Annotated in this window: 53 protein-coding genes (2 of these 53 cut by a window edge); 31 read left to right on the top strand and 22 right to left on the bottom strand. The window is 67.5% G+C overall.

What is annotated here, in order from left to right; all coding sequences use genetic code 11:
• The 10 genes from ybgC to ftsH form a co-directional block, all read left to right on the top strand.
• On the top strand, positions 1-544 hold the 3' portion of the coding sequence (gene ybgC, locus FGL25_RS13040) for a tol-pal system-associated acyl-CoA thioesterase (protein WP_436835254.1). Its footprint begins 20 nt before the window's first position; 544 of the gene's 564 nt are visible here — the last part of the coding sequence; the start codon falls outside the window, past its left edge; its stop codon occupies positions 542-544.
• A gap of 25 nt (positions 545-569) precedes the next feature.
• Positions 570-1,325, top strand: a complete 756-nt coding sequence (gene tolQ / locus FGL25_RS13035; RefSeq protein WP_088411099.1) for a protein TolQ — start codon at positions 570-572, stop codon at positions 1,323-1,325.
• A gap of 3 nt (positions 1,326-1,328) precedes the next feature.
• Positions 1,329-1,793, top strand: coding sequence for an ExbD/TolR family protein (locus tag FGL25_RS13030; protein WP_040344561.1), 465 nt, complete (start codon positions 1,329-1,331; stop codon positions 1,791-1,793).
• Between the two features lie 6 nt (positions 1,794-1,799).
• Positions 1,800-2,663: a TonB C-terminal domain-containing protein gene (locus FGL25_RS13025; protein ID WP_138141927.1), complete on the top strand. Its 864-nt coding sequence runs from the start codon at positions 1,800-1,802 to the stop codon at positions 2,661-2,663.
• 118 nt (positions 2,664-2,781) lie between these two features.
• Complete coding sequence (tolB, locus tag FGL25_RS13020; RefSeq protein ID WP_138141926.1) at positions 2,782-4,164, top strand: Tol-Pal system beta propeller repeat protein TolB; 1,383 nt, start codon at positions 2,782-2,784, stop codon at positions 4,162-4,164.
• A gap of 152 nt (positions 4,165-4,316) precedes the next feature.
• A complete protein-coding gene (pal, locus tag FGL25_RS13015) occupies positions 4,317-4,871 on the top strand; it encodes a peptidoglycan-associated lipoprotein Pal (RefSeq protein WP_003163860.1) in 555 nt (184 codons plus the stop codon).
• Between the two features lie 109 nt (positions 4,872-4,980).
• Entirely contained in the window at positions 4,981-6,129 is a 1,149-nt protein-coding gene (locus tag FGL25_RS13010; RefSeq protein ID WP_003163859.1) for a DUF3667 domain-containing protein, read from the top strand.
• A gap of 43 nt (positions 6,130-6,172) precedes the next feature.
• Positions 6,173-7,021, top strand: a complete 849-nt coding sequence (locus FGL25_RS13005) for a tol-pal system protein (RefSeq protein WP_087140874.1) — start codon at positions 6,173-6,175, stop codon at positions 7,019-7,021.
• Complete coding sequence (gene tilS / locus FGL25_RS13000) at positions 7,021-8,313, top strand: tRNA lysidine(34) synthetase TilS (protein ID WP_138141925.1); 1,293 nt, start codon at positions 7,021-7,023, stop codon at positions 8,311-8,313. The genes FGL25_RS13005 and tilS overlap by 1 nt, the downstream gene beginning before the upstream one ends.
• 42 nt (positions 8,314-8,355) lie before the next feature.
• Complete coding sequence (gene ftsH / locus FGL25_RS12995) at positions 8,356-10,308, top strand: ATP-dependent zinc metalloprotease FtsH (RefSeq protein WP_138141924.1); 1,953 nt, start codon at positions 8,356-8,358, stop codon at positions 10,306-10,308.
• 78 nt (positions 10,309-10,386) lie between these two features.
• Here ftsH and rnk read toward each other — a convergent pair whose 3' ends face one another.
• Positions 10,387-10,797, bottom strand: a complete 411-nt coding sequence (gene rnk, locus FGL25_RS12990; protein ID WP_128719519.1) for a nucleoside diphosphate kinase regulator — start codon at positions 10,795-10,797, stop codon at positions 10,387-10,389.
• Positions 10,798-11,248: 451 nt separating this feature from the next.
• On the opposite strand from rnk, the gene folP reads away from it, so the two are divergent.
• Entirely contained in the window at positions 11,249-12,073 is an 825-nt protein-coding gene (gene folP, locus FGL25_RS12985; RefSeq protein ID WP_138141923.1) for a dihydropteroate synthase, read from the top strand.
• A gap of 3 nt (positions 12,074-12,076) precedes the next feature.
• Here the strand turns inward: folP and FGL25_RS12980 are convergent, their stop codons facing one another.
• Positions 12,077-12,532: an SRPBCC domain-containing protein gene (locus tag FGL25_RS12980; RefSeq protein ID WP_290125523.1), complete on the bottom strand. Its 456-nt coding sequence runs from the start codon at positions 12,530-12,532 to the stop codon at positions 12,077-12,079.
• 299 nt (positions 12,533-12,831) lie between these two features.
• Here FGL25_RS12980 and FGL25_RS12975 point away from each other — a divergent pair, with 299 nt between their 5' ends.
• Genes FGL25_RS12975 through FGL25_RS12965 form a run of 3 tightly spaced genes read left to right on the top strand, consistent with a single transcriptional unit; the run spans position 12,832 to position 14,590 of the window.
• Positions 12,832-13,176, top strand: coding sequence for a DMT family transporter (locus tag FGL25_RS12975; protein ID WP_087140888.1), 345 nt, complete (start codon positions 12,832-12,834; stop codon positions 13,174-13,176).
• Positions 13,173-13,964, top strand: a complete 792-nt coding sequence (gene thiD / locus FGL25_RS12970; protein WP_138141921.1) for a bifunctional hydroxymethylpyrimidine kinase/phosphomethylpyrimidine kinase — start codon at positions 13,173-13,175, stop codon at positions 13,962-13,964. The genes FGL25_RS12975 and thiD overlap by 4 nt, the downstream gene beginning before the upstream one ends.
• 41 nt (positions 13,965-14,005) lie before the next feature.
• Positions 14,006-14,590, top strand: coding sequence for a nucleotidyltransferase family protein (locus FGL25_RS12965; protein ID WP_138141920.1), 585 nt, complete (start codon positions 14,006-14,008; stop codon positions 14,588-14,590).
• Here FGL25_RS12965 and FGL25_RS12960 read toward each other — a convergent pair.
• The 3 genes from FGL25_RS12960 to FGL25_RS17010 form a co-directional block, all read right to left on the bottom strand.
• Positions 14,575-15,120 (bottom strand): hypothetical protein, encoded by a 546-nt coding sequence (locus tag FGL25_RS12960; RefSeq protein ID WP_046651802.1) that lies wholly within the window; start codon positions 15,118-15,120, stop codon positions 14,575-14,577. The genes FGL25_RS12965 and FGL25_RS12960 overlap by 16 nt on opposite strands.
• A 108-nt stretch (positions 15,121-15,228) precedes the next feature.
• Positions 15,229-15,852 carry a hypothetical protein gene (locus FGL25_RS17015; RefSeq protein ID WP_197733847.1) on the bottom strand — a complete coding sequence of 208 codons (624 nt, stop codon included), beginning with the start codon at positions 15,850-15,852 and terminating at the stop codon, positions 15,229-15,231.
• Between the two features lie 5 nt (positions 15,853-15,857).
• A complete protein-coding gene (locus FGL25_RS17010) occupies positions 15,858-16,550 on the bottom strand; it encodes an NAD(P)-binding domain-containing protein (RefSeq protein WP_252970263.1) in 693 nt (230 codons plus the stop codon).
• A gap of 579 nt (positions 16,551-17,129) precedes the next feature.
• On the opposite strand from FGL25_RS17010, the gene FGL25_RS12950 reads away from it, so the two are divergent.
• The 3 genes from FGL25_RS12950 to FGL25_RS12940 all read left to right on the top strand — a co-directional run bounded on the left by FGL25_RS12950 (position 17,130) and on the right by FGL25_RS12940 (position 20,222).
• Positions 17,130-18,086, top strand: coding sequence for a glycosyltransferase family 9 protein (locus tag FGL25_RS12950; RefSeq protein ID WP_138141919.1), 957 nt, complete (start codon positions 17,130-17,132; stop codon positions 18,084-18,086).
• A gap of 67 nt (positions 18,087-18,153) precedes the next feature.
• Positions 18,154-19,491 carry a dihydroorotase gene (locus tag FGL25_RS12945; RefSeq protein ID WP_138141918.1) on the top strand — a complete coding sequence of 446 codons (1,338 nt, stop codon included), beginning with the start codon at positions 18,154-18,156 and terminating at the stop codon, positions 19,489-19,491.
• Positions 19,488-20,222: a prephenate dehydrogenase/arogenate dehydrogenase family protein gene (locus FGL25_RS12940; protein WP_138141917.1), complete on the top strand. Its 735-nt coding sequence runs from the start codon at positions 19,488-19,490 to the stop codon at positions 20,220-20,222. Before FGL25_RS12945 ends, FGL25_RS12940 begins: the two co-directional genes overlap by 4 nt.
• Before the next feature lie 3 nt (positions 20,223-20,225).
• On the opposite strand, the gene FGL25_RS12935 is transcribed toward FGL25_RS12940, so the two are convergent.
• Positions 20,226-21,149 (bottom strand): alpha/beta hydrolase, encoded by a 924-nt coding sequence (locus FGL25_RS12935; RefSeq protein ID WP_138141916.1) that lies wholly within the window; start codon positions 21,147-21,149, stop codon positions 20,226-20,228.
• 137 nt (positions 21,150-21,286) lie between these two features.
• On the opposite strand from FGL25_RS12935, the gene FGL25_RS12930 reads away from it, so the two are divergent.
• The 3 genes from FGL25_RS12930 to FGL25_RS12920 all read left to right on the top strand — a co-directional run bounded on the left by FGL25_RS12930 (position 21,287) and on the right by FGL25_RS12920 (position 24,194).
• The gene (locus FGL25_RS12930; protein WP_138141915.1) at positions 21,287-22,045 is read left to right on the top strand and encodes a 3-oxoacyl-ACP reductase; all 759 of its coding nucleotides are present in this window, start codon (positions 21,287-21,289) and stop codon (positions 22,043-22,045) included.
• 38 nt (positions 22,046-22,083) lie between these two features.
• On the top strand, positions 22,084-22,833 hold the full coding sequence (locus FGL25_RS12925; protein WP_046651794.1) for an SDR family NAD(P)-dependent oxidoreductase: 750 nt from the start codon (positions 22,084-22,086) through the stop codon (positions 22,831-22,833).
• 161 nt (positions 22,834-22,994) lie between these two features.
• Positions 22,995-24,194 (top strand): aspartate aminotransferase family protein, encoded by a 1,200-nt coding sequence (locus tag FGL25_RS12920; RefSeq protein WP_046651793.1) that lies wholly within the window; start codon positions 22,995-22,997, stop codon positions 24,192-24,194.
• Between the two features lie 16 nt (positions 24,195-24,210).
• Here FGL25_RS12920 and FGL25_RS12915 read toward each other — a convergent pair whose 3' ends face one another.
• The gene (locus FGL25_RS12915) at positions 24,211-24,396 is read right to left on the bottom strand and encodes a hypothetical protein (protein ID WP_046651792.1); all 186 of its coding nucleotides are present in this window, start codon (positions 24,394-24,396) and stop codon (positions 24,211-24,213) included.
• Between the two features lie 93 nt (positions 24,397-24,489).
• The gene (locus FGL25_RS12910) at positions 24,490-25,368 is read right to left on the bottom strand and encodes a hypothetical protein (RefSeq protein WP_138141914.1); all 879 of its coding nucleotides are present in this window, start codon (positions 25,366-25,368) and stop codon (positions 24,490-24,492) included.
• Positions 25,369-25,520: 152 nt separating this feature from the next.
• Between FGL25_RS12910 and FGL25_RS12905 the strand changes: the two genes are divergently transcribed.
• The gene (locus tag FGL25_RS12905) at positions 25,521-26,372 is read left to right on the top strand and encodes a helix-turn-helix domain-containing protein (protein ID WP_138141913.1); all 852 of its coding nucleotides are present in this window, start codon (positions 25,521-25,523) and stop codon (positions 26,370-26,372) included.
• 16 nt (positions 26,373-26,388) lie between these two features.
• Here the strand turns inward: FGL25_RS12905 and FGL25_RS12900 are convergent, their stop codons facing one another.
• From FGL25_RS12900 to FGL25_RS12885, 4 genes are all read right to left on the bottom strand, one after another.
• Positions 26,389-26,916 carry a Clp protease N-terminal domain-containing protein gene (locus FGL25_RS12900; RefSeq protein ID WP_138141912.1) on the bottom strand — a complete coding sequence of 176 codons (528 nt, stop codon included), beginning with the start codon at positions 26,914-26,916 and terminating at the stop codon, positions 26,389-26,391.
• A 13-nt stretch (positions 26,917-26,929) separates the two neighbouring features.
• Positions 26,930-27,148, bottom strand: a complete 219-nt coding sequence (locus FGL25_RS12895) for a helix-turn-helix domain-containing protein (RefSeq protein ID WP_138141911.1) — start codon at positions 27,146-27,148, stop codon at positions 26,930-26,932.
• Positions 27,149-27,218: 70 nt separating this feature from the next.
• Complete coding sequence (locus FGL25_RS12890; RefSeq protein WP_138141910.1) at positions 27,219-28,139, bottom strand: DUF5829 family protein; 921 nt, start codon at positions 28,137-28,139, stop codon at positions 27,219-27,221.
• A 1-nt stretch (position 28,140) separates the two neighbouring features.
• Positions 28,141-30,216, bottom strand: a complete 2,076-nt coding sequence (locus tag FGL25_RS12885) for a TonB-dependent siderophore receptor (protein WP_167493352.1) — start codon at positions 30,214-30,216, stop codon at positions 28,141-28,143.
• Positions 30,217-30,355: 139 nt separating this feature from the next.
• On the opposite strand from FGL25_RS12885, the gene FGL25_RS12880 reads away from it, so the two are divergent.
• From FGL25_RS12880 to FGL25_RS12850, 6 genes are all read left to right on the top strand, one after another.
• Entirely contained in the window at positions 30,356-31,525 is a 1,170-nt protein-coding gene (locus FGL25_RS12880) for an ABC transporter substrate-binding protein (RefSeq protein WP_167493351.1), read from the top strand.
• Entirely contained in the window at positions 31,522-32,562 is a 1,041-nt protein-coding gene (locus FGL25_RS12875; RefSeq protein WP_088411131.1) for a FecCD family ABC transporter permease, read from the top strand. Before FGL25_RS12880 ends, FGL25_RS12875 begins: the two co-directional genes overlap by 4 nt.
• Complete coding sequence (locus tag FGL25_RS12870; protein WP_088411132.1) at positions 32,563-33,525, top strand: ABC transporter ATP-binding protein; 963 nt, start codon at positions 32,563-32,565, stop codon at positions 33,523-33,525.
• Between the two features lie 281 nt (positions 33,526-33,806).
• Positions 33,807-35,441, top strand: a complete 1,635-nt coding sequence (locus FGL25_RS12865) for an MBL fold metallo-hydrolase (protein WP_076223414.1) — start codon at positions 33,807-33,809, stop codon at positions 35,439-35,441.
• Positions 35,442-35,454: 13 nt separating this feature from the next.
• The gene (locus FGL25_RS12860) at positions 35,455-36,270 is read left to right on the top strand and encodes an NAD(P)H-dependent oxidoreductase (RefSeq protein ID WP_167493350.1); all 816 of its coding nucleotides are present in this window, start codon (positions 35,455-35,457) and stop codon (positions 36,268-36,270) included.
• 534 nt (positions 36,271-36,804) lie between these two features.
• Positions 36,805-38,919, top strand: coding sequence for a prolyl oligopeptidase family serine peptidase (locus FGL25_RS12850; protein ID WP_252970180.1), 2,115 nt, complete (start codon positions 36,805-36,807; stop codon positions 38,917-38,919).
• Between the two features lie 62 nt (positions 38,920-38,981).
• On the opposite strand, the gene FGL25_RS12845 is transcribed toward FGL25_RS12850, so the two are convergent.
• The 10 genes from FGL25_RS12845 to FGL25_RS17660 all read right to left on the bottom strand — a co-directional run bounded on the left by FGL25_RS12845 (position 38,982) and on the right by FGL25_RS17660 (position 51,758).
• Positions 38,982-39,281, bottom strand: a complete 300-nt coding sequence (locus FGL25_RS12845) for a FecR/PupR family sigma factor regulator (protein WP_088411136.1) — start codon at positions 39,279-39,281, stop codon at positions 38,982-38,984.
• Between the two features lie 345 nt (positions 39,282-39,626).
• Positions 39,627-40,661: a DUF2891 domain-containing protein gene (locus FGL25_RS12840; protein ID WP_232463913.1), complete on the bottom strand. Its 1,035-nt coding sequence runs from the start codon at positions 40,659-40,661 to the stop codon at positions 39,627-39,629.
• Between the two features lies 1 nt (position 40,662).
• Positions 40,663-41,628 carry a DUF979 domain-containing protein gene (locus tag FGL25_RS12835; protein ID WP_138141906.1) on the bottom strand — a complete coding sequence of 322 codons (966 nt, stop codon included), beginning with the start codon at positions 41,626-41,628 and terminating at the stop codon, positions 40,663-40,665.
• Positions 41,625-42,359 (bottom strand): DUF969 domain-containing protein, encoded by a 735-nt coding sequence (locus FGL25_RS12830; protein ID WP_088411138.1) that lies wholly within the window; start codon positions 42,357-42,359, stop codon positions 41,625-41,627. The genes FGL25_RS12835 and FGL25_RS12830 overlap by 4 nt, the downstream gene beginning before the upstream one ends.
• Positions 42,360-42,415: 56 nt before the next feature.
• Positions 42,416-46,045 (bottom strand): hydantoinase B/oxoprolinase family protein, encoded by a 3,630-nt coding sequence (locus FGL25_RS12825; protein ID WP_167493349.1) that lies wholly within the window; start codon positions 46,043-46,045, stop codon positions 42,416-42,418.
• Positions 46,046-46,259: 214 nt separating this feature from the next.
• Positions 46,260-47,243 carry an L-threonine 3-dehydrogenase gene (tdh, locus tag FGL25_RS12820; protein ID WP_138141904.1) on the bottom strand — a complete coding sequence of 328 codons (984 nt, stop codon included), beginning with the start codon at positions 47,241-47,243 and terminating at the stop codon, positions 46,260-46,262.
• The gene (locus tag FGL25_RS12815) at positions 47,243-48,445 is read right to left on the bottom strand and encodes a glycine C-acetyltransferase (RefSeq protein ID WP_138141903.1); all 1,203 of its coding nucleotides are present in this window, start codon (positions 48,443-48,445) and stop codon (positions 47,243-47,245) included. The genes tdh and FGL25_RS12815 overlap by 1 nt, the downstream gene beginning before the upstream one ends.
• The gene (locus FGL25_RS12810) at positions 48,442-49,902 is read right to left on the bottom strand and encodes a leucyl aminopeptidase (RefSeq protein ID WP_252970179.1); all 1,461 of its coding nucleotides are present in this window, start codon (positions 49,900-49,902) and stop codon (positions 48,442-48,444) included. The genes FGL25_RS12815 and FGL25_RS12810 overlap by 4 nt, the downstream gene beginning before the upstream one ends.
• A gap of 560 nt (positions 49,903-50,462) precedes the next feature.
• The gene (locus tag FGL25_RS17665) at positions 50,463-51,362 is read right to left on the bottom strand and encodes an AraC family transcriptional regulator (protein ID WP_252970178.1); all 900 of its coding nucleotides are present in this window, start codon (positions 51,360-51,362) and stop codon (positions 50,463-50,465) included.
• Positions 51,363-51,431: 69 nt separating this feature from the next.
• Positions 51,432-51,758 (bottom strand): hypothetical protein, encoded by a 327-nt coding sequence (locus tag FGL25_RS17660; protein ID WP_252970177.1) that lies wholly within the window; start codon positions 51,756-51,758, stop codon positions 51,432-51,434.
• Positions 51,759-51,907: 149 nt separating this feature from the next.
• On the opposite strand from FGL25_RS17660, the gene FGL25_RS17655 reads away from it, so the two are divergent.
• From FGL25_RS17655 to FGL25_RS12785, 4 genes are all read left to right on the top strand, one after another.
• Positions 51,908-52,171 (top strand): hypothetical protein, encoded by a 264-nt coding sequence (locus FGL25_RS17655; protein ID WP_252970176.1) that lies wholly within the window; start codon positions 51,908-51,910, stop codon positions 52,169-52,171.
• Positions 52,172-52,440: 269 nt separating this feature from the next.
• A complete protein-coding gene (gene dusA, locus FGL25_RS12795; protein ID WP_128720711.1) occupies positions 52,441-53,451 on the top strand; it encodes a tRNA dihydrouridine(20/20a) synthase DusA in 1,011 nt (336 codons plus the stop codon).
• Between the two features lie 67 nt (positions 53,452-53,518).
• Entirely contained in the window at positions 53,519-54,340 is an 822-nt protein-coding gene (locus tag FGL25_RS12790) for a sulfite exporter TauE/SafE family protein (RefSeq protein ID WP_003163761.1), read from the top strand.
• 98 nt (positions 54,341-54,438) lie between these two features.
• A protein-coding gene (locus FGL25_RS12785; RefSeq protein WP_138141900.1) for a methyl-accepting chemotaxis protein crosses the window boundary here: on the top strand, positions 54,439-54,656 show its 5' portion. 1,606 nt of this gene lie beyond the right edge of the window; only the first 218 of its 1,824 coding nucleotides appear in the window; it begins with the start codon at positions 54,439-54,441; its stop codon lies off the right edge, out of view.

The following is a 54,656-nucleotide window of genomic DNA, read 5'->3' as shown; positions in this document are numbered from 1 at the left end:
CGGCCGCTTCGACGGCCGTGATCACCTGTTGCCCGTGCGGGTTTATTACGAGGACACGGACTTCACGGGCCTAGTCTATCACGCCAACTACGTCCGCTATTTCGAGCGGGGGCGGTCGGACTTCCTGCGTCTGGCGGGGGTAGGGCATGTCGACCTGCTGGAGCAGGAGGAGCCGCTGGCCTTCGTGGTGTCGGACCTGGCGATCAAATATCTGAAGCCCGCGCGGATCGACGACGCCCTGGTGGTGCGCACCCGCTATGAGGCGATCAAGGGACCGCGCCTGATCATCCGCCAGACGGTCGAGCGCGACGGCGACGTATTGTGCCGGGCCGACGTCGTCGCCGTCTGCATCCATCTGGACGGGCGTCCGCGCCGTCCGACGAAGCGGCTGATCGAACTGGTGACGCCCTGGCTGTCGGGGGGAAACAGGATCGGCTCGGCAATAACGAGGTTGTCAGCCGGTAGGCTGATGACGCCGGGCGCGACGCCCGCTAGACCCGCCGCCATGAAACCGCCACGTCCGCCCGGTGCAAAAGGCGGATGAACGGACTCTTCGCCAAGGACCACGCATGACTCCGCCCGCCGACGCCTCCCTGCTGAATCCCATCGAGCTGTTCATGACCGCCGACTGGGTGGTCAAGACGGTGATGATCGGCCTGGCCGCGGCCTCGGTCTGGTCCTGGACCATCATCATCGACAAGGCGGTGCGGTTCTCACGCATGAACGCCCGCGCGACCGAGTTCGAAAAGCAGGTCGAGAGCGGCCGCTCGCTGGAGGAGGTCGCCGCCCAGGCTGGGCCTCAGCCGGTCGATCCCCTGCCGCGCATGCTGGTGCTGACCCTGCAGGACTGGCGCGAGGCGCGCGCGCGCGGAGCCATGACGGACACGCAAGGGAACATGCTGATCGCCCGTATCGACCGGGCGCTGGATTCGGTCATCGCTCGGGAAAGCCAGAAGATCGAGAACGGTCTGGGCGTGCTGTCGGTGGTCGCCACGGCCTCGCCCTTCATCGGCCTGTTCGGCACGGTGTGGGGCATCATGAACGCCTTCGACAGCATTGCGGCGGCGGGCAACACCAATCTGACGACCGTGGCCCCGGCCATCGCCGAGGCCCTGTTCGCCACGGCCATCGGCCTGGCGGCGGCCATCCCGGCCTATATCGCCTTCAACGCCTTCTCGGTGTCGGCGGGCAAGTTCACGGGCCGTCTGGAGGCCTTTGCGGACGATCTGCAGTCGGCCATCGCCCGGCGTCTGGGCGCGCCTGCGACGCCGCCGCCTCCGCCCCCGCCGCCGTCGTCCGACCTGAACCTGCGCCGGGGCGCCTGATCCATGGCCCTGGGTGGAGGAGGCGGCGGTGAAGCGCGCGGGCGCGGCCGTCGTCGCGCACGCAAACGGCCGCTGAGCGAGATCAACGTCACGCCCCTGGTGGACGTCATGCTGGTGCTGTTGATCATCTTCATGATCTCGGCGCCGCTGCTGACGGTCGGGGTGCCGGTCGAACTGCCCAAGACCGAAGCCAGCGCGGTCGAGACGACCGACAAGCCGGTTACGGTCAGCATCGACCGGAACGGCGCCATCTTCATCGGCGAGGGCGAGGTCCGCTGGGAGCAACTGGCCCTGCGCGTGGCGGAAGAGGGCGGCGAGAACGCGCGCGACAAGGCCATCTTCATCCGCGCCGACGGCCGCGCCCCCTATCAGGCCGTGGCGCGCGTGATGGCGCGCCTGTCGGCCTCGGGCTTCACCAAGCTGAACCTGATCACCGACACCGCCGCCGACGAGCCGACGGAGGGCTGACGGACCTTGCGCCGCCCCAGCCCCGCCATCCTCGGCTCCATCGCCCTGCACGCGGGGGTGGTGGCGCTCGCCTTCGTGTCCTGGTCGTCGAAAGACGAGCCGAAGCCGTTGGTGAACTCCGTGCCGGTGTCGATCGTCTCGGACATCGAGATCGCCGCTGCGCCCGCCGACAATCCGCAGGAGGAGCCTTCGCTCGAGGATGGGGAGACGGCCCCGGTCGAGACCCCGCCCGAGCCGACTCCGCCCGAGCCGGACCCCACGCCGCCCGCGCCGCAACCGCGCCCGACGCCGCCCGCGCCGCGCCCGACCCCGACTCCGCCCGAGAAAAAGGCCCCGACGCCGCGTCCCGCGCCTACGCCGCGGCCGACCCCGACGCCGCCTGAGAAGAAGGCGCCGACGCCGTCGCCTCGGCCCACGCCTAGTCCGCCCGAGAAGAAGGCCCCCGCCACGCCGCCGCGTACGCGCCCGACGCCGGGACTGGACCTTGACGCCCTGGCCGGGCCGCCGCGCCCGACCCAGAACCGCGGCCGTCCGGCGCCGGGCCAGCAGGGCGCGGGCTCCGCGCCGCGCGCGACCGGGCCGCAGCTGGCCGCCCTGGGCGCCCAGGTGACGCCGAACTGGAACCTGAACTGCGACATGCCGGGCATGGACGACCTGGTGATCCGCGTGACGGTGCGATTGAGCGCCGACGGCCAGATCATCGGCACGCCGCGCCTTCAGGACACCCAGAACGACCCGACCTGGCGCGCGGCGTCCGAGGCCATGTTGCGCGCGCTGCGGGCGACCTCGCCCTTCACCGTGCCCGATGGCTTCCAGGCGCAGGAAGTGCCCTTCCGCTTTGAAACCAAGCGTCAATGCGGGAACCGTTAGGACGTAAATCGCCTATCACCCCAAAGTCGCCCAAATCCCCGTGAAGCTGGCGATCATCCGCCGCGCTGATGTTAAGAGGGGCGGCCAGCCTGACCGTAACGACCCGAAGGATCGATCCATGCGCCTGAACCGCCTTCTCGCCTCGGCCGCCGTGCTTGCGATGACCGCGCCCCTGGCGCTGGGCGGGTCTGTCCAGGCGCAATCCGCCCCGGCCGTCGGGGCGCCGATGCAGGATGTGGTGGTGGACGAGGGCGTGCTGCGCCCGCTTCAGATCGCCGTCGTGCCCTTCACCGGCCAGAACGGGTCGCAGATTTCGGGCGTCATCAGCGGCAACCTGAAGCGATCGGGCTTCTTCGATCCGCTGAACCCGGCCAGCTTCGTGGAGACGGGCCTGACCCTGGCCAACGCCCCGAACTTCCCCCAGTGGACCTCCATCGGCGCCCAGGCGGTGCTGTATGGCGGAGTGACGCCGCGCGCGGACGGGCGGATCGACGTGGGCTTTCGCCTGTACGACCCCTATCGCCAGTGCCAGCTGGTGTCCTACCAGTTCACCGCCACGTCCGAGCAGTGGCGCCGCATCGCGCACAAGATCTCTGATGTGGTCTATCAGCGCCTGACCGGCGAGGCGGGCTTCTTCGATTCCCGCGTCCTGTTCGTGTCCGAAAGCGGCACCCAGTTGAACAAGCTGTCGCGCCTGACCATCGTCGACCAGGACGGCTACAACCCCGTCTTCCTGACCCAGGGCGATGAGGTGATCATGTCGCCGCGCTTCTCGGCCTCGAACCCCGACGAAGTGACCTATGTGGCGCTGGGCAAGGACTACAGCCGCATCTACCTCTACAATCTGTCGACCGGCCGTCGCGAAAGCCTGGGCGAGTTCGACGGCCAGGTTCTGGCGCCGCGCTTCTCGAACGACGGGTCCAAGATGGCCTTCTCGATCATCCGGGGCGGCAACACCGACGTCTATGTGATGAACCTGCGCAGCCGCCAGCTGTCGCGTCTGACGACCGACCCCGGCATCGACACCTCGCCGTCGTTCAGCCCCGACGGCAATCAGATCGTCTTCACCTCGGACCGTTCGGGTTCGGCGCGTCTCTACACCATGCGGGCGGACGGCTCGGGCCAGCGCCCGATCAGCCGCGGCGGCGGCAGCTACACCGCCCCGGCCTGGAGCCCGCGCGGCGACCTGGTGGCCTTCACCAAGCAGCAAGGCGGCCGCTTCCACATCGGCGTAATGAAGTCCGACGGCACGGGCGAGCGCATCCTGTCGTCCTCCTATTTCGAGGAAGGCCCGTCCTGGGCGCCGAACGGCCGCTACATCGCCTTCGCACGTCAGAGCCCCGGCGGCGACACCCGTCTGTGGACCGTCGACCTGTCGGGCCGGGTCGTGTCTCAAGCGGGCTATGACGGACGCGGTTCGGACCCGGCCTGGTCGGGTCTGCTGGACGCGCCGCCGGTCAATCTGGGCATCGGTCAGGGCGCGGATTCCTGCCCGGCCTGACGGACTTACGGCTTCGTGAGATCACGAGCGGAGCCATTCCCATAAACTGTGCGTTATCGCGGCTGGCGCGGTGTTGCGCTGCGCGTTAGCAGCGCTCGCATACAGTCAAGCTAGAGGCGTCGGCCTCGAACCGAATGAGAAGGAGACGATCCATGAACACCTCCACCCTGATCCGGCTCGCCGCTGTCGGCGTCGCCATGGCCTCGCTGGCCGCCTGCACCAAGCCCAAGGTCGAGCCGGCCGTGCCGGTCGAAACGCCGCCGCCGGCCGTCGGTCCGCAGTATCCGACCGCCCCGACCGGCCCCGTCAGCGGCGGCAACGTCGGCGCCCCGGCGCCCGGCTCGGAGCAGGACTTCGTCGTCAACGTCGGCGACCGCGTCTACTTCGACCTGGACTCCTATTCGGTGCGCGCCGAGGCCCAGCCGCGTCTGGACGCCCAGGCCGCCTGGCTGGCCCGCTATCCGCAGGTCACGGTCCGCATCGAAGGTAACGCCGACGAACGCGGCACGCGCGAATACAACCTGGCCCTGGGCGCCCGCCGCGCCGAGGCCGTTCGCTCCTACCTGATCAGCCGCGGCGTTCCGGCCGCCCGCATCGACACCATCAGCTTCGGCAAGGAACGTCCGATCGCCGAGGGTTCGAACGAGTCGGCCTGGGCCCAGAACCGCAACGCCCGCACCGCCATCGTGTCGGGCGCGCCGCGCTAAACACGCGACGTAAAAAACAGACGGATCGAGGCGTCGGCGCAAGCCGGCGCCTCTTTTCTTTGCGCCTCCAGACGATCAAAGTCCGCCGCGAATCCTGGGGAGGGACGGCATGGATCTGGAAGCGGCGGGCGGAGCGGTGACGGCGGGCGTCATCGCCGGGGCGATCGAGAAGCCGACGGGCCATGCGGGCGAAGCTCACGGCGCCTGCGCCGACTGCGGGGCCGAGGTTACGGGCAACTTCTGCTCGAACTGCGGCCAGGCGGCCCATGTCCACCGCACCTTGCTGCATCTGGGCGAAGAGCTGCTGCACGGGGTCATGCATTTCGACGGCCGTCTGTGGCGCACCCTGCCGCTGTTGATCCTCAATCCGGGGCGGCTGACCCGCGAATGGGTGCAGGGCAAGCGGACCCGCTTCGTCTCGCCGCTGGCGATGTTCCTGTTCACCCTGTTCGTCATGTTCTTCGCCCTCAGCTTCATGCCGCATCAGGCGGTGACGCTGCCGTCCCTCTCGCAGCAGATCGAGGCCCAGAAGGAGGCGATAGTCGAAGCGGAGCAGGTCGCAGCCGCCGCCCGCAAGGAAGTCGATGCGGCGGAGGCGGCGATGGAGCCGTCGGACGGCTCGCCCCCGGCGTTCAACAGCGGCGCGCGGGCCGGCGCCGCCGCCGGCGCTCTGGCCGGAGCTGAAGCCGGCGTCATTGCCGAGAAGGCCAAGCTGGAGCGTCTGCAGAAGGACGCGATCGAGGGCCGCAAGGACGGTCTGGCCTCGGGCAGCTGGCAGGCCCAGGTGGCGGACATCGCCTCCAGCGTCGGCACGGACGGCCAGACCAACGGCCTGACCAAGACCGTCGCCAAGAAGCTGAAGAACCCGGACCTGGCGCTCTACAAGCTGCAGCAGACCATCTACAAATTCGCCTTCCTGCTGGTGCCGTTGTCGATCCCCTTCGTGGCCCTGATGTTCCTGTGGAAGCGGGGCTTCACCCTGTACGACCACGGGGTCTTCGTCCTCTATTCCCTGACCTTCATGTCGCTGCTGCTGATGGCGGTGGTGCTGGTCGCGACGACGCTGAAGGGGGCGGGCGCGGCGGCCGCGACGATCGCGGCCCTGATCGTGCCGGCGCACATGTTCGCCCAGTTGAAGGGCGCCTACAGCCTGAAGGTCTTTTCGACCTTGTGGCGGACGGTGGCGCTGCTGATCTTCTGCGAGATCGCGGCGACGCTGTTCATCGTCGCCATCATCTATCTGGGCCTCGGACATTGATCGGGGCCTTGCCGTCGCCGCAAATCGATGGGACGACAGGACCATGCTGAAGACGCCATTCCGCCTCACCAAACCCGCCGTCCTGACGGCGATCGGCCTGACCCTGATCGGGGGCGCCGTCGTCGCCCAGGTGCAGCCGATGGAGCCGATCCAGTGGGACAAGCGCCGCCTGGACCAGTTGGATCGTAACGTCCGCCGTCTGGAGCGCGCCCTGACCCAGCGCAACGCGGCCGGGGAGCCGGTGCTGGTCGAGACGGATCCCGAGGTCGTGGCCCTGCAAGGCCAGGTCTCGATCATGGAGCGCCGTCTGAGCGACGTGGAGCAGACGTTCCAGCGCATGAACGCCGACAGCGAGCGTCTGACCTTCCAACTGGACGAGGTCACGCGCGAGAACACGCAGATGAGCCGCCGCCTGCGCGATCTGGAAGGCCGCGTCGAGCGCGCCGAAAAGGCCGCCGAGGAAGCCGCTGAACTGAACGGCCCGATCGTCGCCCACTCGCCGACCGGCGACGCGGCGCAGGATCTGCAGGCCGCCATGCGTCTGGCGGGCGAGGACGCGGCGCGCGGCGGACGCGCGCTGGAGACCGTCATCGTCACCTGGCCGAACACGCCCCAGGCGCGCGAGGCCAACAGCCGTTTGGGCGATCTGCACGTCGCCGCGCGCGACAACGCTTCGGCGGTTCAGGCCTACGCCGCCGCCCTGAACGGCTGGCCGCGCACGCCGTGGGCGCCCGAGACGACGCTGAAGCTGGCCGAAGCCCTGCGCGCCACCGATCGCGCGACCCAGGCCTGCGGCGCCCTGACCGAGTTCGGCCGCCGCTACGCCGAGGCGGCCACGGCGGCGCAGAAGACCCGCGCGACCCAGCTTCGGACGCGCGCCAGCTGCAGCTGATGGGCGATCTGGCCGGCCGAGTCTTCACTCGGCTGGACGCGCGCCTGAACCACGCCGGGCCCGAGCCGGTCGCCCTGGCCCTGTCGGGCGGGGGCGACTCCCTGGCCCTGCTGGACCTTGCCGCCGCATGGGCGAAGGCGAGGGGGCGGCGGCTGCTGGCCCTGACGGTCGACCACAATCTCCACCCCGACAGCGCCGACTGGACCCGTTTCGCCGCCGAGGCCGCGCGCGCGGCGGGCGCCGACTGGCGGGGGATGGTCTGGCAGGGCGCGCGCGGCGGTCCCGGCGCACCGGCGCGAGCGCGGGCGGCGCGTCACGCCCTGCTGGCCGAAGCCGCGCGGGAAGCCGGCGCGCGCGTCATCCTGACCGGCCACACCGCCGATGACGTCGCCGAGGGCGACTGGATGCGGGCCCAAGGCGCGACGCTGGGCCGCCTGCGCGAGGCGTCGCCGTCGCCCGCCTGGCCGGAAGGGCGAGGGCTGTTGCTATTGCGGCCTGTGTTTGGCGAGGGGCGCGAGACGCTGAGGGATCATCTGCGCGCGCGTGGTCTGACATGGCTGGAAGACCCCGCTAACGCGGACCTGCGCTACGGGCGGGGCAGGGCGCGGGCGGCGCTGGCGCAGGCAGAGGGCCCTGCTGCGTCATCGGCGACTGTTGCTTGTGCGAGCGCGGCCCATGAGCCGGGCGACCAGGCTTGGGCCGGGGTTCTGCCTCTATCGCGCGACCTGCCTGCGTCGATGCTGGCGGCCGTGCTGCTGTGCGCAGGCGGCGGCGCGACGCCGCCGCGCGGGGATCGCCTGGCGGCCCTTCAGGCGCGACTGGCGGACGGCGAGGACTTCACCGCGGTCCTGTGCGGCGCTCGAGTCGAGGCGTCCGGCGCGCATGTTCAGGCGATGCGTGAACCGGGAGAGTGGAAACGCCGCCAGCCTGCCGCGCTGGCCCTGACGCCGGGGCGGCCCGCCGTCTGGGACGGGCGTTTCGAGATCGTGACGGATCAGTCGGGCCTGCGCGTCGAGGCGGCCGCCGGGCGGCTGGCGCAACTTTCCGACGTCGAGCGCGCCGTTCTGGCGCCCCTGCCGCCCGCCGCACGCGCCGCTGCGCCGGTGCTGATCGATCCCGAAGGACGGCCGGTTCTGGCCTGGCGCGGGGCGTGTGTAAGGGCGCTGGCGTCGCGACGTCTGGCGCTCGCCCTGGCGGCGTTCGGGGGCGAAACGACGCAGGAAGACGGACTCTTTCAATCCCTTCATGGCGAAACGCCGCCGTCTGACCTATTTTCAAAGAAAGACTGCTGATCGACGGACCGAGCGCGGCCGCGTCGAGGAACCGAGGACCGAATGAACCTGCGCAATTTCGCCATCTGGGGCGTGATCCTTCTGGGACTGGTGACGGTCTACGCTGCGATCAGCCAGAACGGCGGCGCCCCCGCCATGCCGGGCGCCAAGGGCGCCGCGGCCGCCGGTCGCCCCGAACCCATCACCTATTCCCAGCTGATGACCGCCGTTGAGCGTCAGGAGATCAAGTCGATCGTCGCGCGCGGCGAGACGATCACCGGCGTCTTCAAGAACGACAGCAAATTCACCGCCGTGACGCCGGTGCCGAACGCCGAGCTGGTCGAGCAGATCCGCAAGTCCGGCGTCGAGGTCGAAACCAAGAGCACGCGTCAGCCGTGGTGGTCGGGTCTGCTGGGCCTGTTGCTGCCGGTGGCGCTGATCATCGGCTTCTGGCTGTTCATCATGAACCGGATGCAGGGCGGGGCGAAGGGCGCCATGGGCTTCGGCAAGTCCAAAGCCAAGCTGCTGACCGAGCACAAGGGCCGCAAGACCTTCGACGACGTCGCCGGCGTCGATGAGGCCAAGGACGAACTGCAGGAGGTCGTCGACTTCCTGAAAGACCCGGCCAAGTTCCAGCGTCTGGGCGGCAAGATCCCTAAGGGCGCCCTGCTGGTCGGCCCTCCGGGTACGGGTAAAACCCTGCTGGCGCGCGCGGTGGCGGGCGAGGCGGGCGTGCCATTCTTCTCGATCTCCGGCTCGGACTTCGTCGAGATGTTCGTCGGCGTCGGCGCCAGCCGCGTGCGCGACATGTTCGAACAGGCCAAGAAGAACGCGCCGTGCATCATCTTCATCGATGAAATCGACGCCGTGGGCCGTCACCGCGGCGCCGGGCTGGGCGGCGGCAACGACGAGCGCGAGCAGACGCTGAACCAGCTGCTGGTCGAGATGGACGGCTTCGAGGCGTCGGAGAACATCATCCTGATCGCTGCGACCAACCGTCCCGACGTGCTGGACCCGGCTCTGTTGCGTCCGGGCCGCTTCGACCGTCAGGTCGTGGTGCCCAACCCCGACGTCTCGGGCCGCGAGCGCATCCTGCGCGTCCACATGAAGGACGTGCCCCTGGCCGCCGATGTGAATGTGAAGACCCTGGCGCGCGGCACGCCGGGCTTCTCGGGCGCGGACCTGGCGAACCTGGTCAACGAGGCGGCCCTGATGGCGGCCCGCAAGGACCGTCGCATGGTCACGCACCGCGACTTCGAGGACGCCAAGGACAAGGTCATGATGGGCTCCGAGCGGAAGTCCATGGCCATGAACGAGGAAGAACGCCGCCTGACCGCCTATCACGAGGCCGGTCACGCCATCGTCGCCATCAACGTCAAGATGGCCGACCCGGTGCACAAGGCGACCATCGTCCCGCGCGGCCGCGCCCTGGGGATGGTGATGCAGCTGCCGGAAGGCGACCGCTACTCCATGAAGTTCCAGCAGATGATCGATCGCATCGCCATCATGGCGGGCGGCCGCGTCGCTGAGGAGCTGATCTTCGGGCCGGAAAGCATCACCTCGGGCGCCAGCTCGGACATCGAGCAGGCGACCAAGCTGGCGCGGGCCATGGTCACGCGCTGGGGCTTCTCCGAGAAGCTGGGCACGGTGGCCTATGGCGAGAACCAGGAAGAGGTCTTCCTGGGCCATTCGGTGTCGCGCAGCCAGAACGTCTCGGAAGAGACGGCTCGCATCATCGACGAAGAGGTCCGCCGCATCGTCACCGAAGGCTGGGAAGAGGCGCGCCGCATCCTGACCGAGAAGGCGGGCGACCACGAGAAGCTGTCGCAGGCCCTGCTGGAGTACGAGACCCTGTCGGGCGACGAGATCAAGGATCTGCTGGAGAAAGACCAACCGCCCAAGCGCGACGATGAGAACGACTCGGTCGTCGGCCCGTCGCTGTCGGTCCCGGCCACGCCGGAAGACGAGGCGGCGCCGCAGGTCGAGCCCGCCGTCCAGCCCGCGACGAGCGCGTAGAGCCTGTTCGGCGGGCCGGTATGAAAAGGGGCGCGTCCGTCGGACGCGCCCCTATTTTTTGCTCTGATCGGAAGCGGTTCAGCCTGCGGCCGCTTCGGCGTCCTCGACCTTGACCAGGGTCAGCTTGCGTGCAGCGCCGGAGGTGTCGGGCCAGTTGATCGACTGGCCTTCCTTCAGGCCGATCAGTCCCGCCCCGACATAGGACAGGATGGAGACGCGCCCGGCGTCGATATCGGCGTCCTTGGGCAGCACCAGCTGGACGCGACGCACCTCGGGGCTGTGGTCGTCGACGTACTGAAGCCAGCGGTTCAGGGTGACGACGTTCTTGGGCATGGCCTTGGGCTCGCACACCTTGGCGCGGTCCAGTTCCTGTTGCAGCAGGCCGGCGGGGCCTGAGCCGGGCAGGTCGCCGACCAGGCGGTCCAGGGCGTCGAAGTCGTCGCTGCGAAGCGTGATGGCGGGCAGGGCGCCCTTGCGGGGGGTGGTCATGAGGAAAACTCTCTGGAAATTCGGGCGACGTCAGGCGGCCGAGGGGCCGTCGTCGTCGGGCTGTTCTGGATCGGCATGTTCGGGGTCGGACGGCGCCCCGGGCGCGGTCGGTCTCCGAAAAGGAATGATGTCGGCGCCGCGCGGCGGTTCGCCGGGACGGCTGTCGTCCGTAGTGTCTGGGCGGCGTGTCATGGCGCAAATCTACGCGAGCGGCTCCAGGCCGGCGCGGTCCTGCAAAATGAATGGGGGAAACAGGAGACTTAAAGCAACTTGGTCCCGTAACGGGCGCCCGGCGCAGGGCGCACGGCGGACCGCTACGGGTTAAAGGCCTTCGACGCGGCGTCCCGCGTGGGTGAGGCGTCGAGCCTGGCTGACGAAGCGTTCCATTGCCTTTAGAGGCTGGACCCAGGCGCGGTGAAAGTCAAACTGCGGCCTCTGGAGTCGATGTCGCATGACCCATCAATCCCTCGTGAAGCCGCCGCTCGTCATGGGCATCGTCAACGTCACGCCGGACAGCTTTTCCGACGGCGGGCGGCACGCCACGGCCGAGGCGGCGCTGGTTCACGCCCTGAAGTTGATCGAACAGGGCGCCGACGTGTTGGACGTGGGCGGAGAAAGCACGCGGCCGGGTTCGGACCCGGTCGATGAAGCCGAAGAGATCGCCCGCGTCGCGCCGCTGATCGCCGCGATCCGCGCGCGGTGGGGCGGCCGGATCAGCATCGACACCATGAAGCCCGCCGTCGCCCGCGCCGCCGTCGCCGCCGGGGCGACGATGTGGAACGACGTCACAGCCTTGAACTATGGGCCTGACAGTCTGGCGACCGCCGCCGAGCTGGGCTGCGAGGTGGTGCTGATGCACATGAAGGGCGCGCCCAAGACGATGCAGGACGACCCGCGCTATGACGACGTCACAGCCGAGGTCGTCGCCTTTCTGGCGGCGCGGGCCGAGGCGGCCGTGGCGGCGGGTATCGCGCGCGAGAAGATCTGGCTGGACCCCGGCATCGGCTTCGCCAAGACGACGGCCCACAATCTGACGCTGACGGCGCGACTGGGCGCCCTGGTCAACCTGGGCTTTCCGGTTCTTTACGCCGCCAGTCGCAAGCGTCTCATTCAGGGCGTGGACGCCGCGGCGGTAGAGGCGGACGATCGTCTGGGCGGCTCTCTGGCCCTGGCGCTGGAGGGCGGGCGGCGCGGCGCCCGCATGGTGCGGGTCCACGACGTGCGCGAAACGGTCCAGGCTCTGAAGCTTCAGGCGGCGGTGACGGCGGCCGGTTGAGCCTCAGCCCTTCCAGTCAGGCAGCACCTGATCGGGGAAGCGATCGACGATGAAGGTCGGCTCGATCGCCCGCTCCAGCCACAGCTTGGCGCCGGCTAGAACCAGGGTGAAGCCTTCCATGGCGTCAAGCGCGGCCTTCACCCCTTCGTCCGTGGCGGGAAAGCCCCGGTTGAAGATTTCGACCCAGGTCGTCTTGCCGCGCGCTTCGAAGCGCCATTCGACCTCGGTCGGCTGATCATCCAGGTTCCAGTCGACAAGAATTCGCCGGTTAACCTGAACATCCTTGACCAGGACACGCGTCGAAACGCCGTACATCCCCCAGGTCCATGTCACGGTCGCCCCCGGCGACAAGCGGCGGTCGCCATGGGTGAACCAGAACCACGACGTCACCCCTGGTTCGGTAAAGGCTTGATAAACCTCATCTACGGGGCGTCGGATCAGTATTCCGGTTTGGACCATAGGCGTTTGCATTCAATCCCAATCTCCCAAGAGAATCGAGGCGGCAACGCTTATCGTCGCAGAATTGTTTCTGCGACGGGAATAAAAGAATGCAAACGGCAACATAACTGAAAACAACGAACATTGAAATTAAGAATCTCATTTCAGGATCATTGTTATCATTTGTCTGTTTTCACCCGTTGTTCCGCGTTTGTGGGGCTGGCGTGTTCTGCTTGGGCCTTCCAGCAGGAAGCCGGCGCCTGAACAATGGGGGGCTGGAGGCCCTTGTCTGAATGGGCGCCATCCGCCATTCAGCCGTCATGTCTTGGCTTCTGTCTCTTAATCCCTGGCTGGTTCTCGTGGTGGCGGGGCTGTTCGAAGTGGGCTGGGCGTCCGGCGTCAAATACGTCGGCGTGCAGCGGCCGCTGATCTCGCTGGGCGTGGCCGTAGCCTTGGCCGCCAGCATGGTCGGGCTGTGGGCCGCGACGCAGCGCCTGCCGGTCGGCACGGCCTATGCCGTGTGGACGGGCATCGGCGCCGTGGGCGCGGCCGTGGTCGGGGTGGCCGTCTATGGCGAGCCGGCGACGGCGGTGCGGGCGGTCTGCATCCTGCTGATCGTCGCGGGCATCGTCGGGCTGAAGCTGTTCTCGGGCGTGACGGCATGAAAGGCCGGGTGCTGATCCTGGCGGGTTCGGATTCCGGCGGCGGCGCAGGCATCCAGGCGGACATCAAGGCCGTGACCATGCTGGGCGGGTTCGCCGCCACGGCGATCACCGCTATCACCATCCAGAACACCCTGGGCGTTCACGGCGTCCACCCTGTGCCGCTGGAGGTGATCGAGGCCCAGGCCAAGGCGGTGCTGGACGACATCGGCGCCGACGCGCTGAAGACCGGAATGCTGGGCTCGGTCGAGGTGGTGGAGAGGGTCGCCGGTTTGATCGACTATGCGGGGGGCGTTCCGGCCGTGGTCGATCCCGTCATGATCGCCAAGGGCGGTTCGCCCTTGCTGGCGGATGCGGCGGTGGAGGCCGTCCGCCGCCTGATGGTTCCGCGCGCGGCCCTGCTGACCCCCAATGCGCCGGAGGCCGAGGCCCTGACCGGGCTGGAGGTCGCCGATCTGGACGGCCAGCGCCGCGCGGGCGAGGCGCTGTTGAACATGGGCGCGCGCGCGGTGCTGATGAAAGGCGGCCATGTGCCGGGCGCGACAGTGGTCGACCTATTGCTGACAGCTGACGGCGAGACGGTGCTGGAGAGCGAACGGGTCGAGACGCGCCACACGCACGGCACCGGCTGCACCCTGGCCAGCGCCTGCGCGGCGGGGATCGCCAAGGGGCTGTCCCTGCCGGTCGCGGTGGCGGAAGCCTGGGCCTATGTCGCCGAAGCCATCCGCCGCGCGCCCGGCCTGGGTCAGGGGCACGGTCCGCTGGATCACGCCTGGCCGGTGCGGGGCTGAGGCCGCTTGGCGCGGCGCCGGAATCGCCCTCACAGGACGGCATGACCCTGGAAGCTCGCCTGACCGAGATCGTCCGCGCCGACGCGGGCCTGATGCACGTATTGACCGTGATGCGGGAACTGGATCTGCCCGACTGGCGGCTGTTCTCCGGCGCCGTCTATCAGGCGGTGTGGAACGCCCAGACAGGCCGCCCGGTCGGCTATGGGATCAAGGACTACGACATCGGCTATTTCGACGCCGACACCTCCTGGGACGCCGAGGACGCCGTCATCAAGCGCGTCGCCGCCGCCTTTGAGCCGCCCCTGCGCGATCAGGTCGAGGTGCGGAACCAGGCGCGGGTGCATCTGTGGTTCGAAGGCAAGTTCGGCGAGCCCTATGACCCCCTGACCTGCACCGACGACGCCCCGGCTCGCTTCGTGGCTCCGGCCTTCGCCGTCGGCGTGCGGCTGGAGGCGGACGACGCGATCAGCGTGGTCGCCCCCTTCGGGCTGGAGGACGTGTTCGCCATGACCATCCGCCCCAATCCGACGCGCGGCCTGGCCAAGGGTTGGGAACGAGTGATCGCCAACGCTCGCGGCCGCTGGCCCGAGATCACGGTCGTCGACGGGCCTCAGCCGACGGCGTAGCGCGCGGTGATCCCGTCCGGCTGGAAGTCGTGGGCGGCCAGCCGGTCCAGCGAGGCGAGGACGCGCGCGGCGAAGGCGTCGGGGTCGCCCTCCTCGACGGCGGGCCGCAGCCAGTCGGTGACGACGGCGCGCGCCGGATAGGTTCCGACCGGGCCGGGCGCGCTCAGGGCGACCTCGATCCCCTCAGCGATCCAGCCCGCCACGGTGATGAAGAAGTCCATCCCGAGCAGAAAGTCCGAACGGCGCAGGACATAGAGGGTGATGATCCCGTCCTCGACCCCGTCAGGCCGCACGATCACGCCGCTGCGGTCGGGACGCCAGTCGTCGGACAGTTCGACCGCCCGCCACAGGCAGAACCAGACCCGACAGGTCTGCGGCCGGACCTCATGCACGGAACACCCCGCGCCGTCGACGCAATAGGCGCACAGTTCGCCCGTCGGCTTGGCCAGTTCGGGCAGGTCCAGCGGGATCACGCGGCAGCATTCGACGCAGCCGCCGCAGGTGCGCTCAGGAAGAAGGGGCAGGGACATGGCCGCCGTCTAGCGCAGGTCGGGCGCAAATGCGCGGGCTTTGACGGAGTTCTGGCGCACGGGGCGTCCCGCCCTGCGACCCGCCGGACCGCAGGGCGGGGCCATGCATCAGGCGCGCGCGGCCTGGCTGCGGGTCGAGGGCAGGCGCAGATAGGCTTCCAGCGAGTCGTCGAACGCCTTCATCCAGGGCACATGGTGACGCGCCGCCAGCGTGCCGGTCAGGACCGAGCGATAGCATTTGTCGCGATAGCCCATGATGTCGGCCTTCTTGTCCTTCTTCCACTGCAGGAAGATCCGGTTGATGTTGTCGATATCGAGATCCGGATAGTCGGTCTGGGCGATCAGGCGCTTGATGTATTCGCCCTGATATTCAAAGGCCTCGGCATCCGTGCGGATTTCGACCTCCATCTCGCGCCAGTGGTCGTTGGCGGCCTCCATGTCCGCGCGCGACGGCAGCTGGATGCGGTCCATGATGATGTCGCGCGTCAGCCAGGCCTGGGCGTCGAACATGTTGAAGCTGTACCAGAGGTCCTGCATCCCCAGGTAGAACAGCTTGGGATTGGGCGTGAAGGCCACGCCTTCATACAGGTTCAGCGGCCACAGACGGTTGCTGGTCTTCAGGCGCAGTTCGTCCGGCAGGAAGGGGAAGTGGTGCTTGTAGCCGGTGCACAGGATGATGGCGTCGACGTCGCGGCGCGTGCCGTCGCTGAAGTGGGCGGTCTTGCCGTCCACGCGCGTCAGGCAGGGCTTTTCCTCCCAGCCCTTGGGCCAGTCATAGCCATAGGCCGGCTGCGATAACTGGTCGTGACTGATTTCGCGCCGTATTTGTAGCATTGCGAGCCGATGTCCTCGGCCGAATAGCTGGAACCGATCAGCAGCACGTCCTTGCCCTTGAACTCGGCCGCGTCGCGGAAGTCGTGGGCGTGCAGGATGCGGCCGGGGAACAGGTCGAAACCCGGATAGGACGGCGCGTTCGGCGTCGAGAAGTGGCCGGTGGCGACGATCACATGGTCGAACGTCTCGGTGGTGCGGCGACCGGCCGAATAGTCCTTGGCCGTCACGGTGAACCGGCCCGACGCCTTGTCGAAGACCACGTCCTTCACAGCGGTGTTGAAGCGGATGTACGGGCGGATGTTCGCCTTCTTCACCCGGCCCTGGATATAGTCCCACAGGACTTCGCGCGGCGGATAGGAAGAGATCGTCTTCTTGAAATGCTCGTCGAAGGTGTAGTCGGCGAACTCAAGGCATTCCTTGGGGCCGTTCGACCACAGGTAGCGGTACATGCTGGCATGAACGGGCTCGCCGTTTTCATCGATGCCGGTGCGCCAGCTGTAGTTCCACATGCCGCCCCAGTCCTTCTGCTTCTCGTAACAGACGATCTGGGGGATGTCCGCGCCCTTGTCGCGGGCCGACTGGAAGGCGCGGAGCAGGGCCAGTCCCGAAGGGCCGGCGCCGATGATGGCGATACGTTTTGCTTGGGCATATTCACTCTGGGCTGATGGGTCAGAGGCCCCGGCGCAGGGCGGCGCTGCGGCCGCAAATCACACGGGGCGAAAGAAGGGCCGAATCGCCAGCACTCCCAATATATGGAATGAGGTCATGGAATCGGCGCGCGAAAATATAAAACCGTCTTAATATCTTAGAGTTCATACTTATAGAATTAAGTGATTATCTATCTAATTCTTCGATTGATCGGCAACATAAGAACAAATGTATTTTCAGCGAATATGAGGAAATATTCGCCAAGTCGTTCTCATATTGTCATTTCAATCCTTCGATTATGAAACAATGTTGACGCGATCGCAAATTTCGCCCCAGTAAGCACAATTTCAAGGCGCGTCCGAAAAGTCGTTTCTTCCCGCTGTCAGGGCGTTTGGCGGGGTGCGAGCGCGCCGCTCGCCCCGTGCGCTTCGTCCGACTCGAGGACGACGGGGCGGTTGGCGTGCAGCGGCGGCCCGCCGTCCCGCATTCCCGCTGAATTCCGAAGAGAATCCGGCTAGACTCAGCCCATGCATGGTCGTTTTCCGATCCTCTACATCGCCGAGGCGGACGCCGAGGAGGCGGTCCTGTCGTCGGGCGTGTTGGCCCAGTTGGTCGAGGCCATCCCTCAGGCGACCTTCACCGTCGTCGGCTCGCCGGCCAGCGCGCCGCTGTTCGCCGACCTGCCGCGTCTGCAGCGGCTGATCACCCTTGACCGGGATGGGCGCTGGGACTGGATCGCCCTGTGGAACCAGGTGCGCGAGACCAACTGGGGGCTGGTGGTCGACATGCGCGGCTCGACCCTGTCGGGCAAGCTGCGGCGCCAGCGCCGGGCGGTTCGGGGCAAGACCCTGCCGGGCGTGCATCTGGTGGAGCAGGCGGCGCGGACCCTGCAACTGGACGAGATTCCGCCGCCGAAACTGTTCATCGCACGCGATGCGCAGGAAGCGGCCGACTCCCTGATCCCGCCGGGCGAAGGTCCGATCCTGGCCGTCGGGCCGGGCGCAGACTGGATCGGCAAACGCTGGCCCGCCGATCGCTACGCCAAGGTCGCCATCTCCCTTCTGGGCGAGGGCGGGCCGCTGGCGGGCGGACGGCTGATGATCGTGGGCGAGGAGGCGGACCGCGACGCGGCCCAGACCGTCCGCTCGGCGGTCAAGCGGGACCGGGTGATCGAACTGCAGGGGCGGCTGACGCGACTGCAGACAGCGGCGGCCCTGTCGCACGCGGATCTCTATCTGGGCGGCGACTCCCTGTGGACCCAGCTGGCCGTAGCTGCGGGCGTTCCGGCGGTGGCGGTGTTCGGCCCTTCGGACGAGACGCTGAAGCGTCCGTGGACCGGCGTCGCCGTACGCGGCCCGCGCACCCTGGACGAGTTCCACGAACTGGACCCGCGCCTGAACCAGCACATCCAGCACATGATGGACCTGCCCTATGAGCGGGTGCTGAAGGCGGCGAAGAAGCTGCTGGCCGAACGGACGGCCTGATCGCCCTCGGCTTGCGTCTCCAAGCCTTCGGCGCGCATAAGCGCCGGAACTTCAGGAGATGCGCGCGATGACCCAGACCTATGACCTGATCGTTCGGGGCGGCGAGGTGGCCAACCACGCCGGGCGGGGCAAGGCTGACGTCGGCGTCATCGACGGCCGCATCGCCTTCATCGGCGACCTGTCTCAGGCCTCGGCCGGAGAGGTGTTCGACGCGACGGGCCTGACCGTCCTGCCGGGCGTCATCGACACCCAGGTCCACTTCCGCGAGCCGGGGCTGGAGTGGAAGGAAGACCTGGAGACCGGCAGCCGCGCGGCGGCTCTGGGCGGCGTCGTCGCCGTGTTCGAGATGCCGAACACCAACCCCAACACCACCGACCCCGACACCATGGCCGACAAGCTGGCGCGGGCGAAGGATCGGATGTGGACCGACCACGCCTTCTACGTCGGCGGCACCCATGAGAACGCCGAGCATCTGGCCGATCTGGAGCGCCTGCCGGGCTGCTGCGGGGTCAAGGTCTTCATGGGCGCCTCGACCGGCGACCTGCTGATCGCCGACGACGAGGGCGTGCGCAAGGTGCTGTCGAACGTGCGCCGCCGCGCCACCTTCCACTCCGAAGACGAATACCGCCTGGGCGAGCGCCGCAACCTGGCCCGCACCGGCGACTGGACCAGCCACCCCGAGGTCCGCGACGCCGAAAGCGCCATCATGTCCACCCGCCGGCTGGTGGGCCTGGCCAAGGAGACCGGCGCGCGCATCCACGTCCTGCACGTCACGACGAAGGACGAGATGGAGTTCCTGCGTTTCCACAAGGACGTCGCCACCGTCGAGATCACGCCCCAGCACCTGACCCTGGCGGCGCCCGAGGCCTATGAACGCCTCGGCGCCTACGCCCAGATGAACCCGCCGATCCGGTCGCAGGAGCATGTCGACGCCCTGTGGTTGTGGGGGATGCAGCAGGGCGTGGCCGATGTGCTGGGCTCGGACCACGCGCCGCACACGAAGGAAGAAAAGTCCAAGCCCTATCCGGCATCGCCCTCGGGCATGCCGGGGGTGCAGACCTTGGTGCCGCTGATGCTGACCCATGTGGCCAACGGGCGGCTGTCGCTGGAACGCTTCATCGACCTGACCTCGGGCGGGGCGCAGCGGGTGTTCGGCACGGCGAACAAGGGACGGATGGCCGTCAGCTATGACGCCGACCTGACTATCGTCGATCTGAAGGCGAAGAAGACTATTACGCACGACCAGCAGGCCACGCGCTGCGGCTGGACCCCCTTCGACGGCTTCGAGGCGACGGGTTGGCCGGTCGCCACCATCGTGCGGGGCCGTGTGGTCATGAAGGACGGCGAACTGATCGGTCAGGCCCACGGCCAGCCGGTGCGGTTCCAGGAGACGCTGGCGGGGTGAGCGGCCCAAAGCCCCAACTCGGCCTGATCGGCTTCGGCGCCTTCGGGCGGCTGACGGCGAAGCATCTGTCGCCGGGGTTCGACATCCTCGCTCATGATCCGGCGGCCAGCGACGACGAGGGGCTGGCGCGGCTGACCACGCTGGAAGCGGCCGCCGCCTGTCCGGTGGTGGTGCTGGCCGTGCCGGTCGGCGTGTTGGCGGAAACGGTCGCGGCGATCGCGCCGCATCTGACGCCGGGGGCGTTGATTCTCGACGTCGGCTCGGTGAAGGTGAAGCCGGCCAAGGTCATGCTGGACGGCCTGCCTGACAGCGTCGGCATCGTCGGAACCCACCCCCTGTTCGGCCCCCAGAGCGGCAAGGACGGCATTGCGGGGCTGAGGATCGCCGTCTGTCCGGTGCGCGGCGACAAGGCGGCGTGGCGCGTGGCCGCCTTCTGCAGGAAGGCGCTGGGGCTGAAGGTCTTCGTCGTCACGCCCGAGGATCACGACCGCGAGGCGGCGACGGTGCAGGGCCTGACCCATCTGATCGCCAAGGTGCTGCTGGCGATGGAGCCGCTGCCGACGCGCATGACGACGACCAGCTTCGAGCGCGTCATTCAGGGCGTCGACATGGTCCGCCACGACAGCGCAGCGGTGTTCCGCGCCATCGAACACGACAACCCTTTCGCCGCCGAAGTCCGCCGCCGCTTCTTCGACCTGGCCGAACAGGCGCGGTCGGAACTGGACGATTAGGGCCTAGCGCGGTTTCAGGATGAAATCCGCTGTCGCTTCGACCACGCCGGGCGCCAAGGGCAGGGCTGGGTCCATATAGGTCGCGATATTGGCCGCACGTTCGGCGGGCGCGGTCTTCAGGACGTGGTTGACGCCGTCCCAGACGACGAGTTCGGCGCGGGGCTGGGCCGCCTTGATCGCTTCGGCGTCGGTCAGGCTGATTTGAATGTCGGTGGTCCCCTGGCCGATGAAGATCGGGCCGTCATAGGCGGCGGCCATCTTCGCCGGATCCAACGCCAGCCAGGAGATGAGGTAGGGTTGGACCGACGGTCGGAACAGGGCGGCCAGCGATGCAGGCGGATCGGCGACCGTGCGGCCTCCCTCCAGTTCGCCGACGACGGCATAGGCCTCGGCCTTCAGCGGCTCGGGCAGGCTGGACAGTTGCTCGCGCAGCACTGTTCCCGCCGGACGTCCGGCGCCGGACAGCAGCACCAGGCCGCATACCTTGTCGTCGCCCTCCGCCACGGCGGCCAGGGCGACCAGCGCGCCTTCGCTGTGGCCGATCAGCCAGGCGCACGGGCGGCCCGTCTTCGCCGCCGCCTCGGCCGCCCAGGCGCGGGCGTCGTCCGCATAGGCGGAAAAGCGCAGATCGGCCTCGGAGGGGCCGGCGGCGGCGCTCTCGCCGATGCCGCGCTTGTCGATGCGGACGGTAGCGACGCCGCGCTCGGCCAGACCTTCGGCCAGCAGGCGATAGGTCGCGGCGCGGATGCCGACTTGCGGGCTGTCGCCGTTGCGATCCGTCGGACCGGAGCCGGGCAGGATGACGGCGGCCGCGTGGATCTGGCTCTCGGGCGTCAGCAGGGTTCCGTGCAGCGGCGCGGGGCTGGACGGCAGTTCTACCGGCGTCGAAACCGGCGAGAGCAGCAGGGCGGCGGCGAAGGTCAGCATAGATGTCTCCTGAACGTCTTCTGAGTTAGTCGGCCAAGGGAGGCGCAAGGGCAACCCTTGTTCTTTCAGGCGCCGCTGGCCTTGGCGGCAGGTGCGGCCTATGGCTGAGGTTGGTTCAGAATTTGCGAGTTGTTCTCATGGAAATCCGCGATCAGATCGTTCTCATCACCGGCGGCGCGCGCGGCGTGGGCGCGGCGGCGGCGCGGGCCTTTGCGGGGCAGGGCGCGCGGGTGGCGATCAACTGGCGCAGCAGCGGCGAGCAGGCCGAGGCGCTGGCGGCGGAACTGGGCGAGCGAGCCTTCGCCGTTCAGGCTGATGTGACCGACCGCGCGGCGGTGGAGGCCATGGTCGCCAAGGTTCAGGGCCATTTCGGCGGCCCGGTCAGCACCGTGGTCAACAATGCGCTGGACTACAGCTTCAACGGCGACGCCCGCGCCCAGATGGCCGATATTCCGTGGGAAGACATGGAGCGTCAGTTCGCGACCGTGATCCGCGGCGCCCTGAACGTCATCCAGGCGACGGCGCCGGGCATGGGCGCGCAACGCTTCGGCCGGGTGATCAACATCGGCACCAACCTGTTCCAGAATCCGGTCGTGCCCTATCACGACTACACTGCCGCCAAGGCCGCTCTGCTCAGCCTGACGCGAACGGCGGCGGGCGATCTGGGGCCGTCGGGGATCACGGTCAACATGATCTCGGGCGGGCTTCTTCGCACGACCGACGCCAGCGCCGCGACGCCGGAGGCGGTGTTCGACCTGATCGCCGGCATGACCCCGCTGCGGTCCGTCACCACGCCGGAAGAGTTCGCCGATGCGGCCCTCTTCTTCGCCTCGCCGTGGAGCCGAGCGGTGACAGGGCAGAATCTGGTGGTCGACGGCGGGCTGGTGCGGGATTAAGTCGGGCCGACAGTAAAGCCTCAGCCAGGACGGACATCATGAGCGGCGTCATTCTGATCACCGGAGCCACCTCGGGCATCGGCCGGGCGGCGGCGCGTCGCTTCGCCGGCGCGGGCTGGAAGGTGATCGCCACCGGCCGCCGTCAGGAACGTCTGGACGAACTGGTCGCCGAACTGGGCGCGGACCGGGTCCACGCCGCGCCGTTCGACATGCGGGACGAAGCCGCCATCGACGCGGCGCTGGACGCCCTGCCCGAGGGCTTCCGCGACATCGACGTGCTGATCAACAACGCCGGTCTGGCGCTCGGCACGGCCACCGCGCAGGAGGCTGATCTGGCCCAGTGGCGCCAGATGATCGACACCAACATCACCGGTCTGGTGACGCTGACCCACCGGCTGCTGCCGCGCCTGATCGCTCGCAAAGGGGCGATCCTGAACATCAGTTCGGTGGCGGCGACCTATCCGTACAAGGGCGGCAACGCCTATGGCGGGACCAAGGCCTTCGTGCGCCAGTTCTCGCTGGGGCTGCGCTCGGACCTGCACGGGACGGGGGTGCGCGTCACCTCCATCGAGCCGGGCATGGCCGAGACGGAGTTCACCCTGGTCCGCACCGGCGGCGACCAGGCGGCGTCCGACGCCCTTTATGGCGGGGCGGCCCCGATGACCGGCGAAGACATCGCCGAGACCCTGTTCTGGGTCGCGACCCTGCCGGCGCATCTGAACATCAATGCGCTGGAGCTGATGCCGGTCAGCCAGTCGTTCGCCGGCTTCCAGGTGGCGCGCGACTGAGGTTGGTCAGGCCGTCAGGCCTCTGCTGATCGGACGGTCATCCGGTCTAGGCGAATTCCTGAAACCGACCCTGATGAACCATCCGGCGTCGGATTAGCGTGGCTGCGTGCCTGTCCTGTCGACAGGTTTTCGCCGTGTCCGGCCTATTCACGAAGAGCCTCATGACCAGCCCCATCCTACCCGTCGCAGCCCGTCTGGATCTGGCGTTCGAATATGGAAAGGGCGCCTGGCTCTATGACCAGGACGGCAAGGCCTATCTGGACTTCGCCTCGGGGATCGCGGTGAACGCCTTGGGCCATTGCCACCCGCACCTGGTGCGGGCGCTGAAGAAGCAGGCGGGCAAGATCTGGCACACGTCCAACACGGTGCGCATTCCCGAGGGCGAACGGCTGGCGCAGCGGCTCGTCGACAGCACCTTCGCCGAAGTGGTCTATTTCGCCAACTCGGGCGGCGAGGCCAATGAGGCGGCGGTCAAGATGGCGCGCCGTCGCCACGCCGTGGCGGGTCGGCCGGAGCGGTATCGCATCGTCACCTTCGAGGGGGCCTTTCACGGACGCACCCTGGCCATGATCGCCGCCACCGGCCACCCGCCCTACATCGAAGGTTTCGGCCCCAAGGTCGAAGGTTTCGATCAGGTCCGGCTGGACGACTGGGACGCGCTGGAGGCGGTCGTCACGGATCAGACCGCCGCCCTGATGATCGAGCCCATCCAGGGCGAAGGCGGGCTGCGCGTCGTCAAGACCGAGACCCTGGAGCGGCTGCGGCGCATGTGCGACGAGCGCGGCATGCTGCTGATCCTCGACGAAGTTCAGTCGGGCGTGGGCCGCACCGGCCGGTTCTTCGCCCATGAATGGAGCGGGATCGTTCCCGACATCGTCACGGTGGCCAAGGGCATCGGCGGCGGCTTTCCCATGGGCGCCTGTCTGGCGACGCGCCATGCGGCGGAAGGGATGACCCTGGGCACCCACGGCACCACGTTCGGCGGCAACCCCCTGGCCATGGCGGTCGGCAACGCCGTGCTGGACATCGTACAGGACGACGCCTTCCTGGCGCGGGTGTTGAACAAGGCGGTGCTGTTGCGGCGCCAGTTGAAGCGAGTGCAGCGCGTCTACGGCAGGCTGGTCGGAGAACTGCGCGGCGAGGGCTTGCTGCAGGGCTTCTGCGCTCGAGGCGTCGAGGCGCGCGATGTCGTGGCGGCGCTGCGCGAGCAGGGGCTGATCGCCCTGGCGGCGCGCGATAACGTCGTGCGTTTCGCGCCGCCGCTGACGGTGACGGCCAAGGAGATCGCCGACGCAGGAGCCCGCCTCGAAGCCGCCTGCGGGGCTTTGACGCGAGGCGGGCGCTCAAGCAGGGCGGCTTGAGCGCCGCGAAGCGAATTCAGCTCCATCCGATCGTGATGACGGCGATGGTCGCAATGAGCACCGCCGCCGTCACTACGGCGATGGGAAGGGCCAGTATCTGGATCAGGGCGGTCTTGCGCGAAGCGCCGCCTTCCGGCGTATCGGCCCCTTCGAAAGAGCGCCTGCGCGGCCCTGGGTTATGGATGCGCGAGTCTTGGTTCATGGCCGGTCGTCCTGCTTGTCCGAAATCGCGTGAACTGTGGCGACCGGGGCGAGGGTGCTGGCTTTCCGGGTGGTTAGAAAGGTCCAGTCTGTTTCATTTCGATAGGCCGGTTGGCGCGTCAACGGGGGGGCGGTCGTCAAACAGAGGTTCCGGGCGCAGAAAGATGAAGCCGACGTTGTCGAACTGCTGGATGGCCGCCGGTTTGAAATCGAGCGGCGCGTAGACGGGGTGACGGATCGTCACCTCATCGCTGGGTCCGGCGGCTCTCACATGCGCCCGATTATAGGTCGTATAGGTCTGACAGACCTGATTATGGGTCTCGCCGGCTCGTCTCAGGTTCACCACGGGGATGTTGACGGCGGGGGCGCGCATCAGCGTCATCATCCCTTTGAGGCCGGTTTGTCCGGCAATCCGCCAGGCCGGCGCGATGGACGAGCCATGGCGGTGCAGAATGGAGCCCTCGGCGATCAGATCGCCGGCCGTGTCTGTAAATCGAAAGCGCCACAGCTCGCCTTCCTTTTTGATTTCGCTTCGGGTCAGGCGTGCGGGCAGGCGCAGATGCTCGTCATTGTAGCGAACGACGCGCAGCGTATCGTTCCACAGGCCGTGGCAGACCATGTGAAGACCCGGCCGGTTCGCCAGGGCGCCGAAAAACGCAAAGGGGTGGGCGGGCAGTTTCGCTCCCGCGACGGGGGTCGCGAACAGGGATATCTGCAACTCGTGATGGGCGCCGAGGTTGGCCTTGACGAAGTCGCATATCCAGATGGCGGCCAGCGCCCGGCCTCGCGTGTCGAGCAGGGGCGTCAGCCCTTCCTGAGCCAGCAGCTCAGCCGCCTTCTTCCCATCGACCGTGCCGTTCATGCACAGCATGACGCCGTCATAGACATGATAGGGCGTGGTGAGTTCTTCGTCCGCGACCATGACGCGGCCGTCCAACGGAAAGCGTTGAAACAGGAAGTCTTTGGGCTTCATGACAGGCCTTTTGAGCAGGAGTGCAGGCGAATGGGAGCTCCGCCTGGAGGACGGCGCGCCGCGTCAGCGGGGGCTTCAGGCCGACGCCCGGCGATCCATGCTGGGGAGGTTGTTCTGCGTATAGAACCGAAGCGACACGGGGATGGTCGCGCATGATGTCGGCCCGCCTGCACCGGCCCAGCGCCCCGGCGTCAGCCTGGATCTATATGGCCGTCGAACGCGATACGCGTGGGCAACCGCTCGCCGACGAACAGCGCTTCAACTGCTATCCGGCCACGCCGTTTCCGAGCATCTCATGGATTTTCGAGGGCGAGCTGCACATGGCCGCAGAGCGCCCGGCTGTCGCGCAAGGGAGGTTGGGGCGGCCGCTTCCTCGGGTGGTGTTCGCGGGGCCGCATCGACGGCCTGTGGCGAGCTGGTCGCCCGGCGCCGTCCATGCGCTTACGGTCAGCTTCTATCCTGAAGCCCTCGGCCGCGTGCTGGACATTCCCCTTGAGCGTTGTCTGGACGTGATCCTGCCGCTTGAGGCGGTGATGTCGGGGGCGGCGCTCACATGCTTGCTGACCATCGAACGCGGCCCTGAGCCTTTCTCGCGCGTGCAGTCGATCGTCTCGTCCTGGCCATCGGGCCGCCCGGTCGAGCCGAGCGGCGTCGACATTCGGGCGTGGCTGTCCATGATCTGCGCGCGCGCGGCGTCGTCTCCGGATGGGGAGGGCGCGCGCCAGGTGCAGCGCCGCATCAAGGGGTGGACGGGCCAGAGCCGACGCGATCTGCAGCTCTATGAGCGTGTGGAGGCCGCGGCGCTTCACGGCCTTGCGGGGGAGCGGGAGACGGCGTCGGATCTCGCCGCCGCTGCGATCGACGCGGGCTTCTCCGATCAGTCGCATCTTGGTCGGGAGGTGCGGCGGGTGACGGGACTGTCGCCGCGCAGGTTGGAAACCTCGGTCCGGAATGACGAGGGCTTCTGGCTGTACCGACTTCTGAAAGGACGACCGAGGCCGTGAGGGCGGCGGCGCGTGGTCATCCGGTCCTGTCTCGGCTGGAGATCAGCCGGCGCGGCGCCGCGCTGACGTCGTCCGCCGCGGCTTTCAACCGAGAGAGATCGACGTCCAGAACCCGCAGCGCGCGCGCCGCCACGCCTTCCGACAGGCCCGCTATGACGCTGACGACATGCGCGCCGTTAAGAGGGGTTCGCCCCTTCTTGAGCGCCGCCAGTTTCTGCATGACGTCCTGACCCGAAGCGGCGGCGCGATAGACGCCGGCGTTCGCCGTCATCGGCGTGCGGAGCGGGCTGTCCGCTTTCAAGCCCAGTGAACCCAGGCCGTCGTCATACTGTTTCTGGATCGCAGCCTTGAGGCCGTCGGGCGAGGCGCCGGCCTGTTCAAAGGCGCGGCGTGCGGCGCCGTCCGACAGGTCCAGCGCCGCCAGGAGAAGGTGCTCGGCGCCGGACTCCCGCTGCTGGTCCTGCAGGGCGTAGGTTTCCGCCGTTTCGCTGAGAAATTTGATGACGCCTATGTCGACGAGCTTCGACTTGACGCCTTGAAGCATGGCGGTCCCCTTATCAGAAATGGTGGGTCGGCGTGATGTCCGACAACCGCTTGTGGGCGGCCTGTTTGGTGACGCCCAGGGCCTGGGCGATCCGCGCCCATGACCACCCCTGGCCCAGGGCCGAGCCGACGGCGTCGCGTTCGATGCGGTCCGCCAGGCGCCGCAAGGCCACGACTGCGGTCAGCGCCTCGGCGGGATCGGAAGGGACGGCGATGTCGTGCAGGTCGATCATGCGTCAACTTTGATTGACGCGCGTGCGGTTGTCAACAAGGATTGACGACCTGCCTGGACGCACGTCGATGTCAGTCAATGCCTTTCGTGGGAAGAAAGGCGACCGTCTGCCGGTCCATTCGGATCAGGACGCCTGAGCCCAACGACAGCCTGTCGGGCGGCGCGCCGTCGGTCGCAAGGTCGAGCGACAGTAGGCGCGGCGGGTCTTCGGAGGCGCGAAGCAACAGCGTCCAGCCATCCCCGGTCAGCAGGGTTCCGTCGGCGGTTTCCCGCCGCTGCAGACCGGCGTCTTCCAACTGCCGGATCAGAAGGCGGAACATGGGCGGCGTGACCTTAAGGGCCAGGTGATTGATGTCGAAACGCCCCTGGCCCTCTGCACTTCGCGGGGCGAGGATGTGCGCGCGCGACGTCTGCGGCGCCTCCGTCGGGCCGGTTCCCGACTGCCAGCGATGGAATTCCGGGCGGTAGGCCATGGCCCACACCGCGAGATGATCTCCGCCCGCCGTCTCGTCGCACTGTACGGAGTCGTACCAGGGCACGGACGGGTCGACACGACGATAGCGGACGGGCGTGCGCCTGGCGCCGATCGGGCAGGTTCGCCGCCAAATCCGCTCCAGGGCGTCGAGGTCGCCGGAGGCGTCATAGCCCAGAGCCAGGCCGACCTTGCCGACGGGTTCGCCGAAGCGGTTCTCCGGCGCGAAGAACTCTAGATAGGTCTCTCGCCCGCGGAAGAAGACGCGGTCGGCGCCGGGCTGCGGCGGGGCGTAGTCGGGCAGGCCGCCGTCGGCGCGCCCGAGCAGTCGGCTGAGAGGGGCGCTGTCGCGGACGGCCGCGAACGTGGCGGCGTCCAGCACGACATAGACATGGTTCAACGCCGGCGCGGGTCTGGATGCAACGGCGAAGGCGGGCGGTTGCTGGGGCGCGTCCGGAGCTTTCGCGTCGGCCGTGGTCAGCGTCCCCAGAACTGAGAGGACAAGGGCGAAGCGCATCATCTCACCACCGCTTGCTGAGGGTCAGACGCGCCGTGCGCGGCGCCTGGGGGTGGATCTGGGAGAAGCCGCCGGTGATGTAGATGGTCTCGTCAGTGGCGTTGTCGACGTTCAGGCGCACTTCATAGCCCGCTCCGAACCGATAGGCCGCGTTCAGGTCCAGTCGCGTGTATCCGGGCAGGTCCAGGTTATTGCCGGTCGTCGCCGCCTGGCTTGAGGCGTGGAACAGGCCGCCGCCGATGGTCAGGCCGTCCAGGTCGCCGCCGAAAGCCCAGGAAGTCCACAGGGCGGCCTGGTGATCCGACACGCCCGCCAGGCGATTGCCGACGATGAAGGCGTTGGTGTCCCTGGATATCTCGCTGTCGCTGTAGGCGTAGGAGGCGATGATCGTCCATGGATCCAGCGGCCGGGCCGAGACCTCGGCTTCCAGGCCTCGCACCCGGATTTCGCCGGCCTGGATCACCAGGTTGAAGTCGATCGGGTCGGCCACGACCGCATCCGTCTTGGTGATCTCAAAGGCGGACAGCGTCAGTTCGGCGCGGCCGTCGAACGCCAGGGCCTTGGTCCCGATCTCGAATTGCTCGCCGCGCGTGGGCTTGGGCGTCAGGCCGCTCTCCAACAGGCCGGCGTCGCCCTCATTGCGCGATGAGCGCGCCCAGCTGGCGTAGATCGACCAGTCGGGCGTCGCCAGATAGGTCAGGCCCGCGCGGGGCGAGAAGGGGCGGTCCGTGCGGCGCACGCCGGGCTCGATGAAGTCTGCGGCGAAGGCGTAGGTCTCGACCTCTTCGAGCCGACCGCCCAGCAGCAGCCGCCACCGGCTCCATGCGATTTCGTCCTGAACATAGAGGCCTGTGGAGGTGTAGTCGTAGTGACTGTCGCCCACGGGCAGATAGGTCGTCGGACGTCCGGTGCGGACCGGGTTCAACAGGTCGATCGGACGGCCGAAGGCGATCTGGCCGTCGAGGTAGGAGAGCTGGTCGCGGCTGTGGTCGATCCCGATCAGCAGCCTATGGGTCAGGGGCCCGGTCACGACCCGGCCGTATAGTTCCGCCTGAAGGGTCAGGTCGTCCTGGGTTTCGTCATAGCTGACGAAGTTGCGGTTGACCGTCGTGCCGGACAGGGCCGGAAAGCCGTAGTTGAAGAACTGTTCCTCGGGCACGTCGACGGCGGAGATGAAGCCGCCCAGGCGCAGGCGCCAATCCGGGTTGAGGCGGCGGTTGAACTCCAGACCGGCGACCCATTGCTCCTTCTCGATCCGCATGAAGTCCTCGCCGTAGTTGCGGCGCACAGGCTGTTTCAGAAAGGCGGCGTTGTTGCCGAAGCCGCGGTCAAAGGCGGCGTCGCGTTGCAGATATTCCAGCCGCGCCAGCAGGCTGGTGTCGGCGTCGGGGCGCCATTCGACCACGGGCGAGATGTAGAGTTGTTCGTTGTCGACAAGTTCGCGGAAGCTCCCGGCGTTCTCATAGCCGATGTTGAGCCGGGCCAGGACCGCGCCGTCAGCGGTCAGCGGCGTGTTCAGGTCCAGTCCGCCGCGCCAGTAGTCGTTCGATCCCGCGACGACGAAGGCTTCGCCGCCGGCCTCGGAATAGGGGCGTTTGGACACGAAATTGATCACGCCGCCGGGCTCGAACCGGCCGTAGAGGGCCGAGGCGGGGCCCTTCAGAACCTCGATGCTTTCCACGCCCTGCAGGTCGATTTCCGGCTGGCTCACCGATTGGCGGAAACCGTCGCGCAGGGTGGAGATGTTCTGGAAGCCGCGAATGCGGAAGCGCTGATTGCCCGAGAAGCCGATGGTGCGCTGAACGCCGCTGATCGTCTCGGCCGCCTCGCCGATGTTCGACACATTGCGCAGATCCAGCAGTTCTCGCGACACGATGTTGACCGTGTACGGCGTTTCCAGCGTCGGGGCGCCCGACTTGGTCGCCGTCTCGCCGGGAATGCGGCCCAGCGCGCGGCCGAAGACGGTGATGGCTTCCACCTCGGTCACATCGTCGACCCCTGTGACGATGGGGGCGTCCTGGGCGATCGCCGGACTGGCGAGAAGCGCGGCGAGGCCGACGGTTGTGAGCAGCGTTTTCATGAGATCCCCGATGAAATGATTTGGGGTTGTTATGATATAACGTTGCATATAGTCACCCCATAAATGCGATCTGCAGTCACGGCGGGCGCCGGGCGTTGCAGGCGGCCGCAGAGGGGAAGCGATGCAGAGACGGTCCTTCTTGTTGGCGAGCGCCGCCTCGGCGCTGGCTGGGTGTGGCGACGACGCGCGTCAGACGGCCTCTGTCGATGAAGGCGGCGGCGTTCCCATCCCTCTGCGCCACGCCCGTTATCTGCGGCTCGAACGCCATGAAGGGTTCGTCGTGGCCCGGCTGCGCGCGCCGGTTGCGGATCAGAGCGGAGGACAGGCGCAGGAACAGGCGGCCGTGCTGGTGCTGGCGCCGAAGGACGGACCGGCCCCGATCCTGGTCGGGAGATTGCAGGACGCCACGGTGATCCGCACGCCCGTCACGCGGATCGGCGCCAATGCGAGTTCGGATGAGGCCTTCCTGGGGCAGCTGGGGGTCAAGGAGCGATTGGCGGCGGTCGGCGGGCGCGTATCCTATGACGACGACGTCCGGCGCGGCGTCATGGAGGGGCGGATCGGACAGATCGGCTACAACTGGCACGCGCCGCCCAATCTGGATGTCCTGCTGGCGGTTCGGCCCGATGTCTTCCTGATGCGGCTGTCGGACCTGGCCCATACGCCGGTTCTGGACCGGGCGCGTCGCCTCGGATTGACCGTGGCGCCGACCTTCGCCGAGGACGAGCCGACCTATCTCGGGCGGGCCGAATGGATTCGGCTGCACGGTCTTCTGACCGGACGTGAGGCGGAGGCGGATCGCCTCTTCGAACAGATCGAGGCGCGGGTGACGGGGTTGAAGGGCGCGGCGTCGCAACGGCCGCCTGTGCCGATGGTGTGGGCCTATCCGGCGGGCGGCGATCGATGGGTGGTCACCGTGCGGGGCGCCGAACAGGCCTATCTTGCGGACGCCGGCGGTCGGAATCTGCTGCTCCGACCGGAGGATGCGCGCAAATGGTCGTCCGAAACCTTGGCGACCGAGCAGATGCTGCCGGTCGTCGATCAGGCCCAGGTGTGGATCGTGGGCGATCTGCACGCCGCCCCGCCGCGCGGCGCGGGCGTGGAGCGCGGGTCTCCGGCGTTCCGCACCGGCCGCCTGTTCGCCAATACGGGCCGCAGCAATCCCGCCGCCAACGCCTATGACTGGTATCAGACCGCCTTCGTGCGGCCGGACTGGGTGCTGGCCGACTTCGTCAAGGCGCTTCATCCCGATCTGGTCAGCGAGCCTTTCCGCTTCCTGAAACCCGTCGCCCAGGGGACTTACAAATGAGCGCCGCCTTTCGTCCGATCGCCGTGAGTCTGGCGGCCGCCGGCGTTCTTGCGGCGGTCGCCGTCGCCAGCCTGATGATCGGTCAGGTCATGCTGAGCCCCGGCGAGGTGTTGATGGGGCTGGGGTCCATCGGGTCCGGGTCGATGGAAAGCCGCATCGTCGTCGATCTGCGCCTGCCGCGCGTCCTGGCGGCGATCCTCGGCGGCGCCGCCCTGGGGCTGGCCGGCCTGATGATGCAGACCCTGTTCCAAAATCCGCTGGCTGACGCCTGGTCGCTGGGCCTCATGGCGGGCGGCCAGCTGGGCGCCGCCCTGGTCATCGTCGCCGGAGCGGTCGTCGGGCCGGGATTCCTGATGGTCCTGACGGGGTTCGCGGGCCTGGGCGTCGTGGCCGGTTCCGCCTTGGGCATGCTCGCCGTGGCGCTCGCCATGAGCGCGATGGCGCGTCGTGTCGGCGCGGTGACCTTGCTGGTTCTGGGGCTGATGCTGGGGTTTCTCGCCCAGGGCCTGATCAGCGTGCTGCTGCATTTCACCAACCGCAGCCAGGGCCGAATCTTCGCGGCCTGGAACGACGCCACCTTCGCCAATGTGACGTGGAGCGACTTCGTCGCCCTGGCGCCGCTGCTGGGGTTGGGCCTGGTCGGCTGCGTCATTCTGGCCAAGCCGTTGACGGCGCTTCTGCTGGGCGACATCTATGCAGAAAGCCTGGGCGTGAACGTGCCCCGGTTCAGGCGTCTCGTACTGGGCGCGACCATTCTTCTCGCCGCCCCGGTGACGGCCTTCTGCGGCCCGGTGGCGTTCGTCGGTTTGATCGTGCCGCATCTGGCGCGCGGCCTGGCGGGGACCGCCAGGATCGGCGTCCTGATTCCGGCGACGGCCTTGATCGGGGCCGCTTTGACCTTGAGCGCCGACCTGGTCGTTCATCTGCCGTGGGAGCAGCATTTTCTGCATCTGAACGCCATTCTCGCCCTGATTGGCGCGCCTTTGGTGATCCTGCTGCTGTTGCGCGCCCGCAGCCTGAGGGGAGGCGAGAGCTGAATGTTCGCGATCGACAATCTTCAGATCGGATACGGCCGCCGGGTTCTGTCCACCCTCTCGCAGGTCACGGTGGAGCGGGGCGAGTTCATCTGCCTGCTGGGACGAAACGGCCAAGGCAAGTCCACGCTGCTGCGGACCTTCGCCGGCTTCATCCGGCCGGTGGCGGGCGAGGCGCGGCTCGACGGTCGGCCCGTGCGGGAATGGCCCGCCGCCGAACGGGCGCGCAAGGTCGCGGTCGTGCTGACCGATCGACCGCAGGTCGGCGCGCTGCGCGTGTGGGAGCTGGTCGAGATGGGGCGGCAGCCGTACACCGGCTGGACCGGCGCCCTGTCCGCCGATGACCGGGCGATCGCCGCCGAGGCCTTGGCGCAGGTCGAGGGCGAACACCTGCGTGATCGTTTCGTCGACAGCCTGTCCGACGGCGAACGGCAGCGGGTCATGATCGCGCGGGCCCTGGCTCAACAACCGCAGGTGATGTTGCTGGACGAGATCACCGCCTTCCTGGACCTGCCGAGCCGGGTGACGATCACATCGACCCTGCGAAAGGTCGCCCATGAAACGGGCGTCTCGATCATTCTTTCCAGCCATGATCTGGAGCTGTCGCTCAACGCCGCCGACCGCATCTGGCTGCTGCCCGGCGAGGGCCGCTTCATCGACGGCGCGCCTGAGGACGTGGCCCTGTCCGGCGCCATCGGCGAGGCCTTCGACCAGTCGAACCTGGTCTTTTCCCTATCGAGCGGGCGCTTTGAAACCCGCGCCTCGCCGCGAGGCGTGGCCTTTATCGACGCGGCTGGCCCTGCGGGACTCTGGCTGGGCAGGGCGCTTGAACGGCTGGGCTATCGCCTGGCTGAAAGCGCGCCGCAGGCGGACTTCGTCATCAAGCGCTTGCACGAGGGCTATGAGTGGAACGGGCTGTTCCACCCCACGATCGGATCCCTGGCGCGCGCGTTGACGCAACGCTGACCCTCGCAGCCTGCCTATCGTAAACGCCTGCATGGGCCGTAGACGTCGTTAGTCCGTTTGATTGACGGCGCACCGTGCAAGAATTGACGGTAGTCAAAACCGCTTTCCGTTTCGGTGGAAGGGTGATGTGGAATTCAGTTTTTCTTCCTAGACATCGGTCAGTGAAACGAGCGTCTTGGCGGTGAGATGGACTCTGAAGGGTCGAGACGCCACACTAGGTTTACCGCTTCATATTCTGGCGGCGGCGTCCCGACGACTGACGAAGACAGGGAGCGAGCGTCATGAGCGTCAACCTCGCCTTTCACGGCGCGGCGGAATGCGTCACGGGGTCGTGCATGCTGGTGGAGAGTGGCGGCGCGCGCTTCCTGGTGGATTGCGGGATGTTCCAGGGCTCCAAGTCGCTCAAGGCGCTGAACTACGAGCCCTTGCCGTTTGAGGCGGATTCGATCGACGCCGTCCTGCTGACCCATGCGCATATCGATCACTCCGGCCTGCTGCCCAAGCTGGTCAGGGCAGGCTATCGGGGGCCTATCTACGCCACACGGGCCACGCGCGATCTTTGCGAGGTCATGCTGGCCGACGCGGCCGAGATCCAGGAAGGCGACGTCGCCCATCTGAACCGCCGCAACCAGAGGCGGGGCATCCGCGGGGTAGAGCCCATCTATACGACGGCGGACGTCGCGCCGACGTTGCGACTGTTTCAGACCGTCAAGTTCGGCGAAATGATCGACCCGCTACCGGGAATCCAGGCTCGGTGGTGGCCTGCCGGGCACCTGCTGGGCGCCGCCTCCATTGAGGTTGTGCTCCATGAGGACAAAGGGCCGGTGCGGCTGTTGTTCTCGGGCGATCTGGGATCCGGCCATCAGCCCTTGCTGCCCACGCCTGACGGCCCAGTCGGGGTCGATCATGTGATCCTGGAATCCACCTATGGCGACCGCGTTCGCGAGGCCGTCACGCCCGAAAGGCGTCGGGCTCTGCTGGCCAAGGAGATGCACGACGCCAAGGCGGCTGGGGGGCCGTTGCTGATGCCGAGTTTCGCCGTCGGCCGGGCCCAGGAACTGATCTTGGATCTTCTGGCGGTGATGCGCGATGAGCCGGAGCTGGCGACCGAGATCTTCCTCGACTCGCCGCTGGCGATCGAAGCGACCGATGTCTTTCTGAGGCGCGGATGGAATGCCGAGGCGGAGGAGAACCCCTACCTGGAGCTTCGCGGCGCGACGCGCCTTCACTATCTGATGCGGCCTCAGGAAAGCGATGGGCTGGAGCGGTTGCGCGACTGGCACATCATCCTGGCGGGCAGCGGCATGTGCGACGCGGGCCGCATCAGACGGCATCTGAAGCGATTGCTCTGGCGCCGTGAAACGACGGTCCTGATCACCGGTTTTCAAGCCGTGGGAACCTTGGGGCGGGTGTTGTTGGAAGGGCGCCGACTGGTCCGCATCCAGGGGGATGACGTACGGGTCAATGCGCGCATACGCGAAATAGACGCCTACTCGGCTCATGCCGACGCCGACGGCCTGGTGCAGTGGCTCAAGGGCCGCATGCCGGTGACGGGAAAGGTCTTCCTGACCCACGGCGAGCCTGACGCGCGTTCCGGCCTGGCGTCCCGTCTCATGCGGGCGGGCTTGGAGGCCGAAGCCATCGTCACGCCGATGCTGGATTCGGCGTTCGCCCTCACGGCGACAGAGGCGCAGCCTCTGGGGGCCGTTGGGCGGTTGAGGCCTGGGGCGGCGAGCCGGCCTGACTGGCGCAACGGGCGCGCCGCGCTGCTCGGCGACATCAATGAGGCCCTGCAAGGCGCGCCTGACGACGAGGCTCGTGAAGCCCTGTTGGCGCGATTGCGCGACGCCCTGGAGGCGCCGTCCCATCTTGACGGCCCTCGCGCACCGGCGACGACTCTCGTCCCCGGCGGCTGAAAAGGAGGCTCCGATGAAGCAGGTTCTGATCGTATGCCACCCCAGGGCCCGCAGCTTCACCATGGCCATGGCGGGGGCCTACGCCGCCGCGGCGCAGAATGAAGGCGGCGAGGTGGTCGTGCGCGATCTCTACCGCCAGGGCTTCGATCCCCTGCTGCACGCCGAAGAACTGCCGAGCGATGAAGGCGCTCAGGCGCGTCCGGACGTGGTGGCCGAACGCGCGGTCATCGATGAGCATCGGCCAGATATTGCCGCGCGTATTGCCTCTCAGGTCCAGGACATAGCCGCAGGTGCGCGGGCTGGCGTCGGCGACGGCGCCGAACAGGCGGGAGGCGTTGGCGATAGCCTTGTCGCCGAAACCGGAGACAGACGGCACGGTGATCAGCGCCGCGTCGTGATTGGGGCCAACAGCAAGCGTGTGGGCCTCGATATCCGTTCGCTTCGTGAACTGGGATTTGGGACGAGGTCGAGGCGGCGCATCAGGCAAGAGCGGGCGGTCGCGATATCGCTCGCGCCAGGCGGCGATGGCTTCGGGAGTGGGTTGGACGAAGGAATGGCCGTCGCCCAGTCCCTGCGCCAGGGCCGCCCAGGCCGGAAGCATGTCGATGTCGTCGCGGGCCCCTTCGACGCGACGGCTCATGTCCTCGGCCACGGCGTCCCAGTCGACCTGCCGGCTGCGATAGGCGACGGGGCGAACGACAGCGATCGCGTCATTGATGCGCGCCTCGGCGTCGAAAATTTCGGAAGCCTGCTGCGTCAGCGAGAGGGCGGCGAGATAGGAAGGAACATGACTGACCAAGATCAGTGTTCAGGATTGGTAGTCAGCTGATCCGGCGCGCGGCCAGTTAAATCTCGGTCATGCGGACGGAAGCGTGCGCCAGACTGGGGGGAGCACTTGAAGCTCTGGCCAAGCCCTGCTCCTGGCGCGGTCCGGCGCCACCCTGGGCTAGCCAGCCGTGACGTGCGTCAGTTTATCCGGATTGCGGACGATGTAGATCGCGCGGATGCGCCCATTCTCGACCTCCAGGGCGGTCGTCTGGAGACGGCCGTCCGGATCGTAGCTGATATAGCCGGGCAGGCCGTTGATGACCGCCGTGCGGATGAGGACGGGGCGCCGTTCAGCATCGCGCGAAACATGGCTGAACAGCCGGACAACCTTGTCGACCCCGTGGGCGCCTGATCGCCAGGTCCTTTTCTGTCCGCAAGCCCAGTCGAACGGGCACGGAAGGGGCCTGACGCACTTGGTGGTCGGGCAGTTTGACGACCCTCTCGGGGGAAGCCCAGGGCTTCCCTGTTTTTTCGATGACGGCGAGCGTCCACGCTCGCAACACCTCTGTTCTACTCTATTTCTGGACTTCCCGTGATGACCCAAGAGGACCCGATCAAAGCCATGGGAGGCGGTAATAAGCCGGAGACGGGCTTCGCCGCCAGCGACGCGACCGACCCCTATATCTGGCTGGAGGAGGTCGAGGGCGACCGCGCCATGGCGTGGGTCAAGGCGCACAACGAGACCTCTCTGGGCGTGCTGCAGGGCGATCCGCGCTATGAGGGCCTGCACCAGCAGGCGCTGGACCTGGTGCAGTCGCGCGACCGCATCCCCTCGCCCGGCTTCACCCATGACGGCCACGTCGACAACTTCTGGCAGGACGCCGAGCATGTGCGCGGCATCTGGCGCCGCACGACGCTGGACTCCTACCGCACCGACGCGCCGCAGTGGGAGACGATCCTGGACATCGACGCCCTGTCGGCGGCCGAAGGCGCCAACTGGGTCTATAAAGGCGCGTCCTGCCTGCCGCCGGACGAGCGTTACTGCCTGATCTCCCTGTCGAACGGCGGCAAGGACGCGGTGACGGTCCGCGAGTTCGACAGCGTCACGAAAACCTTTGTGGAGGGCGGCGTCAGCCTGCCGGAATCCAAGGGCGGCGCCAGCTGGATCGACAAGGACACCCTGCTGATCTCGCGCGACTTCGGCGAGGGCTCGCTAACGGACTCGGGCTATCCGCGCACGGTGCGTCTGATGAAGCGCGGCCAGAGCGTCGATCAGGCGGTCGAGGTCTTCGCCGGTCAGCAGACCGACGTCTCGGTTTCGGGCTACACCCTGCGCGACGCCGACGGCGTGGTGCAGGCGGTGCTGCTGAACCGGGGGATCAACTTCTATGAGAGCGAGACCTGGCGCCTGAACGCCGACGGCTCGACGACCAGGCTGGAACTGCCGCTCAAGTCCAACATCAACGCCCTGGTCGCCGGCCAGCTGGTGGTGACGACGGACCAGGACTGGACCGCGCCGTCGGGCCAGGACTTCAAGACCGGCGATGTGATCGCCTGGAACCTGCAGGCCTGGCTGGCCGATCCCAAGACCCCGGCGCAACTGGTGATCCGTCCCGGCGAGCGCGAGGCGATCGAGGGCGTCAACGCCACCCGCAACAAGCTGGTCGTCGCCCTGTACGAGAACGTGCGCGGTTCGGTCTACGTCTATGACCCGGCCGACTGGAGCCGCACGCGCCTGGACCTGCCGCAGAACGTCTCGGTCGGCGTCGGTTCGGCGTCGGAGCGCGACGACAAGATCTTCGTCAGCGTCACCGGCTATCTGAACCCATCCAGCCTTTATCTGGCCGATGCGGCGACCGGCGCGGTCGCCCTGACCAAGGCCCTGCCGGACAAGTTCGACGCCAGCGGCATGCGCGTCGATCAGTTCGAGGCGCGCAGCGCTGACGGGACGATGATCCCCTATTTCGTCGTCCACAAGGACGCCATGGCGATGGACGGATCGAACCCGACGCTACTGTACGGCTACGGCGGCTTCCAGTCGTCGTTGCTGCCCGGCTATTCGCCGACGGTCGGCAAGCTGTGGCTGGAGCGCGGCGGCGTCTATGTGATCGCCAACACCCGCGGCGGCGGCGAGTTCGGCCCGAAGTGGCACCAGGCGGCCCAGCAGGAGAACCGCCAGCGCGCGCACGAGGACTTCCAGGCTGTAGCCCAAGACTTGATCACGCGCGGCGTCACCTCTCAGCCGCACCTCGGGATCATGGGCGGCTCGCAGGGCGGCCTCTTCATGGGCGCCATGCTGACCCAGCGCCCGGACCTGATCAATGCGGCGGTCATCCAGGTGCCCCTGTTCGACATGCTGCGCTTCCACAAGCTGCTAGCCGGCGCCTCGTGGATCGGCGAATACGGCAATCCGGACATCCCCGAACAGCGGGCCTGGATCGAGCAGTATTCGCCCTACCAGAAGCTGGCGGCGGGCCAGCCCTATCCGGAAGTCTTCATCCACACCTCGACCAAGGACGACCGCGTCCACCCCGGCCACGCCCGCAAGGCGGCGGCGCGGATGGAGGAGCTCGGCTATCCGGTGCTCTTCTATGAAAACGTCGACGGCGGCCACGCGGCCGGCGCCAACCTGCGCGAGACGGCCCGCCGCATCGCGCTGGAATACACCTATCTGACCCGTAGGCTGATGGACGAGCGGGCGGGCGGATGATGAGGCCCTCGCGAGCCGGGCCGTCAGGGCCGGGGTCGCGAGTTCCTGCGCGTGACTCAGGTCTATTGGAGTGTGAGATTGGGCCCGGGCGATACGGGGGTCTGATCCGAATCGTCGAGATCGTCCGAGGTCGACTCTCTCGGCTTGAGGTCGCCCAGGGCGTTCCAAAGGATTGTCGCCTTGGAGATGGCGATGAGATTCTCGTCCGACGCGTCGCGCCACCTGAGAAACTTCACCATATCCTCTTCGGAAACCTCGCCGCTCGTCATTCGGACAAGCCAGACATAGGCTTCGTAGTTGAGTTCGTCCGACGGCTCGAACGGCGGCTCATCGTCATGGTCCGAGTCTTTGGGCTGAGTCATTTCTCCATAACGACCTAGACCGAGGAATGTGGCAAGCCGCCATCAAAATAGCGGCCTGCCTTGAGAGGCGCCCTCGCGCGAACGCGAGGTGGAGCGACAAGACGCTTTTCCGGGGGCGTCGCGGCCGATCAGGCGCCTTTCTCGGGACAGGCCGAACCTATCCTGCCAGAAGTCGCTGAGAGATACAGTCGCCGGCGCGGTCGCAAAGGGCCTGTTGGGGAGGTAGCGACGTCGAAAGGCGGATCCTGCCTGCTCCCCCTCCTGTCTCGGGCAGCGAGAAGATCTTGGACGCGGTCCCTAGGCTTGAAGCGGCGCCGGTCGTTGCTCGACCGCCCTTATTTCGGATCAGGCAGCGCTCAGGAGGGCCAGAAGGGCGAAGCTGGCCAGCCAATGTTCGCCCATGTAGTCGCCGGTCACGTGGGGCAGGGCGGCTTCGAGATGGATAGCCGCCGCCCGTTGGCCGATCGCGTGGCGGGGGTCATGGGCAGGCAAGGAGGCGATAATCTCGCGCCAGCACCAGCCGCGGCTCAGGTTCAGGCCGTCCAGATGGGCGATCTTGCCGTCGGTGCGGTCGCTGACGCGGGCTGGCGACAGCAGGGCGGCGGGGCGGCCGTGATTCAGGTGCGGCAAAAAGGCGTCGAACCATGCGCGGAATTCGGTGGCGGGCAGGACGCGTCGCATCAGTACGGCTTCCATCAACGCCGGCGACAGGAACTCGTCTTGGGACGGCTCCCAGGCCTGGCAGTCGCGGTCCTCGGCGTACCATCGACGCGCGGCGTTCCGGCATTGGTTGGCCAGAGCCGGGTCGTGCGCATCGGCGTAGTCGAGCGTCAGGCGCAGGGCGAAGGCGGTGCTGGAGTGGGTTCCTACCCGCACGGGATAGTCGGCCAGAGGCAGGAAGGCTTTGAACCGTTCGGCGAAGACCTCAGCCAGGGGCCGGAGGGTTTCGGCCCAGCGGCGGCCTTCATCCGTGTCGTGCCGTTCCAGTTCCGCCGTCAGCATCAGCAGCCAGGCCCAGCCATAGGGGCGCTCGAACCCCCGGCTTTCGGGACGCGCCAGATAGGCGGCCTCGCCCGCGACCTTCTCTACCGTGAACAGGTCGTCGGCCAGGGCGCGGATCTGCGCCGCCTCGGCCATCTCGGGGTGCAGGCGATAGAGGGTGAACAGGGTCCACCAGCCGTGGACGCAGGAGTGCCAGTCGAAGCTGCCGAAGAAGATGGGGTGCATGTCGCGCGGGGTGCGGGCGTCCTGCGGTCCGGTCAGGACGTGCATGATGATGTTGGGGTATTCTCGCGTCACATGGCCGAGCGCCGTGGCGGCGAAGCGAGAGGCCAGGTCAGGGGTGAGTGCGGGGTCGGTGACCGGGGCGTTTGTCATCATGTCAGAACCGGAAGGCGAGGAAATACATCAGCAGCATATTGGCTACGAGCATGATGGCCGCTGTAGGAATTTGCGCACGGATGACGCCGTTCAAAGGCGAGTTGCGGTCGGGCAGTTCCAGCAGGTTGGCGGGCACCACGTTGAAGTTGGCGGCCATGGGCGTCATCAGCGTGCCGCAGAACCCCGCCAGCATGCCGATGGCGCAGACGATGGCCGGATCGCCGCCGAACTGATGCACCACGATGGGCAGGCCGATGGCGGCGGTCATCACCGGGAAGGCGGCGAAGGCGTTGCCCATGATGATGGTGAACAGGGCCATCCCCGCGCAATAGGCGAAGACGGCCAGGAAGGCCGAGGTCATGGGGATGACCCGCGCGATCAGATCGCCCACCACCTGACCCACGTCGGCGGCCAAAAAGACGGCGCCCAGCGAGGCCAGCATCTGCGGCAAGAGGGCGGCCCAGCCGATGGAGTCCATCAGGCGGCGCCCCTCTTGCACCGGGGCCATGACCGGCGGACGGAACCAGACCATGGCGGCGACCAGGGCGACGACGCAGCCCAGACCCAGCGAGATCAGGGTGGTCTGCACCGGCGAGATCAGCCAGGCGCCGGCGGGCGTGTGCTTGGCCAGCAGGGTGCCGCCGACGGCGACCAGAGGCACCATCAGGGCTGGCACGAACAGGGCGTTCTTCCAGCGGGCGGCGCTGACCAGACGCTGTTCAGGCGAGGTGGTGGCGGGCTTGCCGACGCCCAGCTTGCCGGTCGCGCCGATGACGACCAGGGCGATAACCAGCAGGCCGTTGCCGAACCCGCCGAGCCAGGAGCCGAAGAGCAGGGAGACGGCGATCAGGCCCCAGAACAGGGCGCTGCGGAACCGCGTCGGGTTTAGCGGATCGCGCAGACTGAGGATGGAGAAGGCCGCGAACATCAGGCCGGTGGCGACATAGGCGTGCTCCAGCGTGATCATTGACCGGCCTCCGCGTCTCCAGCGACATCGGGAACGGTCATGTCCTTCTTCACCTGCCGGTCGAACATCAGCAGCCGCACGCCGTGAACGATGAAGGCGACGATGGCGGTGGGAATGGCCCACAGCGAGACGTGAAGGGCCTCTACGCGGATGCCCGCCTGCTCCAGGAAGCCGACGATCAGGACGATGGACCCGATGGCGATGAAGATGTCCTCGCCAAAGAAGAGCCCGATATTGTCGGTGCCCGCCGCCATGCCGCGGATGCGGAACCGCGCCTTGTCGGTCAGGGGGCCGTGCGTGCTCTCGGCCGCGCCTTCCGCCATGGGGGCGATCAGAGGCCGCACCATCTGTGGATGGCCGCCGAGCGAGGTCAGGCCCAGGGCCGAGGTCGCCTGACGCACGAGGAGGTAGATCAGCATCAGCCGCCCGGCTGTCGCCGCCTTGACCCTAGTGACCAGATCGCGCGCCCGTTCCTGAAGGCCGGCGCGCTCCAGCAGGCCGATCACCGGCAGGACCAGCCAGGTGATGTGGAAGTAGCGGTTGTCGTTGAAGGCCTGGCCAAAGCGCGAGATCGTGTCGATACCTGCCGTCAACAGACCCTGCGCGTCGACGCCAGGTCTAACCGCCGCCAGCACCCCGGTGGCTATGGCGGCGATCAGAATGACGACCAGCGGATTGATCCGCGCGACAAAGCCCGCGACCACGATCAATATTCCCAGCAGAACCAGCATCGGATCACGCCCTCCCCAGACGGACTTCTAGCGAATGGTTGCGCGGTTCGGTCGGATCAGGAAGCGTCTTTCGCGCCGAAGCCGAAGCCGCCGCCGCCAGGCGTCTCGATGACGAAGACGTCGCCGGGCGCCATGGCGACCTCGGCTGTGGCGCCCAGCGGCTCGACCCGACCGTCAGGCCTTTCGACCCGATTGATCCCGGCCGCGCCGGGTTCGCCGCCGTTTGCGCCGAAGGGCGGCACACGGCGATGGTTGGACAGGATGGCCGCCGTCATCGGTTCAAGGAAACGCATCCGCCGCACGGCCCCGTCGCCGCCGCAATGCAGGCCCGCGCCGCCCGAGCCGCGCCGGATGGAGAATTCCTCCAGCAGCACGGGGAAACGCGTCTCCAGCACCTCGGGGTCGGTCAGGCGGCTGTTGGTCATATGGGTCTGGACGGCGGCGGTTCCGTCGAAGTCAGGCCCGGCGCCCGAGCCGCCGGCGATGGTTTCATAATACTGACGCGCCTCGTCGCCGAAGGTGAAGTTGTTCATCGTCCCCTGGCTGGAGGCCAGGACGCCCAGCGCGCCGTACAGCGCATCGACCACGGCCTGGCTGGTCTCGACGTTGCCCGCCACCACGGCGGCGGGATAGCGCGGGTTCAGCATCGAGCCTTCCGGCACGATCAGCTCGATCGGCTTCAGGCAGCCTTCGTTCAGCGGAATGGCGTCGTCCACCAGGGTGCGGAAGACATAGAGGGTCGCCGCCCGCGCGATCGACAGCGGGGCGTTGAAGTTGGTCGGCAGTTGGTCGTTGGTCCCGGTAAAGTCGACGACCGCGCTGCGAGTCTGGGCGTTCACGTCGATGCGGACGCGGATGACGGCGCCGTCGTCCATCTCATAGGTGAAGGCGCCGGGTTTCAGGGCGGCGATGGCGCGGCGGACGGCTTCCTCGGCGTTGTCCTGGACGTGGCCCATATAGGCGATGACGACGTCACGGCCGAACTCGCCGGTCATGCGGATCAGCTCCTGGGCGCCGCGCGTGCATGCAGCGACCTGGGCCTTCAGGTCCGACAGGTTCTGATCGACATTGCGCGACGGCCAGGGACCGGAGGCGAACAGGGCGCGCGTTTCCGTTTCGCGAAGCTTGCCCGCGTCGACCAGAAGGAAGTCGTCGATCAGCACGCCCTCGTCGTCCACAGTGCGTGAATCGGCGGGCATGGAGCCGGGCGTGATCCCGCCCACGTCGGCATGATGGCCGCGCGCCGCGACGAAGAAGGCGGGCTCGGCGTCATTGTCCAGAAACACCGGCATGATGACGGTGATGTCGGGCAGGTGGGTGCCGCCGTTGTAGGGGGCGTTCAGCATGTAGACGTCGCCGGCCTTCATGCCCCGGCCATCCCGATGATCGCCGCGCGAGGCGATGACGGTGCGGATGCTCTCGCCCATGGACCCAAGGTGCACCGGGATATGCGGGGCGTTGGCGATCAGCGACCCGCCCGCGTCGAAGACGGCGCAGGAGAAGTCCAGACGCTCCTTGATATTTACCGAATAGGCGGTGGCGCGCAGGGCCTCGCCCATCTGCTCGGCGCAGGCCATGAAGCGGCTGTTGAACACCTCCAGCATGATCGGATCGACGTCCGTGCCGATGGCGGTGCGAGCGGGCGGGGCGACGACCCGCTTCAGCAGCAGGTTGGCCGCCGCATCGACGGAAGCGCGCCAACCGGGCTCGACCACGGTGGTGCCGGTTTCTTCCAAAAGGATGGCCGGGCCGTCGATGTGGGCGCCGGGCCGCAGGGCCTCGCGGCGATAGACGGGCGTCTGGCGCTCCGCGCCTGCCATGCGAACGCTTAGGGAGGCGACGGCTTCGGGCGCTGTCGCTGCCTTGTCGAACGTCTGCGACGTCTCCGGCGCCTGATCCGAACGGCCGACGGCCTCGACCTCCAGAGTCTCGACCACCAGGGCCTTGTCCTCGGCGAAGAAGCCGAAGCGGCGACGGTGCGTCTCCTCGAAGGCGGCGGCCATGTCGGCGGAAGGGCCGAAGGGTACGGTCAGAGGGGTGTCTGATCCGGCGAACTTGATCTCGGCGCGGGCGATGGTCGAGACGGCGGCGGCGTCGAAGCCTTGGGCCGTCAGGTCGCCGCGCGCCGCGCCGGTCAGTTCCTTCACCCGTTCGGTCAAGGCGGCGTCGACATCAGAGCCGAGGGGCAGGGCGACGGTGGTCTGACGGATGGCTCGGACCTCGGCCAGGCCCATGCCATAGGCCGACAGCACGCCTGCGAAGGGGTGCAGCAGGACCTGGGTCATGCCCAGGGCGTCGGCCACCAGGCAGGCGTGCTGTCCGCCCGCGCCGCCGAAACAGTTCAGCACGTATTTGGTGACGTCATAGCCGCGCTGGATGGAGATGGAGCGGATCGCCTCGGCCATGTTCTGCACGGCGATGGTGACGAAGCCTTCGGCCAGTTCGCCGGGCGTCGTGGTCCGGCCCGTGGCGGTCGTGACTTCGGCGGCCATGGCCTCGAACCGGGTCCGCACGGCTTCGACGTCCAGCGGCTGATCGGCGTGAGGGCCGAAGACGGCGGGGAAGAAGTCGGGGCTGAGCTTGCCCAGCATGACGTTGCAGTCCGTCACCGTCAGCGGCCCGCCGCGACGATAGGCGGCCGGTCCCGGCACGGCCCCGGCGGACTCAGGGCCGACCCTCAGGCGCCCCCCGTCGAACCGGCAGATGGAGCCGCCGCCCGCCGCCACGGTATGAATGCTCAACATTGGCGCCCTCAGGCGGACGCCCGCGACCACGGCGTCGGAGGTCCGCTCATAGTCTCCGGCGAAATGAGACACGTCGGTCGAGGTGCCGCCCATGTCGAAGCCGATGGCGCGGTCGAACCCGGCGGCCCTAGCCGTCTCGGCCATCGCCACCACGCCGCCTGCGGGTCCCGATAGGATGGCGTCCTTGCCCCGGAAGGCGTCGGCCGCCGTCAGCCCGCCCGACGACTGCATGAACTGCAGCGGCGTGGCCTCGCCCAGGTCGGTCCCGACCCGATCGACATAGGCCCTGAGGATGGGCGACAGATAGGCGTCGGCCACGGTGGTGTCGCCGCGCCCGATCAGCTTGATCAGGGCGCCGACCTCATGGCTGACCGAGACCTGCTCGAAACCGACCTCGCGCGCGATCTGCGCCAGGCGCGTCTCATGAGCGGTGAAGCGCCAGCCGTGGACCAGGACAATGGCGATGGCGCGGAAGCCCGCCGCATGGGCGGCGGTGAAATCGGCCCGCGCCTTGTCCTCGTCCAGCGGACGATCCAGCGCGCCGTCGGCGGTCACGCGTTCGTCGATCTCGACCACGCGGTCGTAGAGCTGATCGTTCAGGACGATGTGGCGCACGAACAGTTCGGGTCGCGCCTGCCAACCGATCCTCAGGGCGTCTCCAAACCCGGCGGTGATGGCCAGCAGGGTCGGCTCGCCCTTGCGCTCCAGCAGGGCGTTGGTCGCGACCGTGGTGCCCATCCGCACCTCATCGACCAGACCTGTGGGTAGCGGACCGGGCGCGGCCTTCAGGATGCGTCGGATGCCCTCGACGGCGGCGTCGGCGTATTGCTCGGGATTGACCGACAGCAGCTTGCCGGTTTGCAGCGCCCCGTCCGGCGCACGCGCGACGATGTCGGTGAAGGTGCCGCCGCGATCAATCCAGAAACGCCAGTTTGAACTCATGTCATCCATCTGATCTGTGATCGGCACCAAGCTTGACCGGAGCTCGGCGCCATTTCGTGAGGATCATCCGATTTCGGCCTTTCAAGACGTGCCGATTTTGATCTTTTCGCCAGTTCTTTTTGTTCCAGGCCGTCGATAGCCGGGAGAAGGGTCAGTCCGCCCAGTTCAGGACGACCTTGCCCGACTGACCGGACTTTATGGCCTCGAAGCCCTGCTAGAAGTCCTGATACGGCATCTGGTGGGTGATCAGCGGCGTCAGGTCCAGACCGGCCTTCAGCAGGCCCAGCATCTTGCGCCAGGTGGTGAACATCTCACGCCCATAGACGCCCTTGATGGTCAGGGCCTTCAGGATGATCGCGCCCCAGTCCGTCTCCATCGGCTTGGACGGAATGCCCAGCAGGGCCATGCCGCCGCCCATGATCAGGGTGTCGACGCACTGCTTGAAGGCGATGGGCGAACCCGACATCTCCAGCGCCACATCGAAGCCGACCTTCAGGCCCAGTTCGTGCATGACGTCGCGCAGATCTTCCTTGGTGGTGTTCACCGTGCGCACGCCCGGCGCGACCTTCTGCGCAAGTTCCAGGCGGAAGTCGTTGATATCGGTCAGGACCACAGTGCGGGCGCCCGCATGGCGCGCCACGGCGGCGGCCATCATGCCGATGGGACCGGCGCCCGTGACCAGCACGTCCTCGCCCAGGAGGTCGAACTGCTGCGCCGTGTGCACGGCGTTGCCGAACGGGTCCAGGATCGAGCCGATCTCATAGGGCACGTCGTCCGGCAGCTCGATGACGTTGAAGGCCGGGGCCACCACATATTCGGCGAAGGCGCCCTGGCGGTTCACGCCGATGCCGCGCGTGTCGGGGTCCAGGTGGAAGTGACCGGCGCGGGCCGCTTCGGAGTTCAGGTCGATGACGTGCCCCTCGGCCGAGACGCGCTGGCCGACCTTGAGGCGGCGATCCACGTCCTTGCCGATGGCGACGATCTCGCCGGCGAACTCGTGGCCGGTGATCATCGGCACGGGCACGTTCTTCTGGGACCACTCGTCCCAGTTCCAGATGTGGATGTCGGTGCCGCAGACGGCGGTGCGGTGCACCTTGATCAGCACGTCCTCGTCGCCCGCGACGGGAATGGGGGCGTCGATCAGCTCCAGCCCCTCGGCCGGTTTCGTCTTGGCCAGGGTCTTCATCATGTCCGCCATCAAATCACTCCCGGTTCTTTACCAGCCGCCGTGAACGCCGCCACGGCGGCGTCGATCTGTTCGAAGGTGTGGGCCGCAGACATCTGGGTGCGGATGCGGGCCTGGCCGCGCGGCACCACGGGGAAGCTGAACCCGATGACGTAGACGCCCAGCTCCAGCAGACGCGCCGCCATGTCCTGCGCCAGCTTGGCGTCGCCCAGCATGACCGGAATGATCGGATGCTCGCCCGGCAGCAGGTCGAAGCCCGCCTCGGCCATGGCTGAACGGAACCGCGCCGCGTTGGCGAACAGCTGGGCGCGCAACTTGTCGCCCTCATCCCCCGCGGCGATGCGGATGGCCTCCAGCGACGAGCCGCAGACGGCGGGCGCCAGGGCGTTGGAGAACAGATAGGGCCGCGCCCGCTGCTTCAGCAGTTCCACCACGCTCGGCCGGGCGCAGATGAAGCCGCCCATGGCGCCGCCCAGCGCCTTGCCGAAGGTGCCGGTGACGAAGTCGACCTCGACGCCGCAATGCGCAAACGAGCCCTTGCCCTTGTCGCCCATGAAGCCGGTGGCGTGGCAGTCGTCGACCATGATCAGGGCGCCGTACTGGTCGGCCAGGGCGCGGATGTCCTTCAGCTTGGCGACATAGCCGTCCATCGAGAAGGCGCCGTCGGTGGCGATGATGATCTCGCGCGCGCCGTCGGCCCGGGCCTGCTTCAGCTGGGCCTCCAGATCGGCCATGTCCGAGGTGGCGAAGCGATGGCGCTTGGCCTTGCACAGGCGCACGCCGTCGATGATCGAGGCGTGGTTCAGGCTGTCCGAGACGATGGCGTCGGCCTCGGTAAACAGGGGCTCGAAGATGCCGCCGTTGGCGTCAAAGGCGGCGGCGAACAGGATCGCATCTTCAAAGCCGAGATAGTCGGCGATCGCGCGTTCCAGTTCCTTGTGGATTTCCAGCGTGCCGCAGATGAAACGGACCGAGGCCGTGCCGGCGCCCCACTTTTGCATCGCTTTGACGCCGGCCTGGGTGACGCGCTCGTCGCCCGCCAGCCCGAGGTAGTTGTTGGCGCAGAAGTTCAGAACCTCGCGGCCGTTCACCGAGATCACCGGCCCCTGACGCGAGGCGATGACGCGCTCGGGCTTGGTCAGGCCCTGCGCATCGATGTCATCCAGTTCGGCGGAGATGCGATCGTAGAAAACCGTATTGGTGCTCCGGGTCATGAGTTTTGCAGCCCCTGCGCGTCACCGGCCTCATAGCCTGAGATGAAGGTATTGAGCAGGCGGACGCCGTAACCCGTCGCCCCCTCTGGAACGGTCGGGTCCGTGAATTCCTTGCGCCAGACCGGGGCGGCGAGATCGATGTGAGCCCAAGGCGTGTCGCCGACGAAGCGCTGCAGGAACAGCGCCGCCGTAATGGCGCTGGCCGGGCGGCCGGCCAGATTTTTCAGGTCGGCGATCTGACTGTCGATCAGCTTCTCATAGGACTTGGTCAGGGGGAGGCGCCAGACCGGCTCACGCTCCGCCTCCCCGGCCCGCGCCAACCGGTCGGCCAGGTCGTCGTCGTTGCTGAACAGGCCGGCGACATCCATGCCCAGAGCGACGATGACGCCCCCCGTAAGGGTGGCAAGGTCGATCATGACGCGAGGCTGGAACCTCTCCTTGGCGTACCAGAGGGCGTCGGCCAGAACGAGGCGACCTTCGGCGTCCGTATCTATGACCTCAATGGTTTGGCCGCTCATGGATTTCACCACATCGCCTGGGCGTTGGGCCTGCCCGTCGGGCATGTTCTCGACCAGACCCAGGACGGCTACGACATTGATCTTCGCCTTGCGACCCGCCAGGGCGAGCATGGCCCCGGCCGCGGCGGCGGCCCCCGCCATGTCGGTCTTCATCTCGTCCATTCCCGCTGAGGGTTTGATGGAGATGCCGCCGGTATCGAAACAGACGCCCTTGCCGACAAAGCAGACAGGGGCCGCTTCCGGATCGGCCGCGCCCTTCCACTGAATGACGGCGAGCCGGCTTTCACGGGTGCTGCCCTGGCCGACGCCGAGAAGGGCGTCCATGCCGAGCGTCTTCATCTCGGCTTCGCCGAGAATTTCGACCTCAAGTCCCGAGGATTCGAGCGCCTTGACCCGCTGGGCGAAGGCGTTGGGATAGAGGATATTGGAAGGCTCCGAGACCAGATCACGGCTGAAAACCACGCCGTCGGCCAGGGCGGCGAGAGCTTCATAGGACTGACGAGCCGCGTCGGGCTCGTCGACCAGAATCCGAAGGTTCAGGAGGGACGGAGCGGTGTCCAGCTTTTGTCGCGTCTTGTAGTTATCAAAGCGATAGGCGGACAGGCGTGCGCCGAGCGCAGCCCGCGCGGCCGTCTCCGGGGTGCAGCCGAAGTCCAGAACGAGCTCGGACAGGCCGGAGGTGACGATGGCGCGGCAGGCCCGGGCGGACGCGATCTCGACGGCTTCGGCATCGTTAAAATCGGTGCACCCGACGCCAATCACCAGAAGACGGGCGGCGTCGACGCCCTGGGGAGCCAGGATGTCCAGGATTTGACCGGTCGAGCCGACGAAACGTCCAGCCTCAGCTGCCCGTCCGACAGCGCCGGCCGTAGCCCCGTCCAGAACGCGCGCCTGGGGCGCATAGTCGAGCGCCTTGCCCTCGGCGCTGCGGGCGAGCACGGCCTGGGCGAATGGGTCTCGGCCGCCCTGGAAACGAAACTGATCTGCATGGCTATCTCCGTGAAGGAACGGGACGGAGGCGCGCCGACGCCTCCGTCGTAAGCCGCTGACGACGGCTCGGGACGCCGGCGCCTCCACTGGCGAAGGGAGGGCCGGCGCCGCGCCGCGACCTTGGTTGGGGGCGAGGCCGCTGCGCGGACCAGCCCTTTGATCGAAGCGTCGTGCGAGGCAATATGCCTCGGGTGCCAGAGCCGCGAGTTGCACCCTCAGACGCATCTTCCTGCTCAGTCGGAAAGGTCGGGCGGCCACATGACAAGTCGCCAGAAGCCGATGCGTGGGCGCCGCAGCAGCGGCGGGTTCGCCCGATAGCCGTGCCATGCACGGTTGGGCGACCGTGCGCCTGGAGGGGCGAAGAGGATGAAGGGCGCGGCGTTTCGGAAGATTTGACCTGGTCCCGGCCGAGCTCCGGCCACGGCAGGTCGTCTCGCCTGGGACGACAGGTCGAGTGTGATCAGCGGCGCGCGCCCCGGCCCGGCGGTCCTGCCTTGGCGCCTGGCCCCTCAGTGAAGGCGCGATCTGGTTCGACGAAAGGCGGTGGGCGGGACGCCGAAGCGCGCCTTGAAGAGGCGGGAGAAGTGAGAGAGGCTGGCGAAGCCGACGGCGTAGGCGATTTGAGCGACCTGATCCTCGCTGCGTAGAAGCCGATGCTGGGCGTTGAGAAGGCGCAGTTCCATCATGACCGCATTGAAGGTCGTGCCTTCATCCGCGCAGGTCTGGTAGATTGTGCGCGGTGAACACTTGAGGCCTGCCGCGGCGTTCCGAGCCGATAGTCCGGGCCTATCGATGTTGCGGACGATGAATTGCATGATGCGTCCTATCCTCCCAGCCACCCGTGGCATGGGCGCATGGTCTTCGGCGCGGGCGCTGAGCGCGGTCTTGAGGAGGCCGGCGAGCATTTCCGTGCCCTGCGCCTCGGCGTCTCCTGCGCCTTCTTCGGCCAGAACGGCCTCGGCCAGGGCGGTGATGACGCCGGAGGCGAAATAGCTGCGGCTGATCCTCAGGTCTGGTGTGACGGCGAACCGGTCGAGAAAGCGGTCGATGGCCCACCAGGCAGGGAGGTCGAAGATCAGGGCCTGGAGGCGGTCCGGCGAATGGAGCGAAACCGGGAGCCAGCCGCAACAGACGAAGATGTCTCCCGCCGAGAGCGGCGTACTCCGCCCCCACTGCCGAACCTCCAGTTCGCCCTTTTGGAGGAAGACGACCTGGACACCCCTTTGGCGGCCCTCACCTTCGCCTCTGAGGGCGCAGTCGAAACGACCGCAGGAGAGGGCGTGACAGACGGCGACGTCCCGCTTGACGGTGCTGAGGCGCCAATCGGGTCCATATCTGTGCGCTGGCGTGATGCAATGAGGTGAAGAGCCTCGGGACGCAGGTGGGTGTAGCGTCGAAGCATCTTCCAATCCTTGTGGCCAGTGACCAGCGCGACCTGGGGGATTTGAAATACTGCCTCGAACAAGCGGCTAGTCCCTTCATGGCGAAGGTCGTGACAGGTCCGCTATTCCCAGAGCTTTGCAGGCTCGGGTGAACGCCGTGCCCGCTGATCGGTGATTAAAGGGGAAAATGCGCAGGTCCGTGTTTTTGCGGGAGGGGCGCTGTCCCTCTATCAGCGCGACGGGATCGAAACCGGAGACGGAGAGGAGCGGGATGCGCTGGTCGTTCCCCGTTTTCTCACGAGGGTCTTTCCGGTCGCGAATGGTCAGCATCTTGGTCCGGGCTGTGTAGTCATCCCAGACGACTTTGAAGATCTCTTCCTGGCGCATCGCCGTAGCGATCGCGAACCGAATGACGGTTCCCATTGGCGAGGCTTCTCGTCGAAGTGGCTGATCAAGCGTTCCAGTTCTTCTTCGCTGGGGCGGCGATCTCGCTCGACGCCCTTGCCAATCAAACCAAGGCGCTTGAGGGCGAGGCGGGCCATATCAACAGCCTCAACTGAGACAGCCAGGCCGTGAACCGCTGCGGCATGGGAGAGGATGAGCTTGATCGCGCCGATGTCGATGCTCAGCGTCATGGGGCCGGCGCATTCGGTGGCGCGGCTCCGACCGAAGTCGATGAACAGTTGTCGATCCAGTTGGGCGATCTTTTTCCCGCCCAGGCGTGTCTTCAGCATCTTGAGCGTCGCCGCCTTCGATCGCCTGGGCGCCTTCCCGACGGACTTCATGTCTTCGATGTGCAGGTCGATAAGTTCGCCAAACGTGCGAAGCCGCGCTGATCGTGATGGGGTAGGGACCTCGCCACGATCAATCCGCCCCTCAGCTTCGGTGGCCCATCGGCGGGCGTCATCGCGTTTGAGGAAGGTCTGGCTTATATAGCGCCCCTTCCGTCTCACCTGGGCCCGCCACGTTCCTGACGGGAGTTTCGAGTAGGTCGCCATTTCGTGCACGCTCTGGGTGCGTGAGGTGTCGAGACTCGGGCAAACGTCGCAACACGTCGCAAGTTCGAGTGCACACGTCGCCTTCCAACATTTTGATCTTAATGAAAATGCTGACAAATCAAGATCGTAGGTTGTCCGTGGCCCCGATGATGGACTGGACCGACCGCAATTGCCGGGCGTTTCACCGCGCCCTGAGCACGCGCGCCCTGCTCTATACGGAGATGGTGACGGCCCCGGCGGTGATCCACGGCGACCGCGACCGCCTGCTGGGCTTTGACGCGGTGGAGCATCCTGTGGCGCTGCAACTGGGCGGGTCGGACCCGGCCCAATTGGCCGAGGCGGCGAAGATCGGCGAGGCCTATGGCTATGACGAGATCAATCTGAACGTCGGCTGCCCTTCGGATCGGGTGCAGTCGGGCAAGTTCGGCGCCTGCCTGATGCGCGAGCCTGAACTGGTGGCCGACTGCATGGCGGCGATCAAGGAGGCGGTCAGTGTTCCGGCCACCGTCAAATGTCGCATCGGCGTGGACGATCAAGACCCTGAGATCAGCCTGTTCGCCACGGTCGACGCCTCGGCCGCCGTCGGCATCGACAGCTTCATCATTCACGCGCGCAAGGCGTGGCTGAAGGGACTGTCGCCCAAGGAGAACCGCGACGTGCCGCCGCTGGACTATGCGCTGGTGCGACGGCTGAAGCGCGAGCGGCCGCATCTGTCCATCAGCATCAACGGCGGCATCGGCGATCTGGATCAGGCTGAGGCGCATCTGAGGGCCGACGACGGCGTGCAGCTGGACGGCGTCATGCTGGGCCGCGCCGCCTATCATGAGCCCGCCCTGATGGGGCAGGTCGATCGGCGCATCTTCGGCGAGACGACGCCGGACGTGGATGTGTTCGAGGCGCTTGAGCGTTACCGACCCTATATGGCCGCGCGGCTGGAGGAGGGGGCGAACCTGGCCGGCATGACCCGGCACATGCTGGGCCTGATGCACGGCCGGGCGGGGGCGCGCGCCTTCCGCCGCATCCTGACGGTCGAGGGCGTGAAGCCCGGCGCGGGGCTGGAGGTCGTCGATCGCGCGGTCGAAGCCGTGCGCGAGGCCGAGGCGCGCAAGGCGGCCTGACCGCTCGCCTCCGCTCATCTCGGCGAAGGGGCTGACGGCGCGACGGCGGACGGCTAAGCCATGGCTCATGACCCTGCCCCTGTCCGAACTCGCCCTGATGCTCGCCGCCCTGGTCGGGGCGGGGGCGGTCGCGGGGGTGATCGGCGGCCTGTTCGGCGTGGGCGGCGGGACGGTTCTGGTGCCGGCGCTGTTCTACGCCTTCTCAGTGCTGGGCGTGGGGGGCGAGAGCAATCTGCACGTCGCCATCGGCACCTCGCTGCTGACCATCGTCGCCACTTCGCTGCGTTCGCTGGCGACGCACCGCGCGCATGGGGCGGTGGACGAGCAGGTGTTGAAGACCTGGACGCCCTGGGTGGCGTTCGGCGGTCTGATCGGGGCGGCGGTCGCGGGCTTCACCTCCATGGAGGGGCTGGCGATCGTCTATGGCGTCTGCCTGCTGCTGATCGCGGCGCAGATGGGGCTGCTGCCCGAACGGTTCACCTTGCGAAAGGATATGCCGACCGGCTGGGGGCGGCGCGGCGTGGGCACGGGCATCGGCCTGCTGTCGGCCATGATGGGCGTCGGGGGCGGCAGTTTCGGCGGCATGACCATGACCCTGTGCGGGCGGCCGATCCATCAGGCGGTGGCGACGGCCTCGGGCTTCGGCCTGGCCATCGGCGCGGCGGCGGCTCTGGGATTCGCCGTCTTCGGCTGGGACGCGCCGGGGCGGCCGCCGCTGTCGCTGGGCTACGTCAATGTGCCGGCGGCGGTGATCATGGGGCTGTTGACGGCGTTGACGGCGCCCTATGGCGCGCGGCTGGCGCATCGGCTGGATCGGAAGATGCTGCGCCGGGCCTTTGCGGTCTATCTGCTGCTGACGGCCCTGTCGGTGGTGCTGAAGGCGCTGTGACCACGATTAAGTAGATGCCCGCAGGCGGGCGCTAACACTTTGTCGAACAAGCGCGGGCTAGGAGCGAGGCTGAACCTCTCTCCCCGAGCCTTAGAGTCATGTTGCAGAACCTGTCGGTCCCCAAGAAGCTGATCCTGTCCTTCATGGCGGTGATCGCGGCGTGCGGGGCGGCGACCCTGATCGTCCTGTGGTGCGTGGCGTCCCTGCAGCGCGCCGATGCGGCGGACACGGCCTCGCGCGAGGTGATGAAGGCGTCGGACCGCCTGATGGCCGCCGCCGTAGAGCAGCAGAACGCCATGCGCGGCTATGTCGCCAG

Source organism: Brevundimonas vancanneytii, from assembly GCF_901421975.1.
Taxonomy (GTDB): domain Bacteria; phylum Pseudomonadota; class Alphaproteobacteria; order Caulobacterales; family Caulobacteraceae; genus Brevundimonas; species Brevundimonas diminuta.
The sequence above is the reverse complement of the archived record's forward strand: the minus strand, read 5'-3'. Positions and strand labels throughout refer to the sequence as shown.

Excerpts from the sequence above, each read along its gene's own strand:
- FGL25_RS12830 (WP_088411138.1), bottom strand. The coding sequence starts at position 42,359 with ATGCTGGTTCTGCTGGGAATATTGATCGTGGTCGCGGGCTTTGTCGCG.
- FGL25_RS12865 (WP_076223414.1), top strand. The coding sequence starts at position 33,807 with ATGAGCGTCAACCTCGCCTTTCACGGCGCGGCGGAATGCGTCACGGGG.
- FGL25_RS12835 (WP_138141906.1), bottom strand. The coding sequence starts at position 41,628 with ATGATCACGCTGGAGCACGCCTATGTCGCCACCGGCCTGATGTTCGCG.
- FGL25_RS12840 (WP_232463913.1), bottom strand. The coding sequence starts at position 40,661 with ATGATGACAAACGCCCCGGTCACCGACCCCGCACTCACCCCTGACCTG.
- FGL25_RS12905 (WP_138141913.1), top strand. The coding sequence starts at position 25,521 with ATGATGTCGGCCCGCCTGCACCGGCCCAGCGCCCCGGCGTCAGCCTGG.
- FGL25_RS13010 (WP_003163859.1), top strand. The coding sequence starts at position 4,981 with ATGGATCTGGAAGCGGCGGGCGGAGCGGTGACGGCGGGCGTCATCGCC.
- tolB (WP_138141926.1), top strand. The coding sequence starts at position 2,782 with ATGCGCCTGAACCGCCTTCTCGCCTCGGCCGCCGTGCTTGCGATGACC.
- FGL25_RS12790 (WP_003163761.1), top strand. The coding sequence starts at position 53,519 with ATGACCCTGCCCCTGTCCGAACTCGCCCTGATGCTCGCCGCCCTGGTC.
- FGL25_RS12975 (WP_087140888.1), top strand. The coding sequence starts at position 12,832 with ATGTCTTGGCTTCTGTCTCTTAATCCCTGGCTGGTTCTCGTGGTGGCG.
- FGL25_RS12965 (WP_138141920.1), top strand. The coding sequence starts at position 14,006 with ATGACCCTGGAAGCTCGCCTGACCGAGATCGTCCGCGCCGACGCGGGC.
- FGL25_RS12920 (WP_046651793.1), top strand. The coding sequence starts at position 22,995 with ATGACCAGCCCCATCCTACCCGTCGCAGCCCGTCTGGATCTGGCGTTC.
- dusA (WP_128720711.1), top strand. The coding sequence starts at position 52,441 with ATGCTGACAAATCAAGATCGTAGGTTGTCCGTGGCCCCGATGATGGAC.
- rnk (WP_128719519.1), bottom strand. The coding sequence starts at position 10,797 with ATGACCACCCCCCGCAAGGGCGCCCTGCCCGCCATCACGCTTCGCAGC.
- FGL25_RS12900 (WP_138141912.1), bottom strand. The coding sequence starts at position 26,916 with ATGCTTCAAGGCGTCAAGTCGAAGCTCGTCGACATAGGCGTCATCAAA.
- ftsH (WP_138141924.1), top strand. The coding sequence starts at position 8,356 with ATGAACCTGCGCAATTTCGCCATCTGGGGCGTGATCCTTCTGGGACTG.
- FGL25_RS12895 (WP_138141911.1), bottom strand. The coding sequence starts at position 27,148 with ATGATCGACCTGCACGACATCGCCGTCCCTTCCGATCCCGCCGAGGCG.
- tolQ (WP_088411099.1), top strand. The coding sequence starts at position 570 with ATGACTCCGCCCGCCGACGCCTCCCTGCTGAATCCCATCGAGCTGTTC.
- tilS (WP_138141925.1), top strand. The coding sequence starts at position 7,021 with ATGGGCGATCTGGCCGGCCGAGTCTTCACTCGGCTGGACGCGCGCCTG.
- FGL25_RS12950 (WP_138141919.1), top strand. The coding sequence starts at position 17,130 with ATGCATGGTCGTTTTCCGATCCTCTACATCGCCGAGGCGGACGCCGAG.
- folP (WP_138141923.1), top strand. The coding sequence starts at position 11,249 with ATGACCCATCAATCCCTCGTGAAGCCGCCGCTCGTCATGGGCATCGTC.
- FGL25_RS12930 (WP_138141915.1), top strand. The coding sequence starts at position 21,287 with ATGGAAATCCGCGATCAGATCGTTCTCATCACCGGCGGCGCGCGCGGC.
- FGL25_RS12825 (WP_167493349.1), bottom strand. The coding sequence starts at position 46,045 with ATGAGTTCAAACTGGCGTTTCTGGATTGATCGCGGCGGCACCTTCACC.
- FGL25_RS12945 (WP_138141918.1), top strand. The coding sequence starts at position 18,154 with ATGACCCAGACCTATGACCTGATCGTTCGGGGCGGCGAGGTGGCCAAC.
- FGL25_RS17660 (WP_252970177.1), bottom strand. The coding sequence starts at position 51,758 with ATGGGAACCGTCATTCGGTTCGCGATCGCTACGGCGATGCGCCAGGAA.
- FGL25_RS12980 (WP_290125523.1), bottom strand. The coding sequence starts at position 12,532 with ATGGTCCAAACCGGAATACTGATCCGACGCCCCGTAGATGAGGTTTAT.
- FGL25_RS12960 (WP_046651802.1), bottom strand. The coding sequence starts at position 15,120 with ATGTCCCTGCCCCTTCTTCCTGAGCGCACCTGCGGCGGCTGCGTCGAA.
- tdh (WP_138141904.1), bottom strand. The coding sequence starts at position 47,243 with ATGGCGGACATGATGAAGACCCTGGCCAAGACGAAACCGGCCGAGGGG.
- pal (WP_003163860.1), top strand. The coding sequence starts at position 4,317 with ATGAACACCTCCACCCTGATCCGGCTCGCCGCTGTCGGCGTCGCCATG.
- FGL25_RS12850 (WP_252970180.1), top strand. The coding sequence starts at position 36,805 with ATGACCCAAGAGGACCCGATCAAAGCCATGGGAGGCGGTAATAAGCCG.
- FGL25_RS12875 (WP_088411131.1), top strand. The coding sequence starts at position 31,522 with ATGAGCGCCGCCTTTCGTCCGATCGCCGTGAGTCTGGCGGCCGCCGGC.
- FGL25_RS12910 (WP_138141914.1), bottom strand. The coding sequence starts at position 25,368 with ATGAAGCCCAAAGACTTCCTGTTTCAACGCTTTCCGTTGGACGGCCGC.
- FGL25_RS12815 (WP_138141903.1), bottom strand. The coding sequence starts at position 48,445 with ATGACCCGGAGCACCAATACGGTTTTCTACGATCGCATCTCCGCCGAA.
- FGL25_RS12860 (WP_167493350.1), top strand. The coding sequence starts at position 35,455 with ATGAAGCAGGTTCTGATCGTATGCCACCCCAGGGCCCGCAGCTTCACC.
- FGL25_RS13030 (WP_040344561.1), top strand. The coding sequence starts at position 1,329 with ATGGCCCTGGGTGGAGGAGGCGGCGGTGAAGCGCGCGGGCGCGGCCGT.
- FGL25_RS12915 (WP_046651792.1), bottom strand. The coding sequence starts at position 24,396 with ATGAACCAAGACTCGCGCATCCATAACCCAGGGCCGCGCAGGCGCTCT.
- FGL25_RS12845 (WP_088411136.1), bottom strand. The coding sequence starts at position 39,281 with ATGACTCAGCCCAAAGACTCGGACCATGACGATGAGCCGCCGTTCGAG.
- FGL25_RS12885 (WP_167493352.1), bottom strand. The coding sequence starts at position 30,216 with ATGAAAACGCTGCTCACAACCGTCGGCCTCGCCGCGCTTCTCGCCAGT.
- FGL25_RS13005 (WP_087140874.1), top strand. The coding sequence starts at position 6,173 with ATGCTGAAGACGCCATTCCGCCTCACCAAACCCGCCGTCCTGACGGCG.
- FGL25_RS12870 (WP_088411132.1), top strand. The coding sequence starts at position 32,563 with ATGTTCGCGATCGACAATCTTCAGATCGGATACGGCCGCCGGGTTCTG.
- FGL25_RS12925 (WP_046651794.1), top strand. The coding sequence starts at position 22,084 with ATGAGCGGCGTCATTCTGATCACCGGAGCCACCTCGGGCATCGGCCGG.
- thiD (WP_138141921.1), top strand. The coding sequence starts at position 13,173 with ATGAAAGGCCGGGTGCTGATCCTGGCGGGTTCGGATTCCGGCGGCGGC.
- FGL25_RS12935 (WP_138141916.1), bottom strand. The coding sequence starts at position 21,149 with ATGCTGACCTTCGCCGCCGCCCTGCTGCTCTCGCCGGTTTCGACGCCG.
- FGL25_RS12890 (WP_138141910.1), bottom strand. The coding sequence starts at position 28,139 with ATGATGCGCTTCGCCCTTGTCCTCTCAGTTCTGGGGACGCTGACCACG.